Source organism: Pseudoalteromonas sp. T1lg76, assembly GCF_002964725.1.
Classification (GTDB): Bacteria; Pseudomonadota; Gammaproteobacteria; order Enterobacterales; family Alteromonadaceae; genus Pseudoalteromonas.
This window is the reverse complement of record NZ_PQCE01000008.1, coordinates 1-56,584: the sequence shown is the minus strand read 5'-3', so window position 1 is coordinate 56,584 and position 56,584 is coordinate 1. Positions and strand designations below refer to the sequence as shown.

The following is a 56,584-nucleotide window of genomic DNA, read 5'->3' as shown; positions in this document are numbered from 1 at the left end:
TCGAGCATTCGATGAGCGAACCCCCACTCGTTGTCACACCATACTAATAGTTTTATCAAACGTTTATGACTAACCCGTGTCTGTGTACCGTCGATGATACAAGAATGTGCATCATGATTAAAATCGACCGACACCAGAGGTTCTTCGGTATAGTCTAAAATGCCCGCAAGGCGCCCGTGTACCGCCTTGGCAATGGCCTGGTTAACATCACTGAGCGAAACATCGCTGTTGACGGTTACGCTCAGGTCCATGGCGGTCACATTAATGGTTGGCACGCGCACAGCAATGGCCTCAAAGCGGCCATGGAATTTAGGTAAAATGCGCTCTATGCCACGCGCTAATTTAGTATCCACCGGAATTATAGACTGACTTGCGGCACGGGTGCGGCGCAAATCATCATGGTAGGCATCGATGACCTGCTGATCGTGCATGGAAGCATGTATGGTGGTAATGGCGCCAGACTCGATACCAAAAGCATCGTCAAGCACCTGGATCACAGGGACAATACAGTTGGTGGTACAAGAGCCATTGGAAACAATTGTCTGCTGAGCGTTTAATTCGTGGTCGTTAATGCCAAAGACTATGGTGGCATCAACATCGGCATCGGCGGGCTGCGAAAACAGCACCTTTTTGGCGCCGGCCTGCAAATGTTTTTGCGCATCTAGGCGAGAGTGGTACACCCCGGTACACTCAAGTACGATATCAACCTCGTGCTCTTGCCAAGGCAAGGCGCTGGCATCTTGCTCACAGTACAAGGCAATGCTGTCGCCATCAACGATCAAGGCCTGCTCGCCTAGCTCCACGGGAAAGGCAAAACGCCCATGGGCGGTATCATATTTGAGTAAATGAGCTATACCTTCTGGCTTGGCTAACTCGTTGATTGCAACAATTTCAAATTCGTTGCGGCGTCCGCTCTCATATAAAGCACGTAAAATATTACGGCCGATGCGGCCAAAGCCATTAATTGCCAGCTTAATTGCCATAACTACAGACTACCGCCTTGAAAAGTTGCCTATATGCAGGTCTTAAAAGAATGGCCGCTATTGTAATAGACATGGGGCTCAAGTGTAAGGGGGGAGTATAAATAAAAACCGCCGAGCCCCCTAGGTAGGAGGCCCAAGCTTAGCATGGGTTCTAAGACAAACCACCGAACAGAGTAAGTAAGGCGATAAGGGCTAAGAAGAAGAGTACATTACGCTTAACCAAACGCATCATGCATTGGGCTTCAATGGTGCAGCCATAATGTTCTATTTCAATTTGTTCCGCGGCCAAGGCAGTTTCTGTGATCACCTGACGGTTTGACACCGAAAAATCAAGCACGTGGCGCAGCCAGCACTGAGTGCCCTTGGAAAAGTTACCTATCACCAGGTAGCCTAGGCTGGCCACCCGCGCCACCGGCCACTCAAGCCAGTAGATAATCTTGCCCAGAGCCTGATGCCAGGGTGACAATTCATGTTCGGTTTCTTCACTGAAATCGAGGAAACTGCGCACCAAAGAATAAAACAAGGCGCCCGCCGCACCTAAAAATACAAACCAAAAAATAACCGTACAATAAAAACGAAAGTTTACCCAAGCCAGGGTTTGCGCAAAGGTTTCGCCCCCTTCTTCATCTTCGGTGCGTTTTTGTCCCATTTGCAAGGCATAGAGGGTGGCGGCTTCGCCGTCATCCCGAGTCAGGGCGTTCAAATACCCTTTGTAATAGCCGCGCAGGGTGGCACAACCAAAGCAGGTCAAAACCACGGTGGTATTAATAAGCAGTTGCCACAGAACAAAGTCACTGAGATTAGCGAGCGCAAAAACCAACAGACTGGGGAGCAATAACCAGAGGATCATCCCGGCTTCTTTGCCTAGGCCGCTAAAGCGTTTTAACAGCGTCAAACTTTGCCCTTGATACCAGTGGGCATAGGTGGCGATTTGCCAGGTTTTAGAGCGCGCTCCGAGGCGTTCGGCAATAAGCGCAAAAATTATGGCGATCAGGGTCATAGTGGCAAATAAATTAACTTAGATTTCCTTTAGTCTATCGCAATTACTGGTAAATGTAAGGTCAAAAAAGTATGTCCAATCAAACGCTTCCCCCGGATCAGTTTTACGACCTGGGGCAATATCACTGTGCCCGACAATGCGCTCACGGGTGATCTCTGGGTAGCGTTCCATGATGGCCAGGGTCAGTTGCGCCAGGCTCTGATATTGAGCTTGAGTGTACTCACTGCGGTCTGTGCCTTCGAGCTCAATCCCTATGCTGAAATCGTTACAGCGCTCGCGCCCGGCAAATTGTGATAACCCGGCATGCCAGGCGCGCTCACTGAAGGGCACGTATTGGCGTACTAGGCCTTCGCGGTCAATTAAGCAATGGGCTGACACCCGAACCCCTTGCAATGAACTAAAGCTAGGATGAGCATCGCAATCGAGGCACCCGGCAAACAAATCATCGATATAAGGGGTGCCGTAGTGCCCCTCGGGCAAGGAAATGCAGTGGATCACCAGCAGTGAAACTTCCTGCTGTGGTCGCACATCGAAATGCGGGCAGGAATACTGCTGCGCGCCGGCGTAAATCCCTTGATCATTAATTGCCATAAGCTCTCCCATCACTTTGCCGTCATGGTAAAAGCCTAGGACTGATGGCGCAAGGGCACTTCGGGATAAAAGTCACATTCACCCTGAGCGTCGATAGCCACGAGTTCATGGTTGCGGTGCAATACCGCCAACCGGGGTGGCGGACAATAGGTGCGCACAAAATCCAGCTCGTAACCTAATTTTGTCAGGCTGTACACCTTGTCGACCTGCTCACCTGTCAGCCTGGCGTAATGTTGATTGAAAGTCCGTTGGCCGTGGCGGCGCTCAGTGTCCACCTGCTTTGTTGATGCCATGATATCCACCCTTTAGGTGTTATACCAATTCACTTAAATAGCTAATCATTCTAGCGGGCTAAATATCATGCTCACTGTGTTGGAGTTTTTCTATGTAGAATAACTACATAAGAAAAATTCCGCCTTGTGATCATATCATTTATCCAGCGCTATCTCTGATCACATACTTAACAGAATTGGTATTCTCCGGATCTTACAGCTTAGAGCATAAAAAAAGCACGGGCAAAAACCGTGCTTTTTTGTGACTGACAGAGCTTGCTCACAAGCTTACTCGGCGCGCTGTTCGCGCCCCAGTAGTGCCATGGCGGCCTCTTTCACGTCTTTGTTTTCATACAGCACCTTATAGATTTGCTCGGTGATCGGCATCTCTATACCACTGCGTTTAGCCAGCATATAGACTTCTTTGGTGTTTCTGTAGCCTTCAACCACCTGGCCAATCTGTTGCTGCGCCGCTTCCACGTCCAGTCCCTGCCCCAAGGCTAAGCCAAAACGGCGGTTACGCGACTGGTTATCGGTGCAGGTGAGGATCAAATCACCCAGTCCGGCCATCCCCATAAAGGTTTCTGACTTGGCGCCCAGGGCACAGCCCAGGCGACACAATTCCGCCAAACCTCGGGTGATAAGCGCGGTACGGGCATTGGCACCAAAGCCAAAACCATCTGAGATCCCGGCGCCTATGGCGATGACGTTCTTAACCGCTCCACCGAGTTGAATACCAATAAAGTCATTATTGCGATACACCCTAAATGAGCGGCCGCAATGAAGCAGACTAGATAAGCGCTCACAGAAGCTGTCGCTGGTCGCCGACACCGAAATTGCTGTCGGTAATCCCGCCGCCATTTCTTTGGCAAAGGTCGGGCCCGACAATACCGCCAGTTCCACCTTATCGCCCAGTTTTTGCGTCGCCACATCCTGTAATAAGCGCCCGGTTTCCGGCTCTAAGCCCTTGGTTGCCCACGCCACCTTGGCATCGCTGCGCAACATGGGTGCAATCGTTTCCAATAGCCCGGCAAAAGCATGGCTCGGCACCACCACCAAAATGATGTCGCTGCTTTGTACCGCTTTTTCTAGCGAGCTTTCCAGGGTCAGGGTTTCGGGAAAAGGAATATCGCCGAGGTACTGTTCGTTTTTGCGTTCGCGAGCGAGCTTTTCTACTTGCTCGGCATCGCGACCCCATAAGGTTACCGGGTGGCCGTTACGGGCGAAACAAATAGCAAGGGCGGTGCCATACGACCCCGCCCCCAGAACAGTTACAGCTGAAGGTGCTGTTGTGCTCATAACTTATGCGTCAGCTTGCTGTGCTTGCTCTGCAGCGCGTTGCTGCATGTATTGGGCAAATAGCGCGTCAAAGTTAACCGGAGCCAGGTTCAACTGCGGGAAAGTACCACGGTTAACCAGGTTAGATACGGCTTCACGAGCGTAAGGGAAAAGTACGTTCGGGCAGAAAGCACCTAGCATATGCGCCGTTTGTAACTCTTCTAGTTCACCGATAGTGAAGATACCAGCCTGTTGGATTTCGCATAGGAAAGCCGTTTCTTCGCCGATAGTCGCGGTTACTGTTAGTGCCAGCACTACTTCGTAGATGCCGTTTTCTAGCTTGTTTGAACGCGTATCTATGTCTAGTTTAACTTCCGGCTTCCACTCTTTTTGGAAAATAGCCGGCGAGTTTGGCGTCTCGAAAGACACATCTTTAGTGTAAATACGTTGAATTGAGAATTGCGCTTGTTGTTGCTCTTGTGCTGCGCCTTGATTTTGCTCTTCCATTGTCGTTCCTTTCAATCTGTTGGTGGTAACGAGCCACAGTCGCTGCGGCCCGATACCTAATAAGTTGTTATACGTTAAGTAACGCGTTTAATTCGCCACGAGCTTCGAGTGCCATCATATCGTCGCAGCCACCTATGTGCTGGTCGCCGATAAAGATTTGCGGCACGGTGTAACCACCATTGGCACGCTTGATCATTTCATCGCGTAGCTCAGGCTGAAGGCCGATATCATACTCGGTATAAGTTACACCTTTTTTATCCAGCAATGCCTTGGCACGCTGACAAAAGGGACAATAATCTTTGCTGTATAAAACTACATCGCTCATAACTTGCTCTTACTATTAATTAGCGGCCCGATACCTGAGGTAGACCGGCACTTTGCCAAGACTGCATACCACCAGAAAGGATAAAGACACTCTCAAACCCAGCTTTACCTAGGTTGTTGGCAATACCCGAGGCCGTCATACCCGTAGCGCATACCAATATAATGGGTTGGCTTTTATGCTTTTCAAGCTCTGCAAAGTCACTTTGTTTCGCTTTTTCCGCGCTTAGGTGAACAGCATTGGCAATACGCCCCGCCGTAAAATCTTTCTGGGCGCGAATATCAACCACTACAGCGTTTTCACGATTCACTAACAAGGTGAGTTGTTGTGGATTGATCTGCTTAATGGCCGAAAACTTACTTTTAAACCATCCCGAAATAAGCATAAACACGATAACCAACCAGATAATGCTTAAAATCGGATGATTACCGATAAATTCTATGTATTGTTCCATACGTTTTACTTTGTTAATTCAAACCTTGAGGGCGGCACAAGTATACACATTTGCCTTGCACTTACCAATTAGTGAGATATTTTCTACTGCGATATTGTGCAAAAAACGGTAGGATATTAACAGCACGTGCACATTACCCAGGAGATACAATGACACAGCCCAAAAAGCCGCTCGTTTTGATGATTCTAGACGGATGGGGTTATCGTGAAGAAAGCGAAAGTAACGCCATTTTAGCCGCTAACACCCCGGTTTTAGACAAACTTTGGCAACAATGCCCACATACGTTAATTTCCGGTTCCGGTATGGACGTAGGTCTTCCCGATGGGCAAATGGGTAACTCCGAAGTGGGTCATGTGAATCTCGGTGCCGGTCGCGTTGTGTACCAGGACTTTACCCGTATCACCAAGGCTATTGAAGATGGCACCTTTGCCACTAACCCTGCCCTGGTTAACGCCATTGATGCTGCCGTAAATGCAGGCAAGGCAGTACACCTAATGGGCCTGATGAGCCCAGGCGGCGTACACAGCCATGAAGACCATATTATTGCCGCCATCGAGCTTGCAGCTGAGCGCGGCGCACAAGAAATTTATGTTCATGCCTTCTTAGATGGCCGCGATACGCCGCCACGCAGCGCCGAAGCCACTTTGAAGAATATCGACGCCGCCTTTGCGCGCGTAGGTAAAGGCCGTATTGCCAGCCTGATCGGCCGCTACTATGCCATGGACCGAGACAACCGTTGGGAGCGCATCGAAAGCGCCTACGACCTGATGGTCTTGGGCGAAGCCGAATATCACGCCGCCGATGCCGTAAGCGGATTACAGGCCGCCTATGAGCGCGGTGAAAACGACGAATTCGTAAAAGCGACCGTGATTGGCGAGACCGCCGCCACCATTAATGATGGCGATGCAGTGTTGTTTATGAACTTCCGCGCCGACCGTGCCCGTCAAATGACCCGCACCTTTGTCGATGCCGACTTTAACGGTTTCAACAAAAAGAAAACGCCACAACTGGCCGCCTTTGTCATGCTTACCGAATATGCTGCGGATATCGATGCGCCTGTGGCCTTCCCGCCTGAGCCGCTTAACAATGTACTCGGTGAATGGCTGGCCAAACATAATAAAACTCAGCTGCGTATTTCCGAAACGGAAAAATATGCACACGTTACCTTCTTCTTCAGTGGTGGTCGCGAGCAGGAATTTGCAGGTGAGAGTCGCGAGCTTATTCCTTCTCCGGATGTAGCCACCTATGACTTACAACCGGAAATGAACTCTGAGCTTCTGACCGACAAGCTGGTTGAAGCCATTCACAGCGGCAAGTATGACGTGATCATCTGTAACTACCCTAATGGCGACATGGTGGGTCACTCGGGTGTATTCGAAGCGGCTGTGAAGGCCTGTGAAGCGGTTGACCATTGTATTGGCCGAGTGCTTGAAGCCCTTGAGCAAAGCGGTGGCGAAGCACTGATCACCGCCGACCATGGTAATGCCGAGCAGATGCAAAATGCACAAACCGGTCAGGCCCATACCGCCCACACCAGTGAGCCGGTGCCCTTTATCTATATCGGTCGCGATGCCGAGCCGGTAGCGGGTAAAACCTTGAGCGACGTGGCGCCGACCATGTTGCATCTACTAGGCATGGAGCAGCCTGCGGAAATGACAGGCTCGCCAATCATGCTGCTGCGTTAATCATTGCATATGTTTAGGTTTATCCACCTAGGCTCGCAAACAAGAGTGTCGCTGCTAAGCGCGGCGCTCTTGTCCTTGTGTGCCCTGCCCGCCAGCAGCAATGAAAACCGCACCAAGCAAGACTTAACCGAGGTTCAGCAGGAGATAAAGAAAAACCAGAATAACCTCTCAAGCCAGAAACAATCTCTGGGCTCGCTGCAACAGCAATTAAAAAAATCAGAGAAGGCCATTGCCAACAACGCCAAAAAGTTAAGAGAACTCGATGGCCAAATAAATACCAACCGCCAGCAACACAACGAATTACAAACGCAGGCGCAAGAATTAGAACAGCACAGAAAAACCTTAGACACAGCTTTGGCGGCGCAGCTTAAAAGCGCCTACATGGTCGGCGGTCACGATTACTCCAAGTTGTTACTCAATCAGCAAAACACCGCAAAATTAGAACGCACCATCAGTTATTACGATTACCTCAATAAGGCGCGTTTAGAACAACTTGATGAGCTTAGAGAAACCCTAGAAGAAATAGAACAAAACCAATTGGCGCTGGCGCAAAACCGCGAACAGCTTGAGCAACTGCGCAGCCAGGAAGAAGAGCAAAGGCAGCAATTATTGGCCGCCAAGACCGAGCGTCAGTCTCAGGTAAAGGCGCTGCAAGGCGAATTGAATCAACTGCAAAGCTCCATCGCTTACCTCAAAGACAACGAACAAACCCTGATCACCACCCTGGAAGAGCTTGAAGACTCCAAGGCTCGTCAGGTGGCTATGCTTGGCCTGGCCAGCAGCAAGGGCAAACTGGCCTGGCCGACACGAGGGCCGTTAAAACACCGTTTTGGCACCCGCAAACGCCCTGGCTTTAATTGGAAAGGCGTGGTGATCGATGCTAAAGAAGGCAGCAATATTAATAGCATCGAAGACGGTCAGGTGGTATTTGCCGACTGGCTTAAGGGCTTTGGCTGGGTCATGGTGGTTGACCACGGCAAAGGTTATATGAGTCTTTACGGTCACGCCCAAGCCCTGCTTAAGGAAGTGGGCGATCAGGTTTACCAAGGCGAAGCAATAGCCCTGGTTGGTCAGAGCGGCGGCCAGGTTGATCCTGGTCTATACTTCGAGATACGTCACAAAGGACGTGCCGTTAATCCAACCACTTGGTGCAGGTCCTCATAATTGAATAGCGGCTGCGCCACAAGGGGCAGCCTATGTTTGCATATAACGCACTCATTTTTAGGCACTTTTTAAACTGGTGCCTAGCCATAGCGCTAAGCATTTGCAGTGCTTCAGCAGCGGCGCAGGAAAGCCAGCTCGAAGAAGTTTTATTTCATATAAACCACTTTTATGTCGAGGAAGTGGACCGTGCCAAGCTGGATCAACATGTGCTGAGCAGCCTGCTTAGCGAGCTTGACCCCTACAGCGAATACCTGGATGAGCAGGAATTAAAACGCCTGTTTGATGTTACCAATGGCGAATATAAGGGCCTGGGGATCGAGGTCGAAAAACGCCAGGATCATGTGGTCATCGTCTCGGCACTGCCCAATTCTCCGGCTCAGGCTGCCGGCTTGTTAGGCGGTGATATTTTATTGGCTATCAACAATGTCGCTGTGATAGATAAGTCCCTGGAAGATGTCTCCAAGCTGATCAACAGCCGCGAAAATGGTGAAGTGACTTTGGCCATTGCCCGTGCCGGCCATTCACAACGACTCGATTTTCACCTCACCCGCCAACCCATACATATAGAAAGCGTTAACAGCGAGCTGCAAGCCAATCGCACCGGATACCTGCGCATCAACAGCTTTAATAACCACAGTTTTCATGATGTCGCCCGCCATATTACCAAGATGCAGCAGCAAAGCGGCACGGCACTCAAAGGCCTGCTCATTGATTTGCGCGATAATCCGGGCGGCACCTTCGACAGTGCCATCAATATTGCCGACCTGTTTCTCTCCACCGGCACCATAGTCTCGACCCGAGGACGCTTTATCGAAGCCAATCAAAGGTTTGATGCCCAGCCGGGGGATATCTTAGAAGGCGCGCCCATAGTGGTGTTGATCAACCAAGGTTCGGCGTCGGCGGCAGAAATTGTAGCCGGTGCCTTAAAAGACAACCACAGAGCCAAGGTGGTGGGAACCCGCTCTTACGGCAAGGGTTCGGTGCAATCGCTGATCCCATTAGGTGATGGTCGCAGCGCCTTAAAACTGACTACTGCTAAATACTATACGCCGGCCGGTATCTCTATCGAGGGAACCGGGATCACCCCGGATGTCGCTATTTTGCAACCAGACCTTTCCCAATCAAATAAAGAGGTTATAATCAATTTAGCGGCTGGAAAAAGCGCCAATAGTAATTTGACTGCATTATTGGACACGCAGTTAATAAAAGCCCAGCAACTGCTAGAAGAATATTAAAAAATAATAATAGTGAGCCAGTGCGCAAAACATTGGCTCGATTAAAACCAATAGCATTAATGCCTTGGTTAATAACATCAACAGAAGAATAAATATTACTGTGCACATACTAAAATGGATTGCTGTGGTTGTGCTCTTGGCTTGTCTGCTGGCAAGTCCATCGGTACAAGCAAAACAGGTGGCCATCGTTATCGACGATATTGGTTATCAACGTAATGATTTGTCCGCCTTAAACATACCTGGACAGCTTACGTTTGCCATCTTGCCCTTCACTCCCTATGCCGCGCGCTTTGCGACTCAAGCCAATGAACAACAAAAAGAAATTATGCTTCATGCGCCCATGCAATCGCTCAATGATCTAGCCCTTGGACCCGGCGCCCTGACCATGGATATGCCCAAGGAAGACTTCCAGAGCAGATTAAAAGAAGCCTTAAGCAGCTTGCCGAATATTAAGGGCGTAAATAACCACATGGGCTCACTGCTGACCCAGCAAAATATGCCGATGAATTGGACCATGGAAGTGCTCAAGGAGCAGAAGCTGTATTTTCTCGACAGCAAAACCACGCCGCACTCCAAGGCGCAAAGCATAGCCAGCCTCTATGGCGTCGAGAATATAGCGCGACATGTATTTTTAGATAATATCACCAGCGAAAAACAACTGCGTTTTCGTTTTGATCAGCTTAAACGCATTGCCAAGAAGCATGACTATGCGGTGGCCATAGCTCACCCCTACCCAGAAACCTTTGCCTTTTTGCAAAGTGCCCTAGATGAGCTTAAAGCGGAAGGCATTGAGTTGGTGCCCCTGTCACAGCTGGTACAAGAGCGCACCTTACGTTTGGCTCAAGCTAAAAGCACCAAGACCAGCGAATAACAATAGCCCGTTTTTCTAAGGACATAAAAAAACCGCGCCATGCGCGGTTTTTTCTTATGTCTTTAAACAAGCGATTAGAATTGGCTGTTAGCCGCTGCTACCACATTGTCCACGGTGAAACCGAACAGCTTGAACAGCTCATCCGCCGGCGCCGACTCACCAAAGGTAGTCATGCCGATCACCTTGCCGTTAAGGCCTACATACTTGTACCAGAAGTCGGCAATACCAGCTTCAACGGCAACGCGACGAGTCACAGCAGCCGGTAGTACAGATTCTTTATAAGCCGCATCTTGCTCATCGAATAGATCCGTTGACGGCATAGAGACCACACGTACCTGTTTGCCTTGAGCACGTAATTCAGCGGCTGCATCCATGGTCAGTTGAACTTCTGAACCGGTAGCGATCAGGATCACTTCAGGGTTGCCGTCACAGCTTAGTACATAGCCGCCTTTCTTAACGTTGGCCAACTGCTCTGCAGTACGCGCTTGCTGCGCCAGACCCTGACGGGTAAAGACCAGTGACGTTGGACCGTCTTTGCGCTCGATAGCTTGTTGCCAGGCGATAGCCGACTCAACCTGATCACAAGGACGCCAGTTAACTAGGTTAGGGGTATAACGCAGGCTCGCCATTTGCTCTACCGGCTGGTGCGTTGGGCCATCTTCACCCAGACCGATTGAGTCATGGGTATAAACGAAGATGCTTGGCGTTTTCATCAGCGCCGCCATACGCACCGCGTTACGGGCATATTCCATAAACATCAGGAAGGTAGCACCGTAAGGGATAAAGCCCTTGTGCAGCGCGATACCATTCATGATCGCCGACATACCGAACTCACGCACACCGTAGAAGATGTAGTTACCGTTGGCATCATCGCTGGTCAAGCCTTTAGAACCACTCCAAAGCGTTAGGTTTGAGCCGGCCAGGTCCGCAGAACCACCCATAAACTCAGGCAGCATAGGGCCAAAGGCATTCAGGGCATTTTGTGATGCTTTACGCGTTGCCGGGTTATCCGGGTTTGCTTGTAACTGCTCGATATAGGCTTGTGATTTTTCCGCCCAATCCGCAGGTAGCTCGTTGTTTTGACGACGCTCAAATTCCGCCGCTAGTTCAGGGAACTCAGCTTTATAAGCAGCGAACTTGTCTTTCCAGTTTTGTTCTTTTTGCTGACCCGCTTCTTTAGCATCCCACTGGCTGTAAACGTCCTGAGGGATCACGAAAGGTTCGTGGCTCCAGCCCAGAAATTCACGTGCAGCTTTGATTTCTTCATCACCTAGAGGCGCGCCGTGACAGTCATGGCTGCCCGATTTATTCGGTGAGCCGTAACCGATAACGGTTTTACAACAGATAAGGGTTGGCTTGTCGCCATTAGCACGACCTTCTTCGATGGCCGCACGAATCGCTTCGCTGTCGTGACCATCAACGCCACGAACTACGTGCCAGCCGTATGCTTCGAAACGAGCAGGCGTATCATCGCTGAACCAGCCTTCTACTTCACCGTCGATTGAAATGCCGTTGTCATCCCAAAACGCGATCAACTTACCAAGACCTAAAGTGCCCGCCAATGAACAGGCTTCGTGAGAGATACCTTCCATCAAGCAGCCATCACCCAAGAAGGTGTAAGTGTAGTGATCAACGATATCGTGACCGTCACGGTTAAATTGTGCCGCCAAAGCTTTCTCGGCGATAGCCATACCCACGGCATTGGTAATACCTTGGCCTAGTGGGCCGGTAGTGGTTTCTACGCCCGGCGCATAACCATACTCAGGGTGACCCGGTGTTTTTGAATGCAATTGACGGAAGTTTTTGATTTCTTCCATAGGCAGGTCATAGCCGCTTAGGTGTAACAGCGAATAAATCAGCATTGAACCGTGGCCATTGGACAGGATAAATCGGTCGCGATCAGCCCAATCAGGATTCGTTGGGTTGTGCTTCAAATAGTCACGCCAAAGGACTTCGGCGATATCGGCCATGCCCATAGGGGCACCCGGGTGACCTGATTTAGCTTGTTGAACGGCGTCCATAGACAAGACGCGAATGGCGTTAGCGAGTTCTTTGCGAGATGGCATGAATTCTCCTACCTTTATATGTATTTGCGCTGGAAGATTCGCCTTTGCTCAAGCTAGCGAAGGCAAAATAGGTGCCCATTTTTACTTATTCATACGCCCCCTGCAAATAAAACTTGCGGCCAAAGTGAGCGACTTTAGAATTACTCATCAACTAGAGTAATTACTTCAGCTGATTTCGGGCAGTTGACGAGTTTGGCGAGTGAAAAGAAGTATTTTGGACGTCTAGGCGTAAAATTGCTATGCAAGGTGTGATCATTTAGCTAGAATATGCGCCTTATTTTTATGCTGCGCTGCGCCCAGAGGTTGGTGACGAGTTTGGGAAGCGCGAGACTTGTGAGAAGAAGCCAATGGCAAAACATTTATTTACTTCTGAGTCAGTATCTGAGGGACACCCGGATAAAATCGCTGACCAAATTTCAGATGCGGTATTAGATGCTATTTTGGAGCAAGACCCGCACGCCCGTGTCGCTTGTGAAACCTATGTAAAGACCGGCATGGTTATGGTTGGCGGTGAGATCACAACCAGCGCTTGGGTTGATATCGAAGAGCTTACGCGTAAAACAGTACGTGAAATTGGCTACACCCACTCAGACATGGGTTTCGATGCCGATTCATGTGCCATCCTAAACACTATTGGTAAACAGTCTCCTGACATCAACCAAGGTGTTGACCGTGCTCGCCCTGAAGATCAAGGCGCCGGTGACCAGGGTCTAATGTTCGGTTACGCGTGTAACGAAACAGACGTATTGATGCCTGCTCCTATTACCTATTCACACCGCCTGGTACAGCGTCAAGCGCACGTACGTAAAAACGGTGAGCTTCCTTGGCTTCGTCCGGATGCAAAGTCTCAGGTAACTTTTGCTTATGAAAATGGCAAAGCAGTTGGTATCGACGCAGTTGTACTATCAACGCAGCACTGTGACACCATTTCACAGGACGCTTTAGTAGAAGCCGTGATGGAAACCATCATCAAGCCAACGCTTCCGGCTGAGCTTATCACTTCAGCGACTAAGTTCTTTATCAACCCAACAGGCCGTTTCGTAATCGGTGGCCCTATGGGTGACTGTGGTCTGACTGGTCGTAAGATCATCGTTGATACATACGGTGGTATGGCTCGTCACGGTGGTGGTGCCTTCTCTGGTAAGGATCCATCAAAGGTTGACCGTTCAGCAGCCTACGCAGCTCGTTATGTTGCTAAGAACATTGTTGCTGCCGGTCTTGCAGATCGTTGTGAAATCCAAGTTTCTTACGCTATCGGTGTGGCCGAGCCTACCTCTATCAGCGTTGAAACCTTCGGCACAGGTAAACTGGACGAAGAGCACCTAATTGCACTTATCCGCAAGCACTTCGACCTACGTCCTTACGGCCTGATCCAGATGCTTGACCTTGAGCGTCCTATTTATCAGCCTACCGCTGCTTACGGTCACTTCGGTCGCGACGAATTCCCATGGGAAGCGACAGACAAAGTAGAAGCATTAAAAGCAGACGCAGGTTTTTAAGACTGCAACAGCTTAGAAAAAAAGCGCTCATTGAGCGCTTTTTTTATGTCTGTCTAAAAGGAGGAGCAATCGCCCTCTTGCAATGGCAAGGGTGACATGACCTGGGTCTTAGGCAGCACTCGGCGTAAATTCATTAGCGTCTTATACACGCTTTTTAACGACACCTTATTACTGAGCCAGGTAGGAATGGCACCACCGGGGTCGGCCTCGACCTGATATTCCAACACCAAACCATCCGTTCGTGACGTTAGTACCCACAGCGCTTCTAATTCCTTTATCCTTACTCTTCCCTTGCCGACATCCCTATCCGGGTCAACACTGCGAATTAATAATCGCGAACTTTGTTCGTCGAGGGCTTCATAGCAGGACTCGGTATACAGCTCCCTGTCGGCCACCGGCCAAGGCGAATTCAGGTGAGTAAAAACCAGGGTGCGATTGGCGCTGGGACTGTCTAGCAGATTGACCCGCTTTACCCCCTCAAGCCAATCGGGCGCATGCTCGGTATCATGCAACAGGCTGATAAATTGCGCCTTAGTGGCCTTAGCAACAAACAACTTGGCCTTAATAGCATAGTGACCTTGCGCCGTTTGATAATACTGCACCTGGTATTGCTGCGAGTGCTTCCAGGTGCGCCAATTTTCTTGCGCAGCAAAGGTATATGCTTGCGCGCTAAAGAGGCTAATCGCGCCAATAAGGCTGAATATTACGGGTCGCTTCACGACTTTGCTCCATGGCACCGAGTAGACTGTCCGTTTTCTGTGCGAGCCAGGCCTGGATTTTTGCCAGCTCTTCGCTGTCCTTGCCCTGACATAACTGGCCAAGATAATTAAGGGTAAACAGTTCGAAGGTGCCGTGGATGATATCCAGCCAGGGAGCACGGAAATTCATGCGTGCGTTTTCATCGAACAAGGCCCCTAAACAGCACCCGCTCAATAAGTTACGCTCAAGACGGTGTTTTAGGCTTAAGTATTCATCACTCGACAACTGCGAGTCATTGTCGACCAAGGCGCGCATTTCATGCCAGTCAAATTCCAGCAAGTGAGCAGCGATATCATGGATATTTTTCTCCGCCGCCTGGAACTGAGACTGCCCCCATGACTGTCGCCAGCCGCGCTCGGTCAGCCAAATGGTCAGATCCAGCAGCAAGAGATTATAGCGCTTGCTGGTAAAGACCTTTTGCACTTCGTCTATGCTCGGCTGAACCGCTTTTAAATCTTCAATCACCTGCGCCAGCTCTGGCGCCGCATTGATTTTTTTGTAGTAGGCGTGCTTTTTCGAGGTAAAGGTTTTCAGTTGGATGGCCGTTTCCACCCAGCTTAATTCGCTTAGTAGCCACTTCAGTTCCGAGCGCAAACGCTCTGTGTCCTGCTTTTCAACGATGTCGCTAAACAACCACAGGCTGTGACGAATAAGGCTGACACCATCGGTAATACGCTTCAGGGTTTTTAAGCTCGGCTTTTGGAAATAGCACTCTTCGTGCTTTTGCACAAAGGTAATGCCATGATTTAAACACTTCTCCAGCGCCCGCTCCTGCGAGTCGGCGTTGCTCAGTGCAACCATATCGATTTCCTTGCTCGCCACCAGCGGTTGGTCATCGGCCAAGCGATAACCGCGCGCCGCCTTTGAGTAGAGCCCCATGCGCAGCGGCAGGTTTTCGATCAGCTTTTCCGCCAGGGAAAAGAGCTCGCTGCGCTCGCCTTTAACCAGTTCGATTTCCAATTCGCAAATAGTCTCAACGCTGGCATTGGCAGAAACCTCTCCTTTATCCAACACCACTTCAATCAAGGTGCCGGCTTGAGTTTCTAACAGCCAGGTACGGCGAATAAAGTTAGTGCTAAACAGTGGATATAAATTGTCGGCAATGGCTTCAACCTGCACCCCGTGCGGCCAAATACTGGCGTCGAATTGACTGAGCTCGGGGCGGTTGCCTTCGATGGGCAAATTATACTCTGGACGCTGATGCAGCCCCCCGACATTGTCGCCGGCAAGCTTAATGGTTTGCTCGCATTGGCCATCGCTGCAGCGCGTGCGCAAACCTATATCCAGGGCCCGTAATTCACGGCTGGGAGTATCAAAATAGGCATTTTGCAGATTACGTGAAGGCTTGTTGGTAACGGTTTTTGCAAACTGTGTGATAAGTGCTGGAATCGACGGGATGACCGCCTCAGAAACTAAAAATTTCAGCTCTATTTCAGTGTCCATACGTTCTAGAAGACCAATGAAATTGACAAGAAGACAACATAAACAAAGCCATCAATGAATGCAAACTTTTTGCATTCATTTCCCAGTAATTTAAGCCCTTAGCCGCCGGGTTGGGTTACAAAATCGGCCTTGCCATTCGCCACGCCAGCCAATAATATGCCCCAATCAACATCTTATTTACGTAAACAAGGTTTAGTTGCATGCTAAAACACCTGTGTGTTGCGCTGCTTTTTATTTCCAGCGCACTAATCACCAAAATGGCCATTGCCGCCCCCAGCACCGCTTATATCAGTGATGATCTCTATATTTTCATGCACTCGGGGGCAGGTAAAAACTACCGCATTATCGGCTCAGTAAACGCTGGCACCGAAATCAAGCTGGTTACCGGCACTGAAAATAACGGCTTTTTTGAGGTTGTTGACGACAAAGAACGCCAAGGCTGGGTAGAAAGCAAGTTTATTAATCAGGAGCAGAGCCTCAAGGTTAAACACGAGAACCTTGCCGAAGAGCTGGCCAGCACCCAACAAAAACTACGTGATGTGCAGGCACAGGTGCCACAGCTGCAAAGCATGAACAGCGATTTGAGCACACAAACCGAGCAGTTGCAGGCCCAGCTTGATCAAGCCATTGCCGAACGCGATGCCATTCAAACCAAACAGCAGAATCTGCGGGCAAAAGAAAAGCGCCAGTTACTGACCTATGGCGGTGCCATTGCCTTTATCGGTTTATTCTTAGGTATTATTTTGACCATCTTTCTGTCGCGCCGAAAGCGCTACGATGGTTGGGCGTAAACTCACTTTTACATGAGTTACCAAAAAAAGAGCGCCTAGGCGCTCTTTTTTGTAGCAAAGGGAAGCTGTTATAAGTCGATACGCAGACCGGTATCTTCTTTCACCTTTTCAATCACCATATAGGTATGGTGCGTGCCCACCCCGGGTATATCGACCAGATCACCAAGCACCTGACGGTACTCGTTCATATCACTTACACGCACTTTGAGCAGGTAATCATAGCCCCCGGCCACCATATCGCACTCCACCACTTGTGGGGTTTTAACTATGTGCTCTTTAAATGTTTTAAACACAGAGGTATTCGAGGTTACCAGTGACACCTGTACATGGGCCAAGAGGCTCTGGTTGAGCTTCTGCTCACTGAGCTTAGCAAAATAGCCTTCGATAAAACCCTCAGCTTCAAGGCGTTTAACCCTGTCCAGGCAAGGGCTTGGACTCAGGTTTACCTGTTTAGCCAGGTTTACATTGGAGATGCGACCATTTTTTTGCAGCTCATCAAGGATGGCTAAATCGATCCTATCTAGGACACGAGACTTGGCTATTAGAGACATAACAGAATTTTATACGGGCAAGCTACAAATATACCCTGTAAATTATCGTAATTGCCAAAATTAAACCAGCATATTCTGCGGTATTTTCTTTAGAATGCCCGCGAATGTGTAGTCATTAAGAGCACAATCTTAACCACATACTGAATATCCACGTAGGTAAAAATCTACACTCTCGCAGTTAGAACCTACAATGTAGTAATTGTCGTAACCGAGGCCCCACCATCCCATCTTATGGTGTTGGGTACAGTTGCTATGTTTAGACTCCGTTATTTTGAGGGTTGCTTATGTTATTTGAAGGCAATTTGATTACAGAATGCCCCATCCGCCAGAAGATCCGTGACTTCTATCGCATTGACGAAAATGAAGTAATTGATCACATTCTTCCATTGGCTGAAGTAGGTGTTACGGCACGAAGCCGCGCATGGGAGCGCGCCCGTCAAATGGTATTGAATATCCGTAAAGACCAAGATGGTCAAAGCGGTGTTGACGCGCTATTAAACGAATTCTCTCTGTCCAGTGAAGAAGGCGTGGTGTTAATGTGTTTGGCCGAAGCGCTACTGCGCGTGCCAGATAAAGCAACACAAGAACAACTTATTCGCGACAAGTTAGCCAAGGGCGACTGGAGCTCACACTTAGGTGCAAGTGACTCACTGTTTGTAAATGCATCTTCTTGGGGCCTATTAGTAACCGGTAAAATGGTTAACTACAGTGACAAGAATAAAGAAGACCAGTTCGGCCTGCTAAAACGTACCGTAGGTCGCCTGGGTGAGCCGGTTATTCGTAAGTCTGTAAACTTCGCCATGAAGATCATGGGTAAGCAGTTCGTTATGGGTCAAACCATTGACGAAGCGATTGAGCGTGCTGCAGAAGCTGAAAGCAAGGGTTACGTTTATTCTTATGACATGCTAGGTGAAGGCGCACGCACCATGCGTGATGCTGAGCGTTACTACAACAGCTACGTTATGGCGATTCATGCCATAGGCAAAGCGGCCAATGGCCGTGGCCCGGTGAAAAGCCCTGGTATCTCGGTAAAACTTTCGGCTATCCATCCGCGCTATGAGTTCACTCACCGTGACCGCGTCATGGAAGAGATTGTACCTAAGCTAAAAGACCTGGCACTACTTGCCAAGCAATACGACATCGGCCTGACCGTTGATGCCGAAGAAGCAGACCGCCTTGATATCTCACTAGACATTATCGAAGCCGTATTCAGCGACGCCGAGCTTGGCGACTGGCAAGGTTTTGGTCTGGCGGTTCAGGCTTACCAAAAACGTGCAATTTTCGTTATTGAATGGCTAACCAACCTGGCTCGCCGCGTTGGCCGCAAGCTAATGGTGCGTTTGGTTAAAGGTGCCTACTGGGATACCGAAATCAAAACCACACAGCAAGATGGTTTAAGCCACTTCCCGGTATTTACTCGTAAAGCGACCACAGACGTATCTTACAAAGCCTGTGCCATTAAATTAATGGATGCACGCGATGCGATTTACCCACAGTTTGCAACGCACAATGCCTACACGGCTGCAACCATTCTGGAAGTGGCCAAGGGTGACAACCAGGGCTTTGAATTCCAGCGTCTGCACGGCATGGGTGAGTCACTGTTCGATCAAGTAGTAACTCAAGAAAAGATTCAGTGTCGTGTGTATGCGCCTGTTGGTCAACACGAAGACCTGCTTGCTTACTTGGTACGTCGCCTGCTTGAAAACGGTGCTAACTCATCGTTTGTTAACGCCATCGTTGATACCACTAAGCCTGTTGAAGAGTTACTGCCGGATCCGGTAGAAACCCTGCAAGGTCTGCGTAACAAGTACAACAAGCAAATTAAGCTACCGATTGAGCTTTATGGTGACGAGCGTCCAAACTCAAAGGGGATGGACTTAACAGACATCAATGTGATCACCCCACTAAAAGCCAATATGGATGCCTGGTTTGCCGAGCACCTTATCTCGGAAGAGCAAGTTGCTGAAGGTAACCTGGCGGTACGCAACCCTGCGAACCACAAAGAGATTATTGGTCAGCACCGCCTACACACAGGCGATGAGATGCAAACCCTGCTGGCAAACGCAGAAAATGCCTTTACCTCTTGGTCGGCAACGCCTGTTAAAGAGCGTGCGGATCTATTACGTCGCATCGCAGATATCCTAGAGCGTCATAATGACGAACTAGTGGCTCTTTGTATTAAAGAAGCCGGTAAGATCACTCAAGACGGTATCGATGAAGTACGTGAAGCGGTGGATTTCTGTCGTTACTATGCCGCACGTGCAGAAGAGTTATCACAGGACGAACGTTTTGAAGCCCGCGGTGTGGTGCTATGTATCAGCCCGTGGAACTTCCCTCTTGCCATCTTCCTAGGTCAGGTTGTAGCTGCCATTGTGACCGGTAACACGGTTATCGCCAAGCCAGCTGAGCAAACCAGTCTTATCGCCTTACGCGCCATCGAACTAATGCAATATGTAGGTCTGCCTGAGCACGTGGTGCAGCCGGTTATCGCTCGCGGTAGCGAAGTAGGTAAGCACATAGTGCCTGATGAGCGCATTCAAGCAGTGATGTTCACCGGTTCAACGGAAACAGGTACGCTTATTTCACAAACTCTGGCCGCTCGTAACGACATCCAGGTTCCGCTTATCGCCGAAACCGGTGGTCAGAACTGTATGATCGTGGACTCTACCGCTCTGCCTGAGCAGGTAGTAGACGATGTGGTTAAGTCTGGCTTCCAAAGTGCCGGTCAACGCTGTTCTGCACTGCGCGTATTGTTCCTACAAGACGACGTAGCCGACGGCATTATCGAGATGCTTAAAGGTGCTATGGCCGAGCTTCACATTGGCGATCCGGCTTACTTGTCTACGGATATAGGTCCGGTAATCGACGAAAAAGCACTGAAAGCGCTGACTGCTCACGTTGAATACCTAAAAGGCAATGGCACCTTACATTATCAATGTGATATCCCTGACAACAGCGAAAATGGTGCCTTCTTCTTTGCACCACGTCTGTATGAAATCAAAGACTTGTCTGTGCTTAAGCGCGAAGTATTTGGTCCTATCGTGCATATCGTTCGCTTTAAAGCGGGTGAACTTGATAACGTGATTGATCAAATCAATAACACGGGTTACGGCCTGACTATGGGTGTTCACTCACGTATTGAAGAGCGTTGCGAGTACGTTGCCCGTCAATCTCGTGCCGGCAACGTCTATGTTAACCGTAATATGATCGGTGCTATCGTTGGTGTGCAGCCGTTCGGTGGTCGTGGTCTTTCTGGTACCGGTCCTAAAGCAGGTGGTCCTAACTACCTACTTCGCCTGGTAAAAGAGAAAGCCTCTCCAGAGAACGTGCAGATGACGAACTTACCTGCTGATGAAGCGGATCAACACCACTATTCGGGTGCTGCTGAAAAGGTAGAAGCACTGATGAGTGCCTCAATGCGCGATGAGAAGATCTGGCGTGCAACGGCACTGAATGACCGTGTATCGGCACTTCGTCAGCTATTGGCAAAAGTGGCTACAGTTGAGATCATCGACGAACTAGCCGATGACCTGGCCAAGACCCTGAGCGATGCGCGTACTCAGCTTAACCGCATTGAAAAGCGTATGAAGCGTCCTAAGGTATTGCCTGGGCCAACGGGTGAATCTAACATCCTGTATCTTGAGCCGCGCGGCTGTGTGGTTTGTTACGCAGATAAGAGTACCTCGTTCAACTTCTGGGCGATTTCTATTATCACTGCGCTGGCAGCGGGTAACACGGTTATCACAGTTGCCTCTGAGCTATTCTATGAAGAAGCTCTGGCGTTCCGCGATAAATTCATTGCTACCGGTGTAGCCGAGGGCGTATTACAGGTGGCTAAGCCGAACCAGCTACAAGCCATCTTGGCACACTCTCACCTTGCCGGTGCGGTTGTTGCTGCACGCTCGTCTCGCTTGGGCTACTTCGCACAGCAGTTAGCAAACCGTAAGGGTGCTATCCTGCCGGTGATCAGTGCCGAGTACTACGATACCCTGATCAACCGTCTATTGACGGAAAAGACCATCAGTATCGATACCACGGCATCCGGTGGTAACACCTCATTGATGACCCTGGTAGAAGACGAAGAATAAGTCGTAAGCTACTGAAAAAGGCGCCAATTGGCGCCTTTTTTATTACTTTCTCAACGTCTAAACGCCGATAAGCCTATGCCTCTTATTAAGGCCAGTCTTGCATTGCCTCAAGGGAAAACTCATAGTTATCAATGCTTAAAATTGTCTGCTCCGGAGTGATCTCCACAACCCGTATGCGACCCACATTATCACCCTCATACAGCTCATAACCATTGAGTTTAATCCAACGTCTATCCTGCGCGGTGGCATAAATATGGGCTTGATAGACCAAGGATGGAATGCGGCTCTGAATCGCCTCCGGCAATAATTCGATGGGCTCTACCATGGCACTGCTGCGCGATGCGGTAGTGACTGAATCATCATTCTGCATGCCTGCGGTAGCGGCTACGGCATCGGCAAAGGCACGTTTTAAGTCGCTGGAAACTCCTTGTAACTCAGCATCGTTATAACTAGGTGTCGAAGAGTAACCCTGCTGAGGTTGCTGATAAGCATTGTTGCCCTGCTCCATTGGCTTACCCACCACCTTATATTGACTGGTATCGACCGGCTGCGCCCCAGGATTAAAGGTTTGCGGATATTGGCCGGCATTGGCCATCATAGGATTACCATAAGCGGGAACCCATTGCATATAGGTGCCAGGGCCATAGGCCTGGGGCATTTGTCCCATCACATAAACGGGCACCATTTGTTGATAAGGCTGGGCAAATTGCACCGGCACCTGCAGAGCATTCAAGTTAACCTGCCCCTGCGGTAGCCCCTGCGCTACGGATTGACCAACCTGCTGGCCTGTCACTTGATTCTGCGGATTATTAACTGGCTGTGCTTGATTTGTAGCCAGCTCGGCATTCACCTGAGCCGGTGAAGCGTTTTGGGCGGCGGTCACATTTGCCTTGGTAGACTGCTGCTCCTGTGCTTGCATCTGCGCTTGCATCTGGGCCTTGGCCTGTACTAACAATTCATTGCTATTATCCTGCCACCATTTACCGGCGAAATAGCCCACCACCAGAACCACGGCAATCACCACCAGGGCGACTAGGCCCCAGCTTAGGCGGCGATAAAAGTCTAACGCCTCTTGCTGCGATGTATCGGGCTCAGATTCTAGGGCACTCGATTGATTTTGTGATTGTTTTAATGCGTCTAATAACAGCGACATAGTAGAGCCCTAAATAAAGTAAGATAAGCCAATGCCCACGGCGAACAGCATCATAACCCCGCCCAGGGTAAAAACAAAACGTTTGCCTCGGCTCTCTGTGCCGTTATTTTTTTGACTCGGTAAGGTTTCCGGCAAGGCTTCTTTAGCCGCCTGAGTCACTAATTTTTTGCTGACCTGATTAACCTGGGCCGAATAGGCACCGAGTAAGGCGCGTTCGCATAAGAGGTTAATCAAGCGCGGGATACCGCCAGTCAGTTGGTGAATTTGCTTTACCGCAGCACGATCAAAGAGGATCTGCCTGCCACCGGCAATTTTTAAGCGGTGCTTAACGTACGCATCGACCTGGGCCAGCGTCAGTGGCAACAGGTGATAGCGGGCGGTAATACGCTGTGCAAGCTGGCGCAGCTCATTACGACGCAGTAAGGCCTGCAATTCCGGCTGGCCAACGAGAATAATCTGCAACAGCTTTTTATGGTTGGTTTCTAAGTTGGTAAGTAAACGCAGCTGTTCCAATACCTGAGGCGCCAAATGCTGTGCCTCATCGATGATCAGCATGGTATGACGACCATTAACATGGTTGCTTAGCAAACGCCCCTTAATGCGGTCGGTCAGCGTCTTCAAGGTGGCGTTTTGGTGATCATACTCGATCTCCAGCTCATCGCAGATACTCGCCAACAATTCCAACTCGGACAAGGTGGGATTAAGAATAAAGGCCACCTGGGTCGAATCTGGTACCTGCTCAAGCATGCACCGGGTTACCGTGGTTTTGCCGGTGCCCACCTCGCCGGTTAGCAACACAAAGCCGCCGGACTCACCCAACCCATGCGTCAGGTGTGCCAAGGCTTCATTATGGCGTTCACTGAGATAAAGGTACTCGGGGTTCGGGGCGATGGAAAAGGGTTTTTCGGTTAAGCCAAAGTAATCTAGATACACAAATAGGTCCTTAGTTTTTGCCACAGGCCTTACCCGGAAAACTTCCCTGGTAGGCACTAAGCGCTGCGGTTTAATTAAATTATCACTCGCACTTCTTATAATGGCAAAAAAACCGCCATGATAAAACTCTGTTACAATCATCTTTTTAGCCGCTCGGGAAAACGGATGCAAACATATTTATCGGTGGCGCGGTACGCGACCAGTTATTAGGGCGAGTCATCAAAGAGCGCGACTACGTGGTAGTGGGCGCGACTATAGAAGAAATGAAGCGACTTGGTTACACCCAGGTTGGCAAGGATTTCCCGGTATTTTTGCATCCACGCAGCAAGGAAGAATACGCCCTGGCGCGTACCGAGCGCAAACAAGGCCAGGGTTACACCGGCTTTATTTGCGACTTTAATCCGGATATTACCCTAGAGCAGGATTTAGAACGCCGCGACCTGACCGTCAACGCCATAGCCCAAGGTGAAGATGGCCAGCTTATCGACCCTTTTTATGGCCAGGCCGACATTGAAAAACGTTTGTTGCGCCATGTTAGCGCCGCCTTTAGCGAAGACCCTTTGCGGGTATTACGCGTAGCCCGCTTCCGCGCCCGCTATCACTATCTCGGCTTTCATATAGCCGAAGATACTCTGGCCCTGATGCGCGACATAGCCCACAGCGGTGAGCTTCAGGCACTGACCCCGGAACGTGTTTGGATGGAATGGCAAAAGGCTCTGGATGACGGTTATATTCATATCTTTATCGATGCTCTGGCTAAGTGCGATGCCCTGAGCGTACTCTGCCCCGAATTAGCAAACATATGGGCGAATGAAAAGCAGGGCCTGGAAGCGAAAATCGACTATGGCCGCAGCCATGATTACACCCCACCTTGTCAGTTTGCACAGGTGATGCAAGCGCTCGGTACCAAGGCCCGCAAGACGTTTTATCAGCACTACCGGGTGCCAAAGCAATATATGGAGATCAGCGAAGCGCTGGCCAAGCATGCCGCCCTGCTCAGCCAAGAGAACTGGCAGGCCAAGGAACTGGTGACGCTTTTTAATGAGTTGGATATTTGGCGTCGCCCACAACGACTGGACGATTTGGTACAGGCGTATACGTGTGCCCAGCTCGGTGATTTTAGCCGCCACCCCCTATTGCTTAAGGCTGCCGAGGCGGCGCAGCAGGTGAACGCGCAAACCTATATTGGTCAGGGTATAGAAGGGGCTGCCATTAAAACGGCACTGGCCCAGGGGCGACTTGAAGCTATTGAAAACGTCTTGGCCCCATGAAAGTAGGGGCCAAGTTTATTTCTCACTTTACGAGAAGATAAGAGAAAAGCGCGGGCTATTGATAAAGCAAAAACGCCAGTAAGCCGAAGCCCAGAAGTAAGCGGTAAATCACAAAGGGGAACATGCCCATGCGCTCGATAAACTTAAGGAATAAGAAGATACAGGCATAAGCGGCCATAAAGGATAAACCGGCGCCAAGGATCAGAGCTTGCCAGTCTACCGCTTGCTCACCCGTGGCCAGCTCTATAGTTTTAATAAGCCCCATGCCGCCAATCACGGGCACAGACAGCAAAAACGAAAAACGTGCCGCACTTTCCTTAGTCAAACCTAAAAATAAACCTGCCGTCATGGTGATACCCGAACGTGAAGTACCGGGAATAAGCGCAACGGCCTGGGCACAGCCGATCAGCAAGGCCGATTTCCAATTCAGTTGATAGATGTTCTTTGTTTGTTTGGCCTTAATATCCGCCAGCCATAGCACTAGGCCAAAAAAGATGGTGGTAATGGCGATCACTATGGCCGCGCGTAGATGCTGCTCAATCAAATCTTCAAAGAGCTTGCCGGCCAGGCCCGCAGGAATGGTTGCCAATAAGATATACCAGCCCAGTTTGCTGTCGTCGGTGGCGCCCTGAGAACCGAAGGATTTAAACCAGGCCACCAGGATATCGCCTATTTCCCTGCGAAAATAAATCATCACCGCCATTAAGGAGCCGACATGCACGGCAACATCAAAGGCCAGACCCTGATCCTGCCAGCCCAACAGCTGCGAGGGTAAAATCAGGTGGGCGGAGCTCGAAATGGGGAGAAATTCTGTCAGTCCTTGAATCACTGCCAATACAACAATAGCGAGAATACTCATTCGATAGTGACCTTCCATAGGTTTTGTTTTGATTTATCATAATCTTGCCAGAGTGTGGCAATGGTGGTTTGAGTAACCGGGTGCACCAGCTCTGGGGCCAGTTCAAACAAGGGCCAAAGCACAAAGGCATTTTTGGTGATCTCATCACGGGGCAACTGCGCCGGAAAGTCACAGATCACGTCATCATAAAACAACAGATCCAGATCCAGAGTACGGGGGCTAAACTTTTTATCGTCGGGGGTGCGGCCGTTATCACGCTCAATCTGCTTGAGCAGGCTACAGACCTGAGCCAGGCTCATATCCGTGTCGGCCCCAGCCACAGAATTATAAAAATTACTGCCGTTAAAACCCACGGCTTCGCTTTCATACACATTGGAGTGTTGCAGTACGCCGAAATGTTGGCGCAGCGCGCTTAACCCATTCAGAAGGTTTTCGCGCTTATTGATATTGGAGCCTAGGCTAATATAAATGCGAGCCATAACTAGTTTTTACTACGTACGATTTTAACGCCAACGGTTTGCGCCGCAGGCACCGCAGCGGGCTTGCTGACGGTAATGGCCACCTTGGGCGTGTTGAATTCATTAAGAATAAGCGCCGCCAATTGCTCTACCAGAGTCTCCAGCAATTCCACCGGTTTTGCCAAGCAATGCTCGGTGACGCGCTGACTGACCAAGGCATAGTCTATAGTATAAGAGAGATCGTCACTCTGGGCGGCCTGGCGTAAATCGCAGTCCATTTCGATATCGAAATAAAGGCTTTGTTTACTTTCTTTCTCAAAGTCGTACACTCCAATAATGGTGTCCACTCTAAGCTGTGATATATAGACTTTGTCCATGTTTGAAGCTCCAATGTCAGCTGGTCGGATACCCAAAAAGGATTAGAATAAGTACCCTGACCTGGCGTAACCGCGATTTACCTCGCTGCGCCCGGCCTGAAATAGCTCGGCGCACACTTATAATGAGCGGCGATAATAGCTTAAAACGTACAATTAAAAAATAAGGATGACAGTGTTAGCGGCGTTAATGTGCATTTTTGCCTACCTTCTCGGTTCGGTCTCTTCGGCAGTACTGATCTGCCACCTTTTTGCGCTGCCCGATCCTCGCCAAGCCGGCTCGAAAAACCCCGGCGCCACCAACGTCTTGCGCATTGGCGGTAAGCTTCCCGCGATCCTGGTACTAGTATTCGATATTCTCAAAGGCACCATCCCGGTGTGGAGCGCCTATTTTATGGGCATAGATCCTATTCACCTGGGACTGGTCGCCGTGGCCGCCTGCTTAGGGCATATCTATCCGCTGTTTTTCGGTTTTAAGGGCGGCAAGGCCGTGGCCACCGCCTTTGGCGCCTTATTACCCATAGGTTTATCCCTTGGCGGCTTGCTGATCCTCACCTGGGCCTGCGTTGTCGCCCTGACCCGCTATTCATCCCTGGCCGCCTTGGTAACCGTTTCCCTGGCTCCCTTGTATACCTGGTGGATCAAGCCCTTGTACACTGAGCCAGTGCTGTTTTTAACCGTGCTGATCATCTTTCGCCATCGCACCAACATGGTACGCTTGCTCAAGGGCAAAGAGCCTAAGGTAGGGAAAAAGAAAGAAAAAGAAGAGGTAGCGCCAGAGAAATAATCGCCGGCGCTTTAGGACCTACTAGCGAATGCTAGGCAGGGTATCTATAGGCCAGCGAGGCTGAACTCGGGTATCCAAGGTAGCCGTTTGCCCCGCCTTAAGACGCTGCATACCCGCATAAGCGATCATCGCGCCGTTATCCGTACAAAATGCCGGACGCGGATAAAACACTTCACCCTGCATGCCCTGCATCACCTGCTCTAATTGCTCACGCAAATAGGTATTGGCACTTACACCACCGGCAATAACTAAACGCTTGATACCGGTTTCCTTAAGCGCACGCTTACACTTGATAGCCAGGGTGTCGATCACCGCGGTTTGGAAAGCATGGGCAATGTCCGCCTTGGTTTGCAGATCGTCGCCTTCGCTGCGAATGGTATTGGCGGCAAAGGTTTTCAAGCCACTGAAGCTAAAGTCCAGGCCCGGTCTGTCGGTCATGGGGCGGGGGAATTTAAAGCGATTCGGGGTGCCCTGCTCGGCCAGTTTCGCCAACAAAGGGCCGCCAGGGTAATCCAGGCCCAGTAATTTAGCGGTTTTATCGAAGGCCTCACCGGCGGCGTCATCCACCGACTCACCTAATACTTCGTACTCGCCAATGGCGCTTACCTTGACCAGCAAGGTATGGCCGCCAGAAACCAGCAAGGCCACGAATGGAAATTCGGGAACCTTTTCCTCAAGCATAGGCGCAAGCAAGTGACCTTCCATATGGTGCACGGCCACGGTAGGCAGCTTCCAGCCATAAGCCAGGGATCGTGCGATCGAGGATCCTACCAAGAGCGCACCTACTAGGCCTGGGCCCGCGGTATAGGCCACACCATCGAGATCCTCAGGACCACAGTTCGCCTCGGCGAAAGCCGCTTCAATCAAGGGCAGAGTCTTACGCACATGATCTCGCGACGCCAGCTCAGGCACCACACCGCCGTAGTCGGCGTGCATTTTTACTTGGCTATAGAGTTGGTGGGCCAACAAACCTTGTTCGTCATCATAGATGGCGATCCCGGTCTCGTCACAGGATGATTCAATCCCCAAAATGCGCAATGTCTGTCTCCTCGCAGGGCGATGTGGCTGATAAGGCCGCATATTCTACTCCCTTGCTGCAATTTTACCAGTATTGTGATATTTATTCTTTACACACCGGGGTAACTCGGATTACAATGCCGCACCATTTTTGAACCACATGATCATTATTTGATCGAATGAGTGCAGCTCATTAAGTTAGGTAGGTGAGATTTTAATGCCAGTAATTAAAGTAAGAGAAAACGAGCCGTTTGACGTAGCCCTACGCCGCTTCAAGCGTTCATGTGAAAAAGCAGGTATCCTTTCAGAAGTTCGTCGTCGCGAGCACTATGAAAAGCCAACCGCTGCGCGTAAGCGTAAAAAAGCGGCTGCTGTTAAGCGTCACATGAAAAAGCTTTCTCGCGAAAACGCACGTCGCGTTAAATTATACTAATCACTGTCCGGTCTTGTTGTCATGAGTCTATTAGATTCGTTAAAAGATGCACAAAAAGACGCGATGCGTGCCAAGGACAAATTACGCCTTGGTGCTATTCGTTCAGTACTCGCTGCCGTTAAACAGCGTGAGATCGACGAGCAAATCACGTTAAACGAAGCCGATATTACGTCGGTTGTAGTTAAACTAGTGAAGCAACGCCGCGATTCTTATACTCAGTATAAGGATGCCGGTCGTGACGATCTTGCCGATGTAGAAGCAGCGGAAATGAGTGTTTTGGAAGAGTTTCTACCAAAGCAGCTGAGCGAAGATGAAATCAGTCAACTGATTGATAAAGCCATCGCCGATACTGGTGCACAAGGCATGCAGGACATGGGTAAAGTGATGGGCGTAATTAAGAGTCAAGCTGAAGGCCGTGCCGATATGGGCAAACTCTCAGGCCTTATTAAACAGCGTCTTAACGCCTAATTCGCGAAAGCAAATTCAAGCAAACCGAGCCTAGTGCTCGGTTTCTTCGTTTTTAGAGTCTGTAAAAATCAAGGCGTAAATTTATAACCCCTTTTCCCATCGCCCTTGATATACTAGTGTGATTCTCTTTTCTTCTTAGGTGTTGCGAATGGCAGGTAAGATCCCCCGACAATTTATCGACGATCTTTTAGCGCGTACCGACATAGTCGAGTTGATCGACTCGCGCGTAAACCTGAAAAAAGCAGGCAAGGATTACCAGGCTTGCTGCCCATTTCACAATGAAAAGAGCCCATCCTTCACCGTTTCTCAGGATAAACAGTTTTATCACTGCTTTGGCTGTGGTGCCAACGGCAACGCCATCAGCTTTGTAATGGAGTACGACAAACTCGACTTTGTTGACGCCATCGAAGAGCTGGCCAGCCTGTTGCACCTGGAAGTCCCCAGAGAGCAAGGCAACCCCAACCAAAGCGATCGTCCGCCGGTCTCCCAGGAGCAAAAACGATCCGACTACGATTTAATGGAGCAAACCGCGCGCTATTATCAGCAGCAACTGCGCCATCATGCCAATGCCCAACTGGTGATTGACTACCTTAAAGGCCGAGGCTTAAGCGGACAAACGGTAAAAGACTTCGGTATCGGCTATGCGCCCAGCGAATGGGAAGCCCTGTGCCAAACCTTGGGGAAAAATCCGAAACAAAAGCAACAGCTGATCGAGCTCAAGCTGGCAACGCAAAAAGACAATGGTCGCACCTTTGATTTCTTTCGCGATCGTCTTATGTTTCCTATTCGCGATCGTCGTGGTCGTGTTATCGCCTTTGGCGGACGCATTATGGGCCAGGACGATAATGGTCCTAAATACCTGAACTCGCCGGAAACCAGAATCTTCCATAAGGGCTTTGAGTTATATGGCTTTTATGAAGCCAAACAGGCCCATAAAAAGCTTGAGCAACTACTGATTGTTGAAGGCTATATGGATGTGGTGGCGCTGGCGGAGCATGATATTAAATACGCGGTAGCGGCCCTGGGTACGGCGACCACCAACGAACATATGCAGATGCTGCTACGGGCAACCGACAAGGTCGTGTGTTGCTACGATGGCGACCGCGCCGGTCGCGATGCCGCCTGGCGAGCCTTAGAAAATGCCCTGCCCCATTTAAAAGACGGTAAGGCACTGAAGTTTGTATTTCTGCCCGATGGCGAAGACCCGGATTCCTTGGTGCAGCAAGAAGGCAAGGCCGCGTTTGAACAACGCCTGGTCGATGCCAGAGATTTTAGCGACGTCTTCTTTAGCCGTTTGAGTGACGACATAGATCTTACTCAGGATGCTGGCAAAGCCAAACTGCTGAGCCTGGCCCTGCCTCTGATTGAGAAGATCCCCAGTGAATTCTATCAGGAAAACCTGCTGGAGCGTCTGGCCCGCTTTATCGGTCGCACCCGAGAGCAACTTAATGCCAAGCTTAAAACTCCGCGCCAACAGCACAGGGTGGAAAGCCAATTTAAGATGACGCCGATGCGCACCGCCATCGCCCTCATGCTGCAGCACCCGCAACTGGCGGCCAGCGTTGACTATATGCCAGAGCTGGCCAGCCTCGGCCTGCCCGGTCTGGAATTATTTTTGACCATACAAAAGCATTGTCTCGATAACCCAGGAGCGCGCACCGCGCACCTGCTGGAACACTACCGCGATCGCCCGGAATACGGCGCTTTGACCAAGCTAGCCGCCTGGCCTCACCAAATAAACGATGAGGTGTTGGAACCTCATTTCCAACAAACGGTCAAATTCATTGAAGATCAGTGTTTAAATCACCGTTTAGAGTCCTTATTAATAAAGGACAAGACTCAAGGTCTAAGCGTGACAGAGCGGCGTGAATACGCCCTGCTGACTCAAGCACTTAAAGGCAGTGAAGTGCTCGAAAGCTAGCCAGAAATTTCACGGTCTGTTATACTACGCTATTCACCGCGTCAAACCGGCTTGGGGCACCCAGCTTAGGTACTTAAGCTGACGCCTGTTGTATTAATTTATCAGGGTGGAAGAGCAAATCTCTATGGATCCAACTCCTCAGTCACAACTAAAACTTCTGATTCAGAAAGGTAAAGAGCAAGGTTATCTGACATTCGCTGAAGTGAATGATCACCTTCCACAAGACATCATAGATTCGGATCAGGTCGAAGATATCATTAGCATGATCAATGACATGGGTATCAAGGTTTGCGAAAGCGCACCAGATGCTGATGAATTGATGATGGCCGAGACCACCACCGATGAGGATGCGGCAGAAGCTGCCGCTGCGGCACTTGCCACCGTAGAAAAAGAAATCGGCCGTACCACGGATCCGGTGCGCATGTATATGCGCGAAATGGGCACAGTCGAGCTTTTAACGCGCGAAGGTGAGATCGATATCGCCAAGCGTATCGAAGAAGGTATCAACCAGGTACAGATTTCTGTAGCCGAATATCCGGAAGCCATTTCTCACCTGCTTGAGCAATGGGATATGTTCGAAGCGGAAGAGATCCGCCTGAGCGACATTATTACCGGCTTTTTCGATCCTAACGAAGAAGATACACAGATCTCAGCCACCCATATCGGTTCAGAACTAAGTGACGATGACTTAGATGACGAAGACGACGATGGCGATGACAGCGACGACGATAGCTCGGAAGAAGAAACGGATAACGGTCCAGATCCGGAAGAAGCACGTATCCACTTCGAAAATCTGCGTACCCTGTACAACGGTGCTCGTGTAATTTTCGAAGAAAAAGGTCGCTCACACCCAGACGCGAAAGCAGCTATTGTTGAGATCGGTGAGCTATTCCGCACCTTTAAACTAGTGCCTAAGCAATTCGACCGCATGGTTAATAACATGCGCGATATGATGGATAAAGTGCGTGTACAAGAGCGCATCATCATGAAGCAGGCGGTACAGGTTGCGAAGATGCCGAAGAAAACCTTCGTTAAGCACTTTGCTAACAATGAAACCGACAGCGCCTGGCTAGACCTTGAAATCGCAGCCGGTGAAAATTACTCAACTATGCTGGCCGAATTGAAGCCAGAAATTGAGCGCTGCATCAATAAGCTTAAGCATATTGAGCAAAGCACAGGTTTATCAATCGAGCGTATTAAAGACATCAACCGTCGCATGAGCATTGGTGAGGCGAAAGCCCGCCGTGCCAAGAAAGAGATGGTTGAAGCCAACTTACGTCTTGTAATTTCAATCGCCAAAAAATACACCAACCGTGGTCTGCAGTTCTTGGATCTAATCCAGGAAGGTAACATAGGTCTGATGAAGGCGGTTGATAAGTTTGAATACCGTCGTGGTTACAAGTTCTCGACTTACGCGACTTGGTGGATCCGTCAGGCTATCACGCGTTCAATCGCTGACCAAGCCCGTACCATACGTATTCCGGTACACATGATTGAGACCATCAACAAGCTAAACCGTATTTCTCGCCAAATGTTGCAGGAAATGGGTCGTGAACCGAATCCGGAAGAACTTGCCGAGCGCATGATGATGCCGGAAGACAAGATCCGCAAGGTACTGAAAATTGCCAAAGAGCCGATCTCGATGGAAACCCCAATTGGTGACGATGAAGATTCGCATCTTGGTGATTTCATTGAGGATACCACCATTGAATCGCCAATCGACTCGGCGACCATGGAAAGCCTCAAGGGTGCAACCCACGAAGTGCTTGCTGGCCTAACTGCTCGTGAAGCGAAAGTACTACGTATGCGTTTTGGTATCGATATGAACACCGACCACACCTTGGAAGAGGTAGGTAAACAGTTCGACGTAACCCGTGAGCGTATCCGTCAGATCGAAGCCAAGGCTCTGCGCAAATTGCGTCACCCTTCACGCTCTGATCTACTGAAAAGCTTCCTAGACGCGAACAAATAACAGGCGTCTTATTAAAGCATTACAAAGGCCGCTTTTTAGCGGCCTTTGCGTATCATTTACAATATTCATCCAACATGGGGACTAACATGGCTTGGATTCAAATTCGCATTCGTGCCACCGAATCAACGGCGGACGCAATCAGTGACCATCTTATGGATGTCGGCTGCCCATCGGTCACCTTTATGGACACCAAAGACACACCCATCTTCGAACCGCAACCAGGCGAAGTAAGATACTGGGCAGAAACCACAGTGATCGGCCTGTTTGAAGCCACACATGATATGCAGGCGGTGGTCGACTACCTTAAGGTTCAGCCCGAGCTACAAGAGCAGTTCCACTACAAAATAGAACAGCTAGAAGATAAAGATTGGGAACGGGAATGGATGAAAAATTTCCAGCCGATTCAGTTTGGCGAACGCCTATGGATTTGCCCAAGCTGGTTAGATGTTCCAGATCCATCTGCGGTCAACGTCATGCTCGACCCGGGTCTGGCCTTCGGTACCGGCACGCATGCCACTACGGCCTTGTGTTTACGTTGGCTTGAGAGCCTGGATTTAAGCGGTAAAACCGTGGTCGACTTCGGCTGTGGTTCAGGCATTTTAGGTATCGCCGCCATTAAACTTGGCGCCGCACGCGTTATAGGTATAGATATCGATCAGCAAGCACTCGATGCCAGTATCGATAATGCCGAGCGCAATGGCGTTGCCGACCAACTTGAAGTTTACCTGCCGGAGAATCAGCCGAGCTTTGAAGCCGATGTGGTCGTTGCCAATATTCTTGCCCAGCCGCTACGCGAGTTAAACGAGGTGATTCTTGGCCTGTTGAAGTCAGGAGGCGAGCTTGCTCTTTCCGGAGTACTTGAAGAACAAGCCGAATCCGTGGCCGCTTGCTACGAGCATCAAGTGACTCTAGATCCCATAGCCCAGGAAGGTGAATGGGTGCGGATCAGCGGGATTAAAAAGTAACCGCTTTTGATCCTGCCCTGCACAGTGGACAAAAGTCTCTGTGCAGGCCATTTCTCACTCTTTTTACACTGTTTACGCTCCATCAACACCCCGCCATATAAGCCCTGTCAAGCCGGTGTTCATAAAACAGGCAAAAACCTTATTGCCCTCACTCGTTATAAAATGTCAATACAAAAAGTTTAAAAAAAAAGCACTTTTGTTCAATTTCTAGCCTTTGATTTTGCCTCAAAAAACCGTAAACTTAGCGCCCCTTGAAACGAGGTAAATTGTAACGCTGTGCAAATTGGTCCTTACCAGTTAGAAAACAATTTGATGGTTGCACCGATGGCGGGGATCACAGATCGCCCCTTTCGGCAGTTGTGTCGTCGCTTAGGCGCCGGACTGGCCGTCTCTGAAATGTTGTCTTGCAATCCCAAGGTATGGCAAACCGCCAAATCCATGGGGCGTATGGATCATAGCGGCGAATCGGGTATTCGCTCCGTGCAAATTGCGGGGGCTGACCCTGAGCTAATGGCGCAAGCAGCGCAGTTTAACGTTTCCAACGGCGCGCAGATCATAGATATCAATATGGGCTGCCCTGCCAAAAAAGTGAATAAAAAGCTCGCAGGCTCTGCCTTGTTGCAGTATCCGGACTTAGTCGAAGCCATAGTGAAAGCTGTGGTGGAAGCGGTAGATGTGCCCGTCACATTAAAAATCCGTACCGGCTGGGATGTGGACAACCGCAACGGCGTCGAGATTGCAGCGATTGCTGAACACAATGGTATTCAGTCATTAGCCGTACATGGGCGTACTCGCGCCTGTATGTACAAAGGCTATGCCGAATACGACACGATCAAAGCGATCAAGAGTTCAGTGTCGATTCCTGTGGTTGCCAACGGTGATATCAGCTCACCGCAAAAGGCGAAACAGGTATTAGAGTATACGGGCGCAGATGCCATCATGATTGGACGAGCCGCTCAAGGTCGCCCCTGGATTTTCCGGGAAATTGACCATTATTTAAAAACTGGAGAAATACTCCCGCCCCCGGCCATTACCGAGGTGCGCAGTATTCTGATGGAGCATTTAATCAATCTCCATCAATTCTACGGTGAGGCCATGGGGCCGCGGATTGCTCGAAAGCATGTTGGATGGTATTTGCAAGCCCACGACGAAGACCGTCAGTTTAGGCGAGTATTTAATGCGCTAGAAACACCTGAGACTCAGGTGGATGCACTGAATGAATACTTTGAAACTTATTGCTAATCCAGAAAGAAAGAGACAATACAACGATGTTTGAACAAAATGTGACTTCTCCTTTTATTACTAACGCTCACGTTCAGTCACAAGAGAAACCACAGCCTCTTCGCGACGCTGTTAAAAAAGCTGTTCACCACTACCTTAAGCAGCTTAACGGCCAGGACGTACAAGACGTTTATGAACTTGTTCTTTCTGAGCTGGAAGCGCCGCTTCTAGAAGAAGTAATGACCTATACACGCGGTAACCAAACCCGTGCAGCCATCTTACTGGGTATCAACCGTGGTACTTTACGTAAGAAGCTGAAAAAGTACGGCATGAACTAATTTATTCGCAGCCTTGAGCTGCACCGAAAAGCACCCTAGGGTGCTTTTTTATTTTCGCCCATACACGAAAATGACCGATGCATCGGTCACTGTGTTATACAAAAACATCATCATTGTTTAAAATAGGGTTTCTAAGCAAACCCCTTGTCTAACCCCTAGGTCGAATTCACCAATAACTGGTGCCACCTAAGACAAGATTATCTACTCAACTGAGGTAACAAAAACTACCATGGATACACATCGTCCAATTCGTCGCGCGCTCCTGAGCGTATCTGATAAAACGGGTATCGTTGACTTCGCTCGTGAGCTAGCAGCTCAAGGCGTCGAAATTCTTTCTACCGGTGGCACCTGCAAGCTACTTGCAGACAACGGCATCAAGGTAACTGAAGTATCTGATCACACCGGTCACCCTGAGATCATGGATGGCCGCGTTAAAACATTGCATCCAAAAATTCACGGCGGCATCTTAGCCCGTCGCGGCCAAGACGAAGGCGTTATGGCTGAAAACAACATAGATGCAATCGACATGGTAGTTGTAAACCTATACCCATTCGCACAAACGGTAGCAAAAGAAGACTGCTCGCTTGAAGACGCGATTGAGAACATAGATATCGGTGGCCCAACCATGGTTCGTGCCGCGGCGAAAAACCACAAAGACGTGACCATTATCGTTAATGCCGCCGACTACGGCCGCGTTATCGACGAAATGAAGGCCAATGAAGGTTCTACCTCACACGCCACCCGTTTTGACCTGGCCATTGCCGCATTCGAGCATACGGCTCAGTACGACGGCATGATCGCCAACTACTTCGGTAAAATGGTGCCTGACTACACCGAAGAAGCGGCAACCGATACTAAGTTCCCACGCACCATCAACATGCAGTTCACCAAGAAGCAAGACATGCGCTACGGTGAGAACTCGCACCAGGATGCGGCCTTCTATGTTGAAAACGACATTGAAGAAGCCTCGGTTGCCACGGCTAAGCAAATTCAAGGTAAGGCGCTGTCTTACAACAATATCGCCGACACCGATGCAGCCCTTGAGTGCGTAAAAGAATTCGATGCGCCGGCCTGTGTTATTGTTAAGCACGCAAACCCTTGTGGTGTGTCTGTAGGTGAAAACATCCTTGAAGCCTATGACCGTGCCTTTAAAACCGACCCAACATCGGCATTTGGTGGCATTATCGCCTTCAACCGTGAATTGGATGCGGATACCGCAGAAGCCATCATCGCCCGTCAGTTCGTAGAAGTGATCATCGCCCCTAGCATCAGCGAAGAAGCGGCACAAATCGTCTCTGCTAAACAAAACGTGCGCCTACTTGAGTGTGGTCAATGGCAAGCGCAAACCACAGGTGTTGATATCAAGCGCGTAAACGGCGGTATCCTGGTACAAGACCGTGACCAAGGCATGGTTTCCATGGGCGACCTTAAAGTGGTTTCTAAGCGTCAACCGACCGAGCAAGAACTGAAAGATCTTATGTTCTGCTGGAAAGTAGCCAAGTTTGTTAAATCAAACGCCATCGTATACGCCAAAGACGGCATGACTATCGGTGTGGGCGCCGGCCAGATGAGCCGCGTATACTCGGCGAAAATCGCCGGTATTAAAGCCGCCGATGAAAACCTTGAGGTTAAAGGTTCGGTTATGGCTTCTGATGCCTTCTTCCCATTCCGTGACGGTATCGATGCTGCGGCCGAAGCTGGCATTACTGCGGTGATCCAGCCGGGTGGTTCAATGCGTGATGAAGAAGTGATTGCTGCCGCTGACGAAGCTGGCATGGCAATGGTCTTCACCGGTATGCGCCATTTCCGCCACTAAGAAACTCACCGCCAGGGCCATTTAGGCTCTGGCGTGTTTTCGTAGACTATTCAAATCAATCTGCTATTTTGTGTTAACACATAATAAATATCACAAGGATTCGATTATGAAATTTGGCTTTAAAACCGCGCTAACCGCGGCCATCGCGCTTTCACTAAGCGCCTGCGTAAGCACCAGCACCAGTGAACAACTGACTGAAGCCAGCCAAGGCGAGCTAAGAAGTGCACAAGCACAAGCCAGAGATCAATATCGTCACCCGGTAGAAACTCTGACCTTTTTCGGCATCGAGCCGAATATGACAGTGGTTGAAGTCTCTCCAGGCGGTGGTTGGTACACGGATATTCTCGCTCCTTTACTTAAAGACGAAGGCACCTTGTATGCCGCCCACTTCCCGGCCGACTCGGACGTGAAGTATTACCAGCGCTCATTGGCTGGCTTTAAGGAAAAGATGGCCAATACTCGTGCCTATTCCGACATCCGACTCACCGAGTTCTACCCCGGCACCCACCATAATATCGCCCCGGAAGGCAGTGCCGATATGGTGCTAACATTCCGTAATCTGCATAACTGGTATATGAATGCCGACGAGCAAGGTGTTAAAGATGCCATGCGCGCCTTTTATACCGCCCTTAAACCCGGTGGCGTACTAGGTATAGTGGACCACCGTTTGCCGGAAACGCGCGATAGCGGTAAGGCCAAACGTTCGGGTTATGTTAAAGAGAGCTGGGTGATTGCGCTGGCACAAGAAGCTGGATTTGAACTGGTTGCGAAAAGTGAAATCAATGCCAATCCGAAAGACTTCGCCAACCATCCAAAAGGCGTGTGGACATTGCCACCAAGCCTGAGCCTGGGTGAGGAAGATCGCGCTAAATACGAAGCGATCGGCGAAAGTGACCGGATGACGCTGAAATTCATCAAACCCCTATAGGATTTATAAGCCATGAATGTACTAGTCATTGGCAGTGGCGGCCGCGAACACGCACTTGCGTTTAAGGCCGCTCAATCAAACAAAGTAGAAAAAGTATTTGTTGCTCCGGGTAACGCCGGCACCGCACTTGAGCCAAAGTTAGAAAATGTGGCCATTGGTGTTGAAGATATTGATGCACTTATCACGTTCGCGAAAGAAAATAACGTTGAACTGACTATTGTTGGCCCTGAAGCACCGCTGGTTATTGGTGTTGTTGATGCTTTCCGCGAGCAAGGCCTGGCAATTTTCGGCCCAACGCAAGGTGCGGCGCAACTTGAAGGCTCTAAGTCCTTCACTAAGGACTTCTTGGCACGCCACGATATCCCCACTGCGTTTTACAAAACCTTTGAGCAAATTGAGCCAGCGCTTGAGTACATCAAAGAGCAAGGCGCTCCTATCGTAGTTAAGGCCGATGGCCTGGCGGCAGGTAAAGGCGTGATCGTGGCCATGACCGAAGCGGAAGCGGAAGAAGCGGTACGCGATATGCTAGCCGGTAATGCCTTTGGTGAAGCCGGTAGCCGCGTGGTTATCGAAGAGTTCCTTGAGGGTGAAGAAGCCTCTTTCATCGTTATGGTCGACGGTAAGAATGTATTGCCATTTGCCACCAGTCAGGATCATAAGCGCGCTTATAATGGCGATCAGGGCCCTAATACCGGTGGTATGGGTGCCTACTCTCCGGCGCCTGTGGTGACCGCGGAAATTCATGAGCGCATCATGAATGAAGTGATCAACCCGACCGTTGCTGGCATGGCCGCGGAAGGTCACCCTTACACGGGTTTCCTATACGCCGGTCTTATGATTGCTGCAGACGGCACGCCTAAGGTAATTGAGTACAACTGCCGCTTTGGCGACCCTGAAACTCAGCCTATTATGCTGCGTCTACAGTCGGACTTGGTTGAGCTGATTGAAGCTGCTAACCGTGAAGAGCTGGATAAGACAGACATTCAGTTCGACCCGCGTGCAGCGGTAGGTGTCGTTCTTGCAGCCAAAGGCTACCCAGGCTCCTACCCTAAAGGCGACGCCATCTCGGGCCTGCTTGTTGACTACCCGGAAGGTGAGAAAGTCTTCCACGCCGGTACCAAGCAAGACGGTGACAAGGTAGTGACCGCCGGTGGTCGCGTACTCTGTGCCACCGCTCTAGGTGAAACCGTGACCGCGGCACAACAACGTGCCTACGAGCTGGTAAAAGCCATAGATTGGGACGGCGTTGAGTACCGTACCGATATCGCTTATCGCGCCATTGCTCGCGAAAGCTAGTCAGGCCACAAGGCCCATTGAGAAAGCGAAGCTCCGGCTTCGCTTTTTTATTGCCTGAAGTTTATCCGCCCAATCGCTGCAAACCCAGCTAGCCGAAGACAGTGCCGCGGTGGTCTGATACCATAAGCCCATACTTTTGCCATTGGGACGCAATATGCAAGGCACACTAAAGAAAATGAAAACCCAGCTCGGTGATGAGCAGAACCCGGCGGTGCAATACCAGCTTCCCGTTGGCGACGAACTATTACCGCTAAATGAGCTGATAGGCAAAACCCTGACCCTGACCTACAGCGGTAACATCTTCTGTTCCAGCTGCGGCAAGAAAACCAAAAAGAGCTACTCTCAGGGCCATTGCTTTGTCTGTATGCGTAAGCTTGCCAGCTGCGATATGTGCATTGTGAAACCGGAAACCTGCCACTATGATCAGGGCACCTGTCGCGAGCCGCAGTGGGGCGAAGAAAACTGCATGATCCCCCACTATGTGTATCTGGCTAACACCTCTGGGCTAAAGGTAGGCATTACCCGTCATACTCAGATCCCAACCCGTTGGATAGATCAGGGCGCCACGGCGGCCTTGCCTATTATCAGGGTGCAGACTCGTCTGCAATCCGGCCTGGTGGAAGTCGCCCTGGCGGAGTTTATTGCCGATAAAACCAATTGGCGCAATATGCTCAAGGGCACTCAGGTTGAAGTGGACTTGCTTGCCGCCCGCGATGAACTCTTGCCGCAGATCCAGGCTAAACTGGATGAACTGGCCGAACTGTTTGGCGCCACCGCGGTGGAAGTGCTGGACGAAGAGGTGGTCGAGATCAACTACCCAGTGGACACCTACCCAAGCAAAATCAGCTCCTTTAATTTTGATAAAGAGCCCAAGGTCAGCGGTGTGCTGCTCGGCATCAAGGGACAATACCTGATCTTTGATACCGGTGTAATCAACATTCGTAAGTTTGGAGCTTATGAGGTTGAGGTAGACTATAGCGCCTAGCAAATTCGCCGCTGCTGCTTGTAACCTAAAGATACTAATGAGTACCGGTCTTATCCCGCTGACCTAGGACAAAATATGCCCAAATTAGATTTTCCGGTACTGGCCGTTGAGTCAGACTATATCACCCTGTGCAGCGATGCCAGTGAGCTTAAGGCCGCGGATAACGGCCACCTGCTCTTTGTCCTCGATAGCCGTCATCACTACTTTGATGCCAAGGGCCAGCCCATTGATCGTCAATGGTCGCTGCTGTGTACCGCCCTGCAAGATTATTTAAGCGCCGAGGGACATTGCTGTGTGGCTAAGTTACAGCTTCAGGATGAGAGTCAGATCTGGCCTTTGCTCAACGACTAAATGGGTAACGGGCTGCTATTGCCCTTCATACGCCGCCAGTTGCCCACGCAGATAATGCTCAACACCGCGGGCCAGAGCCGATAAATGGTAGCCCCCTTCTAAAAATGACACTATGCCCAGCACCCCATGGGCCTTGGCAAATTCGCCGAGGCGCTGACTAAACCAGGCATAATCCTGCTCAACAAATTTGAGCGCCGACATATCGTCTTCCAGATGCCCGTCAAAGCCGGCGGATACAAAGATCAGCTGTGGAGCAAAATGGGTCAAGGCCGGTAACCACTGGCTTTCAACCAGACGGCGTAAGTCATTACCATCGCTGGCCGGTGGTAGGGGTGATTGGATCAGGTTGGCTCTGTCGACCGGCTCGGGGTTGGGATAAAGAGGATTTTGAAACAAGGAGCACAGCAAGACATTGCGCTCATCGGCAAAGATGCTTTGGGTGCCATCGCCATGGTGTACGTCTATATCCAAAATGGCAATGCGCTGTATCCCTTGCTGCTGCGCATAACGCACGGCGATAGCGAGATTGTTATAAACGCAGAAACCGGCGCTGTGCTCTCGGCTGGCATGGTGACCGGGCGGGCGCACCGCACAAAAGCCAGCGTCTATGTTTCCCGCTAACACCTCATCCACGGCCGTTAAACCGGCACCAACGGCACGCTCTATAGCCTGCAACGACTCGGGGCACAAGCGCGTATCACCATCGAGATCCGCATAGCCAAGATCCGGAATACGTTGCTCCACCAGGGACACCAACTGCTCGGAATGGACACTGAGAAAGTCCTTTCGTTCGGCCTTGCGCGCCTGTAATTGTGCTAGCTCTAAATCTAAGCCACTGGCAAGCAGGCGGTCTTGAATTACATCCAGGCGAGCGGGTGAGTCGGGATGATCGCTGCCCATTTGGTGGCGGCGACAGGCGGGGTGAGTGATAACGGCGATACGGGACATAAGCTGGCTACATTAAACACTTTAATCAAGAGCTTAACAAAGTCGCAGTGCCTTGACCCTGCGACTTTGGTGTTAGCTTGTATGCTTTCAGGACTGGCCTACTTCTTCGGACGTAAATCCAGGTTGCGGAAATCGAAGCTGAAATCGGTGACCTCGGTGGAAACGGCATGCATCCTGGCGCTGCTTACCTTATTTTGCTCATTCAGGGTAAAGTGGATAAAGGCATCCGCTTCGAGCATGGGCTCATCCCACTTAACAATAAAGCTGTTGCCACTGTGATGCTGCAGTTCGCCCTTTAAGCGCTTGGTGTGAGTAAAATCAATGCGCAGCTTGCCATCAAGTTGCTCGATAACCACGTCGCCATACCAGGCATCATGAAGCGTGCCGGTATAGTAGATAGGCGGTAAGGCGCTTTGATAATCTTCGACTAAACCCGGCTTGGCATTGGCGTAGGCCTGCTCCTTATTTTTAAAATGACGCTCGGCAAAACGCTCAACATAATCTTGATCCTCAAGCTCCAGCGCCTGCTCAAAGATTTCTTCGGTCACCGCCGAAAGCGCAGCAAAGGCCTGCTGATTCGACAGCACCACTACACCGAGCTTTTTCTCCGGCAGCAGAGAAACCTGCGACACCATGCCAAGAATACCGCCGCCGTGGCCGACGCGTTTATAGCCATGGTAATCAACAATAGACCAGCCTAAGCCGTAGCCACTGAACTGTTGTCTGGTCGCCGTAAAGGCCGCTTTAGAAACGGCGCGATTAATATGCGGCAGCCACATTTGCTCTTGCTGCTTGGCGCTAAACAGGGTCTCGCCATTGGCCATAACCCCGGCGTTAAGCTGGGTATTCAACCACAGACTCATTTCCTTCACGTTCGAGGCAATGGCACCGGCACCGCGGAAGTCTTCAAGATAATTGACGAAGAAGGGGTTCAGCTTGCCGTTAAAGGGAATATGGCCGGTGGCATAGTTGTTGTTGTCTTCTGCGATACGGGAAAAACCGGCGCGTGACTGCTCCATGCCCAAAGGCATTAGCATCTTTTGCTCGATAAAGTCCTGCCAACTCATGCCGCTGACACGGGCGACCACCTCACCGGCGGTAACAAACATCAGGTTATTGTAGGCATAGGTACTGCGGAAACTGGACTGAGGCTTTAAATACTGCAGGCTCTGGATGATATCGTCCACCGATTTATCCGTGTCCGGCCAAATCATCAGATCGCCCTGTCCCAATCCCAGACCACTGCGATGGCTAAGCAGATCGCGGATGGTCATCTCGCGCGTGGCGTACGCGTCATACAGGCGAAACTCCGGAAGATGGTCAATGACCTTGTCATCCCAGTTTAACTTGCCTTGATCCACCAGCATGGCCAAGGCCGCACTGGTAAAGGCCTTGGTATTTGAAGCTATCCCAAACAGGGTGTCGGCGGTTACCGGCTCCTTGGTATCGAGATGACGCACACCAAAACCCTTGGCATAAACGATGTCCCCCTCGGCGACCACGGCGACGGCCATACCGGGCACATCAAAACGGGCCATGGATTGCTCAATGGCAGCGGTAATTTTTTGTTCTTCCAGCTTGGCTTGCGCCGGGCTATTTAATCCCAGCAACACGGCGCTGCACAGCAGCAGCGTTTTAAATTTCATTGTTATTATTCCTTTTGAGTTACTTCTGAATCCTGATCTTCCAGCAGCGCCCATTTCGCCCTAACAGTCACCCTTCTGGGGTTGGCCTGAGTGGATCTGCATCTCCCTCAGGTGCCGCTCGCGATTGAGATCTTCAATACTGGCTTGGCGGGCGATTTCAGCAATATAGTGCTGTGGCAAGCTCGCCTCTTGGGCACCGCGATACACATGCTGGACATACCAATCGAACGGCAAGGCCACCCGATCTAGGGTATTGGCGATATAACAATAGGCTCGGACCTGCTCTTGCTGGTCGACTAAGGTCACCTCAATATGCGCGACGTCATAACGCGGCCCCTCGATTTTATGCAGATATTCCTGCTGCTCAACATCGAGTATCCACACCACGCCATACACGCTGGCACCAGTTTCACGGTGAATGGTGCACTTTCCCGAGCCGTCGAGGCTAAGCATATCGAAGCTCAGACGATAGTCGGGTAAATGGGCCACCCCGACGCGCCGAGCATTGGGCAAGCGCTCGCCAAGACGATGCGCCGACATATTGGAGCCGAAAGCAAAATAATATTGTGTCATAACAACACCACCTGAATCGCTAATACTATTAACACCACGCCGATGGCGCGGTCAAACCAGAACCCCTTGGCATTAAAAAAACCCCGAACCTGCTGCTTAGAAAGCAACAGCGACAACAGAGAAAACCAGGCCCAGGTTGCCAAGGCCATATAGAGACCATAGCCTAATTGCACCATTTTTGGCGTTTGTACCGATACTACCAGGGTAAAGAGCGAGAGAAAAAACAAGGTCGCCTTGGGGTTCAGGGCATTGGTTAAAAAGCCGCGGCGAAAGGCCACCAGCAAGTTCTGATGCAGCTGCGGTTGCGGCTGGGCCTGCTCAGACTCACCCGCCGCAGGCTTGCTACGCAGCGCCTGCACGCCTAAATAACCAAGGTAGAGAGCGGCCAAGTATTTCAGCACCATAAACAAGGTCGGCGCCTGAGAGATCAATAAGGCAACACCGAGCAAACAATAAAAGACATGCACCAGAATCCCGGCGCCCACCCCGGCACTGGTAGCCAAACCATTAGCGCGACCATAACTGACGCTGTGTTTAAGTACCACGGCAAAGTCCGGGCCTGGGCTGGCAACGGCAAAAAAGTGGGCAATGGCTATGGCGGCGAACTCGGGCCAATAACTCATGCCTGCTCCTTGGTGAGCAGAGAGAGCAACAAGGGATCGGCACTGGTTTGTCCTAAGGCGCGCAATGTTTTTGTCGCCTTTTTAAAATAGCTGCGCAGGTGCCCTTTTAGATGCGCCGCCCCTTTGTCTATGCCCTTAATATGACAAAACAGCGCCAATAGAAACACTTGTTGCTGCTCGGACAGCTCACTGGAGCGATTGGCATAGGGGTTATAACACTTGCCGCAACCGCCGCGGAATTGATACACGGTGTTACTCAGCATCACGCCAAAACCAAAGAAGCTGGCCACCACCTCTGTGGCGGCATCCAGGTATTGTTCACCACCAGGAGGCAAGTGACCGCCCTGATAAATCATGACCCGCGCCATACCCTGCGCAAAGCTGGCAATCAGATCCTGTGGCTGATTGATCTGTTGCGGGTTGTATGAGAGTTGTACCTGGCCATCACTACTCAGTAATTGAGCCTCTGGGCCGCGTAAACAATTCGCAAACGCCATACGCGGGAAGCGCTGCGGCTGACTCAGCTCAGGTGCGACCAACACCAGGGGCCATTTTTCAAGACCAGCGTACTGTTTTACCTGGGTAAAAACCTGTTCCGCCATTTGCGCCACGCTATGGCTCTGACCGGCAAAAAACGCGTTGGTGGGCAGGACCAATTGGCTTTGCTGGCGAAAATAATCACCATCAAAGTGTTCATAGGCCCATAAAAAGGTATCCAGCAGCCATTGCTGCTCTTGCTCTTCAAGTAAAGGCGAAGGTTTTAACCAGCTTAACATAGTCATTTTTATTGCAACTTAGGTTCTTACCGCCAAGCATACCAATTCAAATAGAAAATAACAGCCGGGTGCGACGACACACGCTCGGTGAACAAGGCACCAAGACTTGGCTCTATAGGCTTTGCGCAGAGGAACTGGCATTTTTCTAAAAATGTGCTAAACCAGATATACCAATTACATTAAAAAGTGCTCGTTAGATTGAGCATGGTTTTAATAAAATTGGTCTTTTTACTCACTGGCGCTACTTATGTAATGTTAACGAGTGTGACCATGCCCCATATCATCATAGAACATTCCGAAGACCTGCCGGTGTTACCACAAGTATTAGTGGACAAGGTGCACCAGGCCACCTATGCCAGCGGCCTATTCGAACTAGCCACCATTAAGACGCGTGCCATTGCCTACCAACATTATGAATTGGGGGATGGTAAGGACGGCTTTATCCATATATGCGCCTACATTATGGCTGGGCGCACTCGCGAGCAAAAGCAGCAACTGAGCAGCCAACTGCTGGAGTGCCTTAGCACCTACTGCCGCCGTTCAGATTGTTTAAGCGTGGATGTGCGTGATTTAGATCCAGAGATCTATCTGAAGTGCTAAGCGTCGGGAGTCCGTGTCTCGGTGCCATATAGACGCTGCGCATTGTCGCAGGCTAAAGAGCTAAAATGGGGTAAATCCATGGCTTGATAGTCCAGCCACAGCTGCTGATAGCTGGTTTTAAATAAGCATAAGGGGAAATTGCTGGCGAGCATTACCCGTTGGAAGCCCAAGTGCAATATTGCTGTGCGGATCACCTTTTGCTGCCAGTTTATATCACCATCCGGGTGAGTTATTTCCCAGCCGCAACATTTAAGATGAATATTGGTGTAAGGAGCACATTGGCTTAGGCCTGCAACCCAAGCATCCCAGTTGTCTGGTGTCACCAAGCCGGCATGATTGATCACTATATCCAGCCTTGGATTGGCCTTGGCATGGGCCACAACAGCGGCCGCTAGCTCGGGCTCACACAGACTAAACTGGGCCTCAAAAAGCAAGCCCTGCTCACAAAGCAAGGTAAGATTTTTACCTACATTAGGGCTTAACAGGCGCTCTCCATCAAGGTCTTCGGTGATATCGCGAATTCCGCGTAACAAGGGGAATTTTAACCGCTGCAAAGAAGCGGCGAACTGCTCAGGCGCTTGGTCTATGGCCGCATAACTGATTGCCGGGCCTCTAAAGCCCAGCTCTTGCAGCCAGTCCAGCTCTTTGGCTGGGTGTTGATTGTCAAACCCCGCCTCAATATGGGCAACGCCTTTTAACTCTAGGCCGTGCCCGAGTATCAGGTCAGCCATGGAAAAGTCACGCTGAATGCACTGCTTTTGCGGCCAAAACGGCGGCCCTTGCTGCTTAAGCCAATAATAATCCCCACGGCCATAAGCGAAAAAATGCACATGGGGATCAAACACGGGCGTAGTCATGGACTTAGCCATGGGTGTTGCCAAAGGCTTCTCCATTAAGGCTGCCACGGACTCATTACTGCGCCGTATAACCACCATCAATAACCTGCAGGGAGCCGGTGATAAAGCTGGCTTCTTCACTGACCAAAAAGGCCACCAGATTGGCCACATCTTCAGGCTGCCCTAAGCGACCAAGAGGCTGCAGTGCCGACTCCTCGGCCACCACGGTATCCTTATCGGCACCTGTATTGGCGCAGAAGTTGTCGATTGCACTGTGGAACAATGGCGTTTCTATGGTACCCGGACACACGGCATTGGCACGAATGCCAAACTCGGCATAATCCAGCGCTGTGGTTTTCGTCATTGAGGCCAGTGCCGCCTTCGACAGGTTATAGGCGAAGGAATTGCGTTTACCCACCAAGGCCTGATCGGAAGAAATATACACAATAGAACCTCGTTTGGCCTCACGCATCAAGGGCAACACGGATTGCGTCGCGGCAAAGGCACCCTTGATGTTCAGGGCAATCACTTCATCGAGCATGGCCTCAGAGGTTTGCTCAATATTGGCACTGCGGTGAATACCGGCGTTGCAGACCAAGACATCCACACGCTCTTCGCGCTCACAGATGTCGGCGATCACCCGCTGCACACTGGCCACATCGCGCACATCACAATGGCGATACTCGCCTATATCGGAAGTGACAATATCCAAGTTGTAAACTTTATATCCCTGGTTTGCTAACTTTTCTACAATGGCCAGACCAATTCCCTTGCTGCCACCCGTTACAATAGCGACTTCACTCATATTCATTTACGCCTTGATGTACATATCAGCTAATACTAGCATCAGCGCTAAATAAAAATATAGGATTAAAAATAATGACATTTCGTCTTGATATGAAAGTGCGCGACTACGAATGCGATTTGCAAGGGATAGTTAATAACAGCGTGTACTTCAACTACTTGGAACATGCCCGCCATGAGTACCTGTTAGAGCAGAATGTTGACTTTGTGGCTTTGGCCAAAGAGGGTATCAACCTGGTGGTAGTGCGCAGCGAAATGGATTATAAGGCTTCCTTGGTACCCGGCGATAAGTTTTATATCGGCGTTGAGATGGTGCGCGAAAGCCGCCTTAAGTTTGCCTTTATTCAGAATATTTACCGCGCCAGCGACGACAAGCTGGTGCTTAAAGCCAAAGTTATCGGCACCTCAGTCAATGCCGAAGGACGTCCCTTCTTGCCAGCGCAGTTAGAGCGTTTATTTGCGGCCTAGGACTCAGGTTCCAGGCGCAACACCAACGACAAAGGTAAGGGTATGAGCCCCTGTTAAGGTCAGGGTCTCTTTATCCATCTGTAGCAGTGGCGATGACTTTAGGGTGCTTAGCAAGGCACTTTCATTGCGCTGCACTTCCCCCTCACAGACCCTGTAAGTCATGCCCAGATTAGTGACCTGCAACCTTTGTTCTTCCACCTTGCTGCTGGCGAAAAAGTGATTGCAACCGGTGTGGCCGTTTAACTGCAGTGCGTCGATAAAACCCACATAGGTATTATCGGTTTTTACCGCTTGCCCATCTATGCTGGTTAAATACCAGTGTTGAAATTTGAGTGCATCGGCTGTGCGCTGATCTTGTGCGGCACAAGCCGTTAATCCGGTTATTAACACCATCGCCAATATTAAATTCTTTCTCACCCTTGTGACCTTGAACTCACAGCTGCTAATGCCCTCAATGCTAAAGCAAAGACAGTAAATTTGCACCGATAACGACTTAATAAAGTGCCATAAAACTTAACTTTTAACTTCCTTTTTACACCCACATACGCTTTAGTATAGAGTTAGTAACAGAGCACCTAAAAAATGGATTTCGACATGACGACCCAGCTTATAAAACCTTTACTTATTAGCGCCCTGAGCGCTTCGCTTCTGGCCTGTGGTGGTGGTAGCACAGATGACAATGGTGGCGACACCCCATCCAGTTGGACCCAAGGCGTTTTTGCGCCGTCTAGTCAGTTCAAAGGACAATGCAGCGCCATCAACGAGAAAAACTGGCTGCGTTCTTGGAGCAATGAAACCTATTTATGGTATGACGAAATCATCGACCGAAACCCGGCTTCCGTTGCCGGAGTTATCGACTACTTTAATACCTTAAAGACCAATGCCACTACCGCCTCCGGCGCGGCTAAGGATAACTTTCACTTCAGCTTGCCCACCGACGAATACCAGAAAATGCAGGAAAGCGGCGCCGTGATGGGCTATGGCTTTAATTTCAAGTTAATTCGCAGTGCACCACCTCGCGAAGTGGTGGTTAGCTACACCGACCCTGACACCCCTGCAAGTGCAGCAGGAGTGAGACGCGGCTGGGAAATCATTGCCGTAAATGGCGTCGATATGATCAACAGCGACGACGTAGAGACGCTCAATAGCGCCCTATTCCCAAGTGTTAAGGGCGTACAAAACACCTTTACCTTTAAATTGGTCGGTTCAAACGAGGAGCGCAACATCACCCTGACCACAGGTGAATTTATCCAAGATCCTGTGATGAATGTGAGCACCATAGCCACCAACAGTGGTAATGTCGGTTATGTTCAGTTTAACGATCACAATGCCCCGGCGGAGCGCCAATTGTATGATGCCTTGAATCAGTTGGCAGGAAGCAACATTAGCGATCTGGTAATCGATATGCGCTATAACGGCGGCGGCTATTTAAACATGGCGGCGCAGCTGGGTTATATGGTCGCGGGGCCATATAATACAGACGGCCTTATTTTTGAAAAAACCATTTTCAATGACAAATATCCAAACACCAACCCGGTGACCGGCAGAGCGCTCACGCCCATCCCCTTTATTGATGAGTACCTGGCTTTCGATCCCGACTCAGGGATCCGCAAGGGCACCAAGTTGCCAAGCCTCAACCTGGATCGCGTTTTTGTCCTGTCATCCAGCAGTACCTGTTCGGCCAGTGAGGCGCTGATCAACGGCTTAAACGGCATCCCTGCCGCGCGCGGTTTTAAAGTTATCCTCATTGGCGGTAATACCTGTGGTAAGCCCTACGGCTTTTACCCCACTGATAACTGTGACACCACCTTCTTCACCATTCAGTTTACCGGCGTAAACCATGCCGGCTTTGGTGAGTACTCTGATGGTTTTGCTCCAGAAAACACACCGAACGTCGAACTGGCCCCCGTCTATGTAGAAGGATGTGCGGTGGCCGATGACTTCACCCACCTCTTGGGTGATCAAAACGAAGCCATGCTGGCAGCGGCGTTAAACTATCGCACCACAGGCTTTTGCCCGGCTCCCACTACGGCGGCAGGCTTAAAAGGTTATGCGGTGCAAAGCACTGTTTCAGAGGTGGGACTGAGTATTAGCGACAACCGCTGGCAAACCCAGTTGAAAAACAACCGCGTAGTAACCCCCTTACCCAAGGAGCTTAACTAATGCGTAAGTTTTGGTCTCACAGCCTGCTGGCGGCGCTCACACTGGCCACCAGCAGTGGCTGTAACAGTACGGTGAATCAGGACGACTTGCGCCCGGCGCTGCTGAGCGAACCAAACCAGCAAGAGGTTGCAACCCTGGTTGCCCAAGCTCTGAACATCAAGGAAGTGAAGGTGCGCGAAGACGTGTTTATGCAAAAAAGCTCATTGGTGCTGGAGTCACCACCCTTTAGCGATGCGCAGGGCAATCCTTTAATGGGCAAGCAACTGGAAATGCCCCAGCGCTTTATGCTGCTCACCGATGGTCAGTTGTGCTATTTGCAGCACCTTAATAGCGAGCAGATATTGCCCGCCCCGACCCTGACTTGTCGTTAACAAAAAAGCGCCGGCTAATGTCGGCGCTTTTTTCTTACCCATTTATTAATATCTATTTTATCTCTACCCGAGCCGAGCGCATCACCACCTCATCGTTAAGCTCGATACCTATACCCGGCTCCTCACTGACCTTAAACTTGCCGTTGACCGGCTGCGGATCTTGAATACACAACTCGCGGTTCCATTTTTTAATGGCATAGGTGTGGTGTTCATGGATTAAGAAGTTGGGGATCGCCGTCTCCAGGTGCAATGACGCCGCGGTCGCTACCGGGCCGCCGCAGACATGAGCCTGAATACGTACATCGAAAATATCGGCGTAATCACACACCTTTTTGGTTTCGGTAAAACCGCCACACAGGCCGATATCCGGCTGTAATACGTCGATACTCTGATCTTCCAGATAAGGGCGTACGCCCCAACGGTTATACAAGCGCTCGCCACCGGCAATGGGCACGGCAACCTTGTCGGCCACCTTGGCATGCAAGGAATGATTCAAGTAATTCACCGGCTCTTCGTAATACATGCAGTCGAATTCCTCGGCAATTTCACCGATTTGAATCGCAGACGTAGCACCGGGCAGGCTATGACATTCAAAAATAATATCTACCTCATCGCCCACGGCTTCTCGGATTGCCTGCATACGAGCGCGATACAGCTTCATTTCCGCGCGGGAAATTATCTTGGTGCGATCATAATAGGTGTTGCCGTGCTTATCGTATTGAATGGGATCCACCTTCACCGCATCATAGCCTTCGGCTATAGCCTTAAGTGCCGCCTCGGCATATTCTTGCGGCTGCACCAGGGCTTTAAACTCGCTGTCCCAGTCAAACTGCAGTTGCGACGCATAGGTACGCAGCTCATCGTTTACCTTACCACCGAGCAGCTGATACACAGGTAAGCCCAAGGCCTTGCCCTTGATATCCCAAAGCGCCGTATCTATGGCACTCATGGCTGCATAGACTACCGGGCCGCCGCCCAAGCCCCAGAAGCTCTCACGCAACATGCGCGACCACAGTAGCTCGGTTTGAAACGGGTCGTGACCGATCAAAAAGGCCTCGGCCATTTCCTTGATCATGGCCGCCGCAGCGCTGTGGCCTAGATCATAAGCTAGACCAGCCTCACCGACACCACTGATCCCTTCATCGGTGTGAATACGAACAAAAACGGGTGTCCAGGCTGGACGGTCTGGGCAGTGAATGTCGAAAACTTCAACGCGATTAACTTTCATATTCTTTCCTTCTTACTCGGCAAAACCCGGGTCTAAACGATACGCTTTGCGTAACATTGCAGGCCATGCTAACTGCCCGCCGGTGCTGCCGCTGTGCACCACATTGGCTTGATGATAAATGTTGTCGATAATGGCTTGCGGCACCCGAATCGGGTTCTGCTTCATGCTTTGCATCGCCACCTGAATTTCACAGGCACGTTGCAAGTCATAAAAACGCATAAAAGCATCACCCACCGTAGGGCCGACGGTTAAGCCGCCATGATTCACCAGCAGCATATGGTTGGTGGTGCCTAAATCACGCTGCAAACGCGCCTTTTCATCCTCGTTCACCGCCAACCCTTCATAGTCGTGATACGACAAGGATGGCAGGGAGAACATAGAATGTTGTGAATAAGGCTGAAGCCCGCCTTCAACGCTGGCCACGGCAATGGTTTCCTTGGTGTGCAGATGGATCACGCAATGGGCATCGTCACGCACTTCATGAATGGCGCTGTGAATGGTAAAGCCGGCAGGGTTAATCTCATGCGGGGTATCATCTAAGATCTCGCCGTTAAGATTTACCTTCACCAGATTCGAGGCGGTCACCTCATCAAAACTCAGCCCAAAGGCATTAACCAGATACTCGTCGGTGCCAGCAATACGCGCCGACATATGAGTGTAAATCAGATCGCCCCAACGCATATGGTCAACCAAGCGGTAACAGGCCGCCAGGTCGACGCGCAGGCGCCATTCTTGTTCGCTGACCTTATCTTTAAGGTTTAATTTAGGTAACTGGGGGATCAGGGTCATGCACTACTCCGCACAATTTATAGATGGATAGAAGTCTAAACACTTATCAACTGCCATTCAACAAAAAACCACCGCAGAGTAAAACTCATACGGTGGTTTTTTATCTAAATTTGTACCTGACGTTATTTAACGCCAGCAAGGTACTCGGCAATCGCAGCAAATTCTTCGTCAGAAACGGTCGCTACCATGGCTTTCATCGCCATTGACATGCCGTTGGCACGAGCGCCAGACTTGATGTCTTTCATTTGCGCCACTAGGTATTCTTTGTTCTGGCCAGCCAGCTTAGGATAAAGCGGCATAATTGGCGCGTTGCCGTCGGCACCATGACAGGTGTGACAGTTTTTCTCTGTGTATAACGCCTTGCCGTCTGCCGCTTGCGCATTCATCGCCATTGCAGAAACAGCAATCGCACCGGCTCCCATAAGTACTTTAGTGAACTTTTTCATAATATTTACTCTTATAATTGACGGTAAAATTTGGGGAGGTTCCCCCCCACTAGCAATGAGTGTAGACCCTTGTTCTTTACTGTAGCAACTAAGAATTAACAGACGCTGAGCATCCGGCAATCAAAAAATGGCGCATTACCACATCAGATCATCAGGAACTTCGTAGCCTGCATAAGGATCGTCCTCATCGACATCTTTATCATCGCTTTCAACATGGAAAACAATATATTTTTCATCTACTTCAGCGATTTTACGCGCAGGTTCATCCTGCAATACATAAAATTTTCCTTCCAGCACACAAATGGCCAAGCGACCATTGGCCAGGGCTTTTTGCGTTTGTGCATTCACCTCAATTTCCTTCACCTTGTTTTCATAGGTGAAGTTAAAGGTCAGTGGACCGCGAATTTCGTCCTGGTTGTGATGCTCTAAAATCTGCTTCACACGGGCTACCTGTTCACGCTCTTTGAGCTCTTCCTGGCGTTGCTCATTAAGTTGTGTCGCTTTTTCCTGCTGCGCCTTTTTGGTTTGCTCGATATGCTTTTGCAAATCGCTTTGATCGCTCGTGGCACCTTTTTTCTTCTTTTTCTTTTGCGCTTTGCGCTTTTCTGTTTTTGCCACCTTGGCCTTGTGCTCGGTGGTTAAGCCTGCTTTTAGCAGTTGATCTTGTAAAGAACCCATAATTGTCACTTTCAACAAACTAACTTAATAAGGTTATTTTACCCATCCTTTGACGAAATGACAGTAGCATGGCCGAACTGATGCCACTTTGATTAATCGCAAGCTTTATCCCTCTCTTTGAGGCTATGATACACTCCCTCGCGCCTGGTCTCTGACGTCCGTTATTATGCCCTATTGGTTGTTGCTCTGTTGCTCTGTGGTGATATTTTTTGTGCTGTATGCGGTGCAGCCTCTGCTTGCGCTTTTTGCCCAGCAATATCAGGTCAGCCCCGCCAGTGCCGGGTCGCTAATGACCTTAACCATGCTTCCCTTGGCCATAGCCCCTTTGTTTTATGGCGTTTTTCTCAATCGTCGTAACCTCTATCGGGTGCTGCAAATTGTGATGCTGGTGCTGGCCGTTAGCAATGCCCTGGTCCCCCTGTGCACCGAGTTTTGGCAGTTACAATCCCTGCGCCTGTTACAAGGCCTGGCACTACCCGCCGCCCTCACGGCCATGACCGCCAGCATAGCTTTGCGCTTTAAAGGGGAAGATATCAACACCAAAATGAGTGGCTATATCGGCAGTACCATAGCCGGTGGCTTTTTAGGTCGCGCCCTGGCGGCGGGTTTTGCCGAATACCTGAGCTGGCAGAGCTTCTTTTGGCTAAATTCCTTACTCTTGATCTTGTTGGCTTTACTGATTCGCGCCAAGACCGAGCCCGTCTATCAGGCCCACACGCCTTGGCGGGGGAATATCAAGGCGCTGGCCACAACGCGCATTATCAGCCTCTATGGGGCGGTGTTTTGCATGTTCTTTTGCTTTGCCGCACTGCTGAATTACCTGCCCTTTATTCTGCGCAGCACCTATGCCATGAGCAGCACCAAAAATATTGGCTTAGTCTATAGCGGCTATTTACTTGGCGCCTTAGCGACCTTGATCACCCCCTATCTGCACAGGCGCTTTAGGAATGTGTTTGCCTTGCTCGGCGGCGTATTTATATTCTATTGCGCCACCATAGTACTGATGTTCTATCAGCACCTGAGCGTGTTCCTTATCGCCTTTACCTGCTTCTGCGCCGCCATGTTTATTATTCATGCCAGTGCCGCACCGCTGGTGAATCGCCTCAGTAGCGCCAGTGCCAGTCTGACCAATGGTGTCTATGTGTCGTTTTATTACAGCGGCGGCGCCCTGGGCTCATTTTTACCCGGGCTGCTTTATCAGGAATATGGCGAGTATGCGTTTTTGACCTGTATTTTGCTTGTCTGCTTAATGGGTTATGGCTTAATAGTGCTGCCGCAACGCTTAGCCACGGGCAACACCAAGGGCTGACGCTGCCAGTGCTTAAACAAACTGTTGAGCCCGGCCTTGGGCATAAGCCAGGTTTGCTCATTATCGAAGGGATGGCAATGGTACAAGGTTTCGTCTTGGTTAATGTTTTGGGAATCATCCCAAATAGCCGCATCCAGCCATAACTCCACCTCCTGCTGAGGGTCATTCATCAGGGCCAGCATGGATACACAACCGGGGCGCACACCCAGATAGCGCAGTAAGCGATCATCGGAAGCAAAACCTAAACGAGACACCTGCTGCGCCTTCGACAGCGCCTTAAGATCCACCAGCGCATCATGGGCGGTGATCAGCAAAAAGTGACGACGGCCGTAATTGTCGCGCAAAAACAGGTTTTTCAAACGCACGCCGGGTCGGTGCAGGGCTATTTCATCGGCGGCACTGGCGGTGGCCAGCGGCGGATGGGTGATCTTTTCACAATCGATATTCAGTTGCGACAACAGCGCAGCCAACTCTTCTATACTTGCCGCCATTACAAACAAACGCCACGCAACTGCACGCTAAAGTCGCGCCAGAGAACCTGGTTTATCTCATAGGCATCGGGGCAATAATCGCGCTCTTTTAACTCTTTTTTCAGCGCCGCTGCTGCTTCATCTTCAAGTTGTAACTTAAGCACCCTGGATTCATCAAAATGCTCGCGTTCGATATAAGTTTTCATTTGCTTGCGACTGATGGGCTTGTTGAGATCCAAGGCGGCACGCTTACTGGCTTTAACCGTCATCACATAGGCAAAAATCTTGCGCCCCTGATCATCAAGCTTGGCGTAAAAATCCTGACTATGAATTTCATATTGACGCTCATCCGGGGCGGACGAGCAGCCCAGTAACAAGGCGGTAAATAATAAAAGGGACAGAGCGCTTTTCATAACTTCGACTGTTGTTCTTATACTTACCCGCTACTGTAACAAAGCCCGCACACATTTGGTCAATTTATCGCAGTTTTTTCTGTTCCCATGCTTGACCAGCATCTAATAATTTATAAAATGATCAGCATTCCTTCGGGAGTCCACCTAAGAAGTGGGGCTATAGCTCAGCTGGGAGAGCGCCTGCCTTGCACGCAGGAGGTCAGCAGTTCGATCCTGCTTAGCTCCACCACTTTCTTTCTATATCTAATTTATTGGTTTGCATCCCTGCGACCACCCAGCTCGGTATCCTTACCTCGCGTTCAAAACTAAAAAAGCAGTGCTTTTTTCGGGCGTTTTTC

Annotated in this window: 58 protein-coding genes and 1 tRNA gene (1 of these 59 cut by a window edge); 27 read left to right on the top strand and 32 right to left on the bottom strand. The window is 50.2% G+C overall.

Annotated elements, in window-relative coordinates:
* The 8 genes from epd to C2M35_RS03305 form a co-directional block, all read right to left on the bottom strand.
* On the bottom strand, positions 1 to 983 hold the 5' portion of the coding sequence (epd, locus tag C2M35_RS03340; protein WP_105213365.1) for an erythrose-4-phosphate dehydrogenase. The gene continues 28 nt to the left of window position 1, outside the view; 983 of the gene's 1,011 nt are visible here — the first part of the coding sequence; the start codon lies at positions 981 to 983; the stop codon falls past the left edge of the window.
* A 151-nt stretch (positions 984 to 1,134) separates the two neighbouring features.
* Complete coding sequence (gene ampE, locus C2M35_RS03335) at positions 1,135 to 1,983, bottom strand: beta-lactamase regulator AmpE (RefSeq protein ID WP_105199475.1); 849 nt, start codon at positions 1,981 to 1,983, stop codon at positions 1,135 to 1,137.
* Positions 1,984 to 2,001: 18 nt separating this feature from the next.
* Positions 2,002 to 2,574, bottom strand: a complete 573-nt coding sequence (gene ampD / locus C2M35_RS03330; protein ID WP_105199474.1) for a 1,6-anhydro-N-acetylmuramyl-L-alanine amidase AmpD — start codon at positions 2,572 to 2,574, stop codon at positions 2,002 to 2,004.
* Between the two features lie 35 nt (positions 2,575 to 2,609).
* Entirely contained in the window at positions 2,610 to 2,867 is a 258-nt protein-coding gene (locus C2M35_RS03325; protein ID WP_105258000.1) for a hypothetical protein, read from the bottom strand.
* 267 nt (positions 2,868 to 3,134) lie between these two features.
* Positions 3,135 to 4,145, bottom strand: a complete 1,011-nt coding sequence (gene gpsA / locus C2M35_RS03320) for an NAD(P)H-dependent glycerol-3-phosphate dehydrogenase (RefSeq protein ID WP_105199472.1) — start codon at positions 4,143 to 4,145, stop codon at positions 3,135 to 3,137.
* A 3-nt stretch (positions 4,146 to 4,148) separates the two neighbouring features.
* Complete coding sequence (gene secB, locus C2M35_RS03315) at positions 4,149 to 4,631, bottom strand: protein-export chaperone SecB (RefSeq protein WP_105199471.1); 483 nt, start codon at positions 4,629 to 4,631, stop codon at positions 4,149 to 4,151.
* A 67-nt stretch (positions 4,632 to 4,698) separates the two neighbouring features.
* A complete protein-coding gene (grxC, locus tag C2M35_RS03310; protein WP_105199470.1) occupies positions 4,699 to 4,956 on the bottom strand; it encodes a glutaredoxin 3 in 258 nt (85 codons plus the stop codon).
* Positions 4,957 to 4,975: 19 nt separating this feature from the next.
* Positions 4,976 to 5,407, bottom strand: a complete 432-nt coding sequence (locus C2M35_RS03305; protein ID WP_105199469.1) for a rhodanese-like domain-containing protein — start codon at positions 5,405 to 5,407, stop codon at positions 4,976 to 4,978.
* Between the two features lie 149 nt (positions 5,408 to 5,556).
* On the opposite strand from C2M35_RS03305, the gene gpmM reads away from it, so the two are divergent.
* The 4 genes from gpmM (at position 5,557) to C2M35_RS03285 (ending at position 10,362) form a co-directional block, all read left to right on the top strand.
* Positions 5,557 to 7,092: a 2,3-bisphosphoglycerate-independent phosphoglycerate mutase gene (gpmM, locus tag C2M35_RS03300; protein WP_105264594.1), complete on the top strand. Its 1,536-nt coding sequence runs from the start codon at positions 5,557 to 5,559 to the stop codon at positions 7,090 to 7,092.
* A gap of 9 nt (positions 7,093 to 7,101) precedes the next feature.
* Positions 7,102 to 8,256, top strand: coding sequence for a murein hydrolase activator EnvC family protein (locus C2M35_RS03295; protein ID WP_105199467.1), 1,155 nt, complete (start codon positions 7,102 to 7,104; stop codon positions 8,254 to 8,256).
* A 32-nt stretch (positions 8,257 to 8,288) separates the two neighbouring features.
* On the top strand, positions 8,289 to 9,491 hold the full coding sequence (locus C2M35_RS03290; protein WP_105199466.1) for a S41 family peptidase: 1,203 nt from the start codon (positions 8,289 to 8,291) through the stop codon (positions 9,489 to 9,491).
* Between the two features lie 100 nt (positions 9,492 to 9,591).
* Positions 9,592 to 10,362 carry a divergent polysaccharide deacetylase family protein gene (locus tag C2M35_RS03285; RefSeq protein WP_233999491.1) on the top strand — a complete coding sequence of 257 codons (771 nt, stop codon included), beginning with the start codon at positions 9,592 to 9,594 and terminating at the stop codon, positions 10,360 to 10,362.
* Between the two features lie 74 nt (positions 10,363 to 10,436).
* On the opposite strand, the gene tkt is transcribed toward C2M35_RS03285, so the two are convergent.
* Positions 10,437 to 12,428: a transketolase gene (gene tkt, locus C2M35_RS03280; RefSeq protein WP_105264593.1), complete on the bottom strand. Its 1,992-nt coding sequence runs from the start codon at positions 12,426 to 12,428 to the stop codon at positions 10,437 to 10,439.
* Positions 12,429 to 12,775: 347 nt separating this feature from the next.
* On the opposite strand from tkt, the gene metK reads away from it, so the two are divergent.
* Positions 12,776 to 13,927, top strand: coding sequence for a methionine adenosyltransferase (gene metK / locus C2M35_RS03275; RefSeq protein ID WP_105188405.1), 1,152 nt, complete (start codon positions 12,776 to 12,778; stop codon positions 13,925 to 13,927).
* Positions 13,928 to 13,980: 53 nt separating this feature from the next.
* Here metK and C2M35_RS03270 read toward each other — a convergent pair whose 3' ends face one another.
* Both C2M35_RS03270 and C2M35_RS03265 read right to left on the bottom strand, forming a co-directional pair.
* A complete protein-coding gene (locus C2M35_RS03270; RefSeq protein ID WP_158677901.1) occupies positions 13,981 to 14,646 on the bottom strand; it encodes an START domain-containing protein in 666 nt (221 codons plus the stop codon).
* Positions 14,606 to 16,129 carry a CYTH and CHAD domain-containing protein gene (locus tag C2M35_RS03265; protein WP_105264591.1) on the bottom strand — a complete coding sequence of 508 codons (1,524 nt, stop codon included), beginning with the start codon at positions 16,127 to 16,129 and terminating at the stop codon, positions 14,606 to 14,608. The genes C2M35_RS03270 and C2M35_RS03265 overlap by 41 nt, the downstream gene beginning before the upstream one ends.
* Positions 16,130 to 16,329: 200 nt before the next feature.
* Between C2M35_RS03265 and C2M35_RS03260 the strand changes: the two genes are divergently transcribed.
* Positions 16,330 to 16,920, top strand: coding sequence for a TIGR04211 family SH3 domain-containing protein (locus C2M35_RS03260; protein ID WP_105199462.1), 591 nt, complete (start codon positions 16,330 to 16,332; stop codon positions 16,918 to 16,920).
* A gap of 68 nt (positions 16,921 to 16,988) precedes the next feature.
* Here C2M35_RS03260 and C2M35_RS03255 read toward each other — a convergent pair whose 3' ends face one another.
* Positions 16,989 to 17,471: a winged helix-turn-helix transcriptional regulator gene (locus C2M35_RS03255; protein ID WP_105199461.1), complete on the bottom strand. Its 483-nt coding sequence runs from the start codon at positions 17,469 to 17,471 to the stop codon at positions 16,989 to 16,991.
* 284 nt (positions 17,472 to 17,755) lie between these two features.
* Here C2M35_RS03255 and putA point away from each other — a divergent pair, with 284 nt between their 5' ends.
* Complete coding sequence (putA, locus tag C2M35_RS03250) at positions 17,756 to 21,559, top strand: bifunctional proline dehydrogenase/L-glutamate gamma-semialdehyde dehydrogenase PutA (protein ID WP_105199460.1); 3,804 nt, start codon at positions 17,756 to 17,758, stop codon at positions 21,557 to 21,559.
* An 85-nt stretch (positions 21,560 to 21,644) separates the two neighbouring features.
* Here putA and C2M35_RS03245 read toward each other — a convergent pair whose 3' ends face one another.
* Both C2M35_RS03245 and C2M35_RS03240 read right to left on the bottom strand, forming a co-directional pair.
* Positions 21,645 to 22,712 carry a general secretion pathway protein GspB gene (locus tag C2M35_RS03245; RefSeq protein WP_105264590.1) on the bottom strand — a complete coding sequence of 356 codons (1,068 nt, stop codon included), beginning with the start codon at positions 22,710 to 22,712 and terminating at the stop codon, positions 21,645 to 21,647.
* 9 nt (positions 22,713 to 22,721) lie between these two features.
* On the bottom strand, positions 22,722 to 23,645 hold the full coding sequence (locus C2M35_RS03240; RefSeq protein WP_105199756.1) for an ExeA family protein: 924 nt from the start codon (positions 23,643 to 23,645) through the stop codon (positions 22,722 to 22,724).
* Positions 23,646 to 23,818: 173 nt separating this feature from the next.
* Here C2M35_RS03240 and C2M35_RS15900 point away from each other — a divergent pair, with 173 nt between their 5' ends.
* Entirely contained in the window at positions 23,819 to 24,916 is a 1,098-nt protein-coding gene (locus C2M35_RS15900) for a tRNA nucleotidyltransferase (RefSeq protein ID WP_158677902.1), read from the top strand.
* A 55-nt stretch (positions 24,917 to 24,971) separates the two neighbouring features.
* On the opposite strand, the gene C2M35_RS03230 is transcribed toward C2M35_RS15900, so the two are convergent.
* The 3 genes from C2M35_RS03230 to folB are packed head-to-tail and all read right to left on the bottom strand — an operon-like array spanning position 24,972 to position 26,610.
* Complete coding sequence (locus tag C2M35_RS03230) at positions 24,972 to 25,775, bottom strand: undecaprenyl-diphosphate phosphatase (RefSeq protein ID WP_105199457.1); 804 nt, start codon at positions 25,773 to 25,775, stop codon at positions 24,972 to 24,974.
* Positions 25,772 to 26,254, bottom strand: coding sequence for a 2-amino-4-hydroxy-6-hydroxymethyldihydropteridine diphosphokinase (folK, locus tag C2M35_RS03225; RefSeq protein ID WP_105264588.1), 483 nt, complete (start codon positions 26,252 to 26,254; stop codon positions 25,772 to 25,774). The genes C2M35_RS03230 and folK overlap by 4 nt, the downstream gene beginning before the upstream one ends.
* Before the next feature lie 2 nt (positions 26,255 to 26,256).
* Positions 26,257 to 26,610: a dihydroneopterin aldolase gene (gene folB, locus C2M35_RS03220; RefSeq protein WP_105199455.1), complete on the bottom strand. Its 354-nt coding sequence runs from the start codon at positions 26,608 to 26,610 to the stop codon at positions 26,257 to 26,259.
* A 172-nt stretch (positions 26,611 to 26,782) separates the two neighbouring features.
* Here folB and plsY point away from each other — a divergent pair, with 172 nt between their 5' ends.
* Positions 26,783 to 27,394: a glycerol-3-phosphate 1-O-acyltransferase PlsY gene (plsY, locus tag C2M35_RS03215; protein WP_158677900.1), complete on the top strand. Its 612-nt coding sequence runs from the start codon at positions 26,783 to 26,785 to the stop codon at positions 27,392 to 27,394.
* A gap of 21 nt (positions 27,395 to 27,415) precedes the next feature.
* Here plsY and tsaD read toward each other — a convergent pair whose 3' ends face one another.
* A complete protein-coding gene (gene tsaD / locus C2M35_RS03210) occupies positions 27,416 to 28,432 on the bottom strand; it encodes a tRNA (adenosine(37)-N6)-threonylcarbamoyltransferase complex transferase subunit TsaD (RefSeq protein WP_105264587.1) in 1,017 nt (338 codons plus the stop codon).
* A 196-nt stretch (positions 28,433 to 28,628) separates the two neighbouring features.
* On the opposite strand from tsaD, the gene rpsU reads away from it, so the two are divergent.
* From rpsU to C2M35_RS03150, 12 genes are all read left to right on the top strand, one after another.
* Positions 28,629 to 28,844: a 30S ribosomal protein S21 gene (gene rpsU / locus C2M35_RS03205; protein WP_105188416.1), complete on the top strand. Its 216-nt coding sequence runs from the start codon at positions 28,629 to 28,631 to the stop codon at positions 28,842 to 28,844.
* 21 nt (positions 28,845 to 28,865) lie between these two features.
* A complete protein-coding gene (locus C2M35_RS03200) occupies positions 28,866 to 29,312 on the top strand; it encodes a GatB/YqeY domain-containing protein (RefSeq protein WP_105199452.1) in 447 nt (148 codons plus the stop codon).
* Between the two features lie 148 nt (positions 29,313 to 29,460).
* Complete coding sequence (gene dnaG, locus C2M35_RS03195) at positions 29,461 to 31,233, top strand: DNA primase (protein WP_105199451.1); 1,773 nt, start codon at positions 29,461 to 29,463, stop codon at positions 31,231 to 31,233.
* Positions 31,234 to 31,357: 124 nt separating this feature from the next.
* Positions 31,358 to 33,205: an RNA polymerase sigma factor RpoD gene (gene rpoD / locus C2M35_RS03190; RefSeq protein ID WP_105199450.1), complete on the top strand. Its 1,848-nt coding sequence runs from the start codon at positions 31,358 to 31,360 to the stop codon at positions 33,203 to 33,205.
* Between the two features lie 86 nt (positions 33,206 to 33,291).
* Positions 33,292 to 34,170, top strand: a complete 879-nt coding sequence (prmA, locus tag C2M35_RS03185; RefSeq protein ID WP_105213376.1) for a 50S ribosomal protein L11 methyltransferase — start codon at positions 33,292 to 33,294, stop codon at positions 34,168 to 34,170.
* Positions 34,171 to 34,446: 276 nt separating this feature from the next.
* Positions 34,447 to 35,412, top strand: a complete 966-nt coding sequence (gene dusB / locus C2M35_RS03180) for a tRNA dihydrouridine synthase DusB (protein ID WP_105199448.1) — start codon at positions 34,447 to 34,449, stop codon at positions 35,410 to 35,412.
* Between the two features lie 26 nt (positions 35,413 to 35,438).
* Positions 35,439 to 35,729 (top strand): DNA-binding transcriptional regulator Fis, encoded by a 291-nt coding sequence (gene fis / locus C2M35_RS03175; RefSeq protein WP_010374122.1) that lies wholly within the window; start codon positions 35,439 to 35,441, stop codon positions 35,727 to 35,729.
* A gap of 229 nt (positions 35,730 to 35,958) precedes the next feature.
* Positions 35,959 to 37,545 (top strand): bifunctional phosphoribosylaminoimidazolecarboxamide formyltransferase/IMP cyclohydrolase, encoded by a 1,587-nt coding sequence (purH, locus tag C2M35_RS03170; protein WP_105199447.1) that lies wholly within the window; start codon positions 35,959 to 35,961, stop codon positions 37,543 to 37,545.
* 106 nt (positions 37,546 to 37,651) lie between these two features.
* Positions 37,652 to 38,473, top strand: a complete 822-nt coding sequence (locus C2M35_RS03165) for a class I SAM-dependent methyltransferase (RefSeq protein ID WP_105199446.1) — start codon at positions 37,652 to 37,654, stop codon at positions 38,471 to 38,473.
* Positions 38,474 to 38,485: 12 nt separating this feature from the next.
* Positions 38,486 to 39,769, top strand: a complete 1,284-nt coding sequence (gene purD / locus C2M35_RS03160) for a phosphoribosylamine--glycine ligase (RefSeq protein WP_105264586.1) — start codon at positions 38,486 to 38,488, stop codon at positions 39,767 to 39,769.
* Between the two features lie 154 nt (positions 39,770 to 39,923).
* Positions 39,924 to 40,754: a DUF2797 domain-containing protein gene (locus C2M35_RS03155; RefSeq protein WP_105264585.1), complete on the top strand. Its 831-nt coding sequence runs from the start codon at positions 39,924 to 39,926 to the stop codon at positions 40,752 to 40,754.
* A 75-nt stretch (positions 40,755 to 40,829) separates the two neighbouring features.
* Positions 40,830 to 41,105 (top strand): hypothetical protein, encoded by a 276-nt coding sequence (locus tag C2M35_RS03150; RefSeq protein ID WP_105264584.1) that lies wholly within the window; start codon positions 40,830 to 40,832, stop codon positions 41,103 to 41,105.
* Between the two features lie 15 nt (positions 41,106 to 41,120).
* Here C2M35_RS03150 and C2M35_RS03145 read toward each other — a convergent pair whose 3' ends face one another.
* The 5 genes from C2M35_RS03145 to C2M35_RS03125 form a co-directional block, all read right to left on the bottom strand.
* Positions 41,121 to 42,053: a histone deacetylase family protein gene (locus C2M35_RS03145; protein ID WP_105264583.1), complete on the bottom strand. Its 933-nt coding sequence runs from the start codon at positions 42,051 to 42,053 to the stop codon at positions 41,121 to 41,123.
* 98 nt (positions 42,054 to 42,151) lie between these two features.
* Positions 42,152 to 43,699 carry a serine hydrolase gene (locus tag C2M35_RS03140; protein WP_105258016.1) on the bottom strand — a complete coding sequence of 516 codons (1,548 nt, stop codon included), beginning with the start codon at positions 43,697 to 43,699 and terminating at the stop codon, positions 42,152 to 42,154.
* A gap of 60 nt (positions 43,700 to 43,759) precedes the next feature.
* A complete protein-coding gene (locus C2M35_RS03135; protein WP_105264582.1) occupies positions 43,760 to 44,272 on the bottom strand; it encodes a gamma-glutamylcyclotransferase family protein in 513 nt (170 codons plus the stop codon).
* Positions 44,269 to 44,895, bottom strand: coding sequence for a LysE family transporter (locus C2M35_RS03130; protein ID WP_105264581.1), 627 nt, complete (start codon positions 44,893 to 44,895; stop codon positions 44,269 to 44,271). The genes C2M35_RS03135 and C2M35_RS03130 overlap by 4 nt, the downstream gene beginning before the upstream one ends.
* Positions 44,892 to 45,671, bottom strand: a complete 780-nt coding sequence (locus tag C2M35_RS03125) for a hypothetical protein (protein WP_105264605.1) — start codon at positions 45,669 to 45,671, stop codon at positions 44,892 to 44,894. The genes C2M35_RS03130 and C2M35_RS03125 overlap by 4 nt, the downstream gene beginning before the upstream one ends.
* 270 nt (positions 45,672 to 45,941) lie before the next feature.
* Between C2M35_RS03125 and C2M35_RS03120 the strand changes: the two genes are divergently transcribed.
* Entirely contained in the window at positions 45,942 to 46,271 is a 330-nt protein-coding gene (locus C2M35_RS03120) for a 5-carboxymethyl-2-hydroxymuconate Delta-isomerase (protein WP_105199755.1), read from the top strand.
* Here the strand turns inward: C2M35_RS03120 and C2M35_RS03115 are convergent.
* Positions 46,268 to 47,176 (bottom strand): amidohydrolase family protein, encoded by a 909-nt coding sequence (locus tag C2M35_RS03115; RefSeq protein WP_158677899.1) that lies wholly within the window; start codon positions 47,174 to 47,176, stop codon positions 46,268 to 46,270. The two genes, C2M35_RS03120 and C2M35_RS03115, sit on opposite strands and share 4 nt — an antisense overlap.
* Before the next feature lie 7 nt (positions 47,177 to 47,183).
* Positions 47,184 to 47,912, bottom strand: a complete 729-nt coding sequence (locus tag C2M35_RS03110; RefSeq protein ID WP_105199437.1) for an SDR family NAD(P)-dependent oxidoreductase — start codon at positions 47,910 to 47,912, stop codon at positions 47,184 to 47,186.
* A 74-nt stretch (positions 47,913 to 47,986) separates the two neighbouring features.
* On the opposite strand from C2M35_RS03110, the gene C2M35_RS03105 reads away from it, so the two are divergent.
* Positions 47,987 to 48,379 (top strand): acyl-CoA thioesterase, encoded by a 393-nt coding sequence (locus tag C2M35_RS03105; protein WP_105213384.1) that lies wholly within the window; start codon positions 47,987 to 47,989, stop codon positions 48,377 to 48,379.
* A gap of 3 nt (positions 48,380 to 48,382) precedes the next feature.
* Here C2M35_RS03105 and C2M35_RS03100 read toward each other — a convergent pair whose 3' ends face one another.
* Positions 48,383 to 48,796, bottom strand: coding sequence for an META domain-containing protein (locus tag C2M35_RS03100; protein ID WP_158677898.1), 414 nt, complete (start codon positions 48,794 to 48,796; stop codon positions 48,383 to 48,385).
* A 177-nt stretch (positions 48,797 to 48,973) separates the two neighbouring features.
* Between C2M35_RS03100 and C2M35_RS03095 the strand changes: the two genes are divergently transcribed.
* Positions 48,974 to 50,542: a S41 family peptidase gene (locus C2M35_RS03095; RefSeq protein WP_234000015.1), complete on the top strand. Its 1,569-nt coding sequence runs from the start codon at positions 48,974 to 48,976 to the stop codon at positions 50,540 to 50,542.
* A complete protein-coding gene (locus C2M35_RS03090) occupies positions 50,542 to 50,913 on the top strand; it encodes a hypothetical protein (RefSeq protein WP_105213386.1) in 372 nt (123 codons plus the stop codon). Before C2M35_RS03095 ends, C2M35_RS03090 begins: the two co-directional genes overlap by 1 nt.
* Positions 50,914 to 50,965: 52 nt before the next feature.
* Here the strand turns inward: C2M35_RS03090 and C2M35_RS03085 are convergent, their stop codons facing one another.
* The 4 genes from C2M35_RS03085 to C2M35_RS03070 form a co-directional block, all read right to left on the bottom strand.
* Positions 50,966 to 52,141: a mandelate racemase/muconate lactonizing enzyme family protein gene (locus C2M35_RS03085; protein WP_105199432.1), complete on the bottom strand. Its 1,176-nt coding sequence runs from the start codon at positions 52,139 to 52,141 to the stop codon at positions 50,966 to 50,968.
* A 12-nt stretch (positions 52,142 to 52,153) separates the two neighbouring features.
* Positions 52,154 to 52,921: a class II aldolase/adducin family protein gene (locus C2M35_RS03080; RefSeq protein WP_105213507.1), complete on the bottom strand. Its 768-nt coding sequence runs from the start codon at positions 52,919 to 52,921 to the stop codon at positions 52,154 to 52,156.
* A 131-nt stretch (positions 52,922 to 53,052) separates the two neighbouring features.
* Positions 53,053 to 53,352: a c-type cytochrome gene (locus C2M35_RS03075; RefSeq protein ID WP_442792501.1), complete on the bottom strand. Its 300-nt coding sequence runs from the start codon at positions 53,350 to 53,352 to the stop codon at positions 53,053 to 53,055.
* Between the two features lie 159 nt (positions 53,353 to 53,511).
* Positions 53,512 to 54,054: a DUF2058 domain-containing protein gene (locus C2M35_RS03070; protein ID WP_105199430.1), complete on the bottom strand. Its 543-nt coding sequence runs from the start codon at positions 54,052 to 54,054 to the stop codon at positions 53,512 to 53,514.
* Between the two features lie 166 nt (positions 54,055 to 54,220).
* Here C2M35_RS03070 and C2M35_RS03065 point away from each other — a divergent pair, with 166 nt between their 5' ends.
* Positions 54,221 to 55,363: an MFS transporter gene (locus C2M35_RS03065; protein WP_105264578.1), complete on the top strand. Its 1,143-nt coding sequence runs from the start codon at positions 54,221 to 54,223 to the stop codon at positions 55,361 to 55,363.
* On the opposite strand, the gene C2M35_RS03060 is transcribed toward C2M35_RS03065, so the two are convergent.
* Both C2M35_RS03060 and C2M35_RS03055 read right to left on the bottom strand, forming a co-directional pair.
* A complete protein-coding gene (locus C2M35_RS03060; RefSeq protein WP_105199428.1) occupies positions 55,309 to 55,854 on the bottom strand; it encodes a prolyl-tRNA synthetase associated domain-containing protein in 546 nt (181 codons plus the stop codon). The genes C2M35_RS03065 and C2M35_RS03060 overlap by 55 nt on opposite strands.
* Positions 55,854 to 56,246, bottom strand: a complete 393-nt coding sequence (locus tag C2M35_RS03055; RefSeq protein ID WP_105199427.1) for a hypothetical protein — start codon at positions 56,244 to 56,246, stop codon at positions 55,854 to 55,856. The genes C2M35_RS03060 and C2M35_RS03055 overlap by 1 nt, the downstream gene beginning before the upstream one ends.
* 153 nt (positions 56,247 to 56,399) lie before the next feature.
* Between C2M35_RS03055 and C2M35_RS03050 the strand changes: the two genes are divergently transcribed.
* Positions 56,400 to 56,475 (top strand) — tRNA-Ala (locus C2M35_RS03050).
* The last annotated feature ends 109 nt before the right edge of the window (positions 56,476 to 56,584 follow it).

Excerpts from the sequence above, each read along its gene's own strand:
- ampE (WP_105199475.1), bottom strand. The coding sequence starts at position 1,983 with ATGACCCTGATCGCCATAATTTTTGCGCTTATTGCCGAACGCCTCGGA.
- ampD (WP_105199474.1), bottom strand. The coding sequence starts at position 2,574 with ATGGCAATTAATGATCAAGGGATTTACGCCGGCGCGCAGCAGTATTCC.
- C2M35_RS03325 (WP_105258000.1), bottom strand. The coding sequence starts at position 2,867 with ATGGCATCAACAAAGCAGGTGGACACTGAGCGCCGCCACGGCCAACGG.
- gpsA (WP_105199472.1), bottom strand. The coding sequence starts at position 4,145 with ATGAGCACAACAGCACCTTCAGCTGTAACTGTTCTGGGGGCGGGGTCG.
- secB (WP_105199471.1), bottom strand. The coding sequence starts at position 4,631 with ATGGAAGAGCAAAATCAAGGCGCAGCACAAGAGCAACAACAAGCGCAA.
- grxC (WP_105199470.1), bottom strand. The coding sequence starts at position 4,956 with ATGAGCGATGTAGTTTTATACAGCAAAGATTATTGTCCCTTTTGTCAG.
- C2M35_RS03305 (WP_105199469.1), bottom strand. The coding sequence starts at position 5,407 with ATGGAACAATACATAGAATTTATCGGTAATCATCCGATTTTAAGCATT.
- gpmM (WP_105264594.1), top strand. The coding sequence starts at position 5,557 with ATGACACAGCCCAAAAAGCCGCTCGTTTTGATGATTCTAGACGGATGG.
- C2M35_RS03295 (WP_105199467.1), top strand. The coding sequence starts at position 7,102 with ATGTTTAGGTTTATCCACCTAGGCTCGCAAACAAGAGTGTCGCTGCTA.
- C2M35_RS03290 (WP_105199466.1), top strand. The coding sequence starts at position 8,289 with ATGTTTGCATATAACGCACTCATTTTTAGGCACTTTTTAAACTGGTGC.
- tkt (WP_105264593.1), bottom strand. The coding sequence starts at position 12,428 with ATGCCATCTCGCAAAGAACTCGCTAACGCCATTCGCGTCTTGTCTATG.
- metK (WP_105188405.1), top strand. The coding sequence starts at position 12,776 with ATGGCAAAACATTTATTTACTTCTGAGTCAGTATCTGAGGGACACCCG.
- C2M35_RS03265 (WP_105264591.1), bottom strand. The coding sequence starts at position 16,129 with ATGGACACTGAAATAGAGCTGAAATTTTTAGTTTCTGAGGCGGTCATC.
- C2M35_RS03260 (WP_105199462.1), top strand. The coding sequence starts at position 16,330 with ATGCTAAAACACCTGTGTGTTGCGCTGCTTTTTATTTCCAGCGCACTA.
- C2M35_RS03255 (WP_105199461.1), bottom strand. The coding sequence starts at position 17,471 with ATGTCTCTAATAGCCAAGTCTCGTGTCCTAGATAGGATCGATTTAGCC.
- putA (WP_105199460.1), top strand. The coding sequence starts at position 17,756 with ATGTTATTTGAAGGCAATTTGATTACAGAATGCCCCATCCGCCAGAAG.
- C2M35_RS03245 (WP_105264590.1), bottom strand. The coding sequence starts at position 22,712 with ATGTCGCTGTTATTAGACGCATTAAAACAATCACAAAATCAATCGAGT.
- C2M35_RS03230 (WP_105199457.1), bottom strand. The coding sequence starts at position 25,775 with ATGAGTATTCTCGCTATTGTTGTATTGGCAGTGATTCAAGGACTGACA.
- folK (WP_105264588.1), bottom strand. The coding sequence starts at position 26,254 with ATGGCTCGCATTTATATTAGCCTAGGCTCCAATATCAATAAGCGCGAA.
- folB (WP_105199455.1), bottom strand. The coding sequence starts at position 26,610 with ATGGACAAAGTCTATATATCACAGCTTAGAGTGGACACCATTATTGGA.
- rpsU (WP_105188416.1), top strand. The coding sequence starts at position 28,629 with ATGCCAGTAATTAAAGTAAGAGAAAACGAGCCGTTTGACGTAGCCCTA.
- C2M35_RS03200 (WP_105199452.1), top strand. The coding sequence starts at position 28,866 with ATGAGTCTATTAGATTCGTTAAAAGATGCACAAAAAGACGCGATGCGT.
- dnaG (WP_105199451.1), top strand. The coding sequence starts at position 29,461 with ATGGCAGGTAAGATCCCCCGACAATTTATCGACGATCTTTTAGCGCGT.
- rpoD (WP_105199450.1), top strand. The coding sequence starts at position 31,358 with ATGGATCCAACTCCTCAGTCACAACTAAAACTTCTGATTCAGAAAGGT.
- prmA (WP_105213376.1), top strand. The coding sequence starts at position 33,292 with ATGGCTTGGATTCAAATTCGCATTCGTGCCACCGAATCAACGGCGGAC.
- fis (WP_010374122.1), top strand. The coding sequence starts at position 35,439 with ATGTTTGAACAAAATGTGACTTCTCCTTTTATTACTAACGCTCACGTT.
- purH (WP_105199447.1), top strand. The coding sequence starts at position 35,959 with ATGGATACACATCGTCCAATTCGTCGCGCGCTCCTGAGCGTATCTGAT.
- C2M35_RS03165 (WP_105199446.1), top strand. The coding sequence starts at position 37,652 with ATGAAATTTGGCTTTAAAACCGCGCTAACCGCGGCCATCGCGCTTTCA.
- purD (WP_105264586.1), top strand. The coding sequence starts at position 38,486 with ATGAATGTACTAGTCATTGGCAGTGGCGGCCGCGAACACGCACTTGCG.
- C2M35_RS03155 (WP_105264585.1), top strand. The coding sequence starts at position 39,924 with ATGCAAGGCACACTAAAGAAAATGAAAACCCAGCTCGGTGATGAGCAG.
- C2M35_RS03150 (WP_105264584.1), top strand. The coding sequence starts at position 40,830 with ATGCCCAAATTAGATTTTCCGGTACTGGCCGTTGAGTCAGACTATATC.
- C2M35_RS03145 (WP_105264583.1), bottom strand. The coding sequence starts at position 42,053 with ATGTCCCGTATCGCCGTTATCACTCACCCCGCCTGTCGCCGCCACCAA.
- C2M35_RS03140 (WP_105258016.1), bottom strand. The coding sequence starts at position 43,699 with ATGAAATTTAAAACGCTGCTGCTGTGCAGCGCCGTGTTGCTGGGATTA.
- C2M35_RS03135 (WP_105264582.1), bottom strand. The coding sequence starts at position 44,272 with ATGACACAATATTATTTTGCTTTCGGCTCCAATATGTCGGCGCATCGT.
- C2M35_RS03130 (WP_105264581.1), bottom strand. The coding sequence starts at position 44,895 with ATGAGTTATTGGCCCGAGTTCGCCGCCATAGCCATTGCCCACTTTTTT.
- C2M35_RS03125 (WP_105264605.1), bottom strand. The coding sequence starts at position 45,671 with ATGTTAAGCTGGTTAAAACCTTCGCCTTTACTTGAAGAGCAAGAGCAG.
- C2M35_RS03120 (WP_105199755.1), top strand. The coding sequence starts at position 45,942 with ATGCCCCATATCATCATAGAACATTCCGAAGACCTGCCGGTGTTACCA.
- C2M35_RS03110 (WP_105199437.1), bottom strand. The coding sequence starts at position 47,912 with ATGAGTGAAGTCGCTATTGTAACGGGTGGCAGCAAGGGAATTGGTCTG.
- C2M35_RS03105 (WP_105213384.1), top strand. The coding sequence starts at position 47,987 with ATGACATTTCGTCTTGATATGAAAGTGCGCGACTACGAATGCGATTTG.
- C2M35_RS03095 (WP_234000015.1), top strand. The coding sequence starts at position 48,974 with ATGACGACCCAGCTTATAAAACCTTTACTTATTAGCGCCCTGAGCGCT.
- C2M35_RS03090 (WP_105213386.1), top strand. The coding sequence starts at position 50,542 with ATGCGTAAGTTTTGGTCTCACAGCCTGCTGGCGGCGCTCACACTGGCC.
- C2M35_RS03085 (WP_105199432.1), bottom strand. The coding sequence starts at position 52,141 with ATGAAAGTTAATCGCGTTGAAGTTTTCGACATTCACTGCCCAGACCGT.
- C2M35_RS03075 (WP_442792501.1), bottom strand. The coding sequence starts at position 53,352 with ATGGGAGCCGGTGCGATTGCTGTTTCTGCAATGGCGATGAATGCGCAA.
- C2M35_RS03070 (WP_105199430.1), bottom strand. The coding sequence starts at position 54,054 with ATGGGTTCTTTACAAGATCAACTGCTAAAAGCAGGCTTAACCACCGAG.
- C2M35_RS03065 (WP_105264578.1), top strand. The coding sequence starts at position 54,221 with ATGCCCTATTGGTTGTTGCTCTGTTGCTCTGTGGTGATATTTTTTGTG.
- C2M35_RS03060 (WP_105199428.1), bottom strand. The coding sequence starts at position 55,854 with ATGGCGGCAAGTATAGAAGAGTTGGCTGCGCTGTTGTCGCAACTGAAT.
- C2M35_RS03055 (WP_105199427.1), bottom strand. The coding sequence starts at position 56,246 with ATGAAAAGCGCTCTGTCCCTTTTATTATTTACCGCCTTGTTACTGGGC.